Raw genomic sequence first — 57671 nt, forward strand, 5'->3', positions numbered from 1 at the left:
TAGTGGAAATTAGAATTCCTACAAATATGTTCAAATCATTTTACTATAAGAAAGTAGGCACAAAAAGATCTAATTCTCTTGCAAAGGCATCTTTTATTGGATTTTATATATTGGAACATGAGAGAATTGTGGATGTAAGAATGGCGTTTGGATCAGCAGGAGCTGTGGTTCTAAGGTCTAGAGAGCTTGAGGATAGACTTAAAGGGCTTAGTAAGGAAGAAATGGAAATAATTACGAAAGATTTAGAGCAAGAGTATATTAAAATTATATTATCTATTGATGATAAGAATATTACAACTGAGTATAAAAAAGAAATTTATTTGCAGTTGATGAGAGAGTTTTTGGTGAGTATTTATGATAGTAATTCAACAAAAAAATAGAGCAACAGAATGCCACCAACATGCCATTTGCCATGTTGGTGGCAATGTTTTTAGAAAATCTAAGTAAATGAAACAATTTCATATCTATGAAATTATGATTATCGTTTACTAAGCCCTATTCTTCTGTGTTTGGCTTTTGACTGCTACGGGAAACAATGTTATACCTAATTAGGCTAGTTTTTACTATTATGAGGTACATAAGTAATTATTAGTGGATTATATTTAAGATTTACATAAGGAGTGATAGATTTTGGTTGCTGATAAACTGTTTTATAAAACTTTATTAAAAAACATGTTTTCTGATTCATTTGGAATTGTGTTTTGGGATGGGAGTGAAGAAAACTACGGTGAAGGTGAGTCTAAATTTAAAATTATTTTTAATGAGCCAATACCAAAAGGTGATATTATAAATGATCCATCAATAGCCTTAGGAGAAGCATATATGACTAAAAAAATAGATATAGAAGGTAATGTACAGTCTGTTATAGAATCCTTATATAATAATAAGGAGAGCTTTTTGAGAAAAAGTGAGATGTATCAAAAACTAATTAAAATAGTAAAAAGTACTATAAAAAAAAGCAAAGATAACATACAATTTCATTATGATATTGGTAATGACTTTTATAAATTATGGTTAGATGACAATATGACTTATTCTTGCGCATATTTTGAAAATGATTCAGACTCTTTAAATCAAGCTCAAAAGAACAAAATAGATTATATTTTAAGAAAATTAAACTTAAAGCAAGGTCAAAGCTTACTTGATATAGGTTGTGGATGGGGCGAACTGATAATTTCAGCAGCTAAACAATATAAAGTGAAGGCTACTGGAATTACCTTAAGTTCAGAACAACTTCAAAAGGCTAATGAAAGAATAAAAGCGGAAGGATTAGAGGAGTTAGTTCAGGTTCGGCTTGTAGATTACAGAGAATTGAAGAATATGAGTTTTGATAGAATAGTTAGCATAGGAATGCTAGAGCATGTAGGAAAAGAAAATTTGCCTGAATACTTTAATGTAGTAAATAATCTTTTAAAGGAAAAAGGTCTGTCTTTACTTCATTGTATAACAGGAGTAGATGAAAGCGGTACAAACACATGGATAGATAAATATATTTTTCCAGGTGGAAACATACCTGGAATTAAAAACATAATTACTTATATAGCAGAACAAAAATTTGAATTAATAGATATAGAAAATCTTAGAAGACACTATGGAAAAACATTGGAACATTGGGCTGAAAATTTTGAGAATGCTCTTCCTATAATAGAAAAGAGTAAAGATGAAACATTTATAAGAATGTGGAGATTATACTTAAATTCTTGTGCAGCATCTTTTAATTGTGCTAATATAAATCTTCACCAAATATTATTTGTAAAAGGTGTAAATAATGATTTGCCTTGCACAAGAGAGTATATGTATAAATAGGTAAATGTCTTATGAGATTTAATAATAAAATTACAAAAATAGATTTTTGATTGCATGTATGTAAATATTATATAAAAAGTAGGTGAAATAATGAAGTACTTAAGACAATTAATGATTATTTTGATTCCATATCTTATTGGAACCATATTACAATTAATATTTAATTTGCCAATTCCAGGATCAGTAATTGGACTTATTTTATTGTTTTTAGGATTACAAATAGGAATAATTAAAGTTGAAATGATAGAAGAACTTTGTGAGTTTCTTTTATCAAACATGTCTTTTTTCTTTATTCCTGCTGGAGTAGGTTTAATGACAGCCTTCGGTGTGTTAAAAGGAAAATGGATACCATTTATTATTATAGTTATTATTTCCACGTGTTTAGTTTGGATTGTAACAGCCTTCGTAGTTAAAATTTTGAGGAGTGGACGTAAATATGAATAATTTAATTGCCTCACCAGTTTTTGGTGTGCTAATATCCCTTATTGCTTATGAAATTGGAATTTATATAAAGAAAAAAGGAAAACTTCCAATTTTCAATCCACTTTTAATAGCAATTATTATATTAATAGTTTTCCTTACAAAATTTCATATTAAATATGAAGACTATAATAACGGAGGGCAAATAATCTCGTTTTTCTTATTTCCTGCTACAGTGGCATTAGCTTTGCCTATGTATAAGAAATTTTCATTATTTAAAGAAAATGCTATTCCAATACTTATAGGAATTTTTAGTGGTGCTATTGTGGGGTTTGCATGTGTAGTGTCTCTTTCAAAATTATTTGGGCTTGACCATGTAATTATTGAATCTTTGATACCAAAGTCTATAACAACACCTATAGGAATAGTTTTATCAAAGCAGTTAGGTGGACTTCCATCAATTACTGTTGTAGCTATAATAATGACCGGGATTATAGGTTCAATTGTGGGCCCATTTCTATATAGTATTTTTAAAATTAAAGATAAAGTCGCCCTAGGAATTGCTATGGGAGCGTCTGCTCATGCGCTTGGGACAGCCAGGGCTATGGAAATAGGGGAAACTGAGGGGGCTATGAGTGGCTTAACTATGGCTATTTCAGGAATTGTTGCTGTTCTTTTGTATCCTGTTTTGTGGAAAATATTTCTTGCATTCTTAAAATAATTTATTAATATACTGTATTTTAGGTGGCATTTAAATTGTGTCTACAAACATAATATAAGCTTGATAAGGAGGTATTTTTATGGGAAAAAATGAAAACAAAGGGTCGCTAAATAAATTATTTGATTCAATAGACAATTTAGTATCTGATGAGAAGGAGCAAAAATTAAGAAGTAAATTGGGAAAAGAGATACGCAGGTGTATTTTTACAGATGATATAATTGAGAAACTTAATGAGAATGATTTTACAGGTTTGGTTGAACAAGAAGAAGAATTAATAGAGCTTTTTTCTATGATATTTCCTGTTTTTGTTGAAAAGAATGATGTTATATTTAGGTTATATAAGCATAAAATTGAAGTTGATTTATCAGAAAAAATGAGTGATAGATATATTTATATGTTTTCAGATGGTAGACTTACATCAGGTTTATTTGAGTGTTTTAAGCTTTATGATGATGAATATATTTATGGAGTAAAAAAGATAATAAATATCATCCCAAGTTTTAGAGAAACTATACTAGAGGAGCTAATAAATTTAGATAAAAATGAAAAGCTACATAAACAAAAGATGGGAACTTATAAGGACAGAGAAATAGTAGCTAAGAAAAATTTCAATGAATTATTAGAAAACTTAAATAAAGTTAAGTGAATGTGTATAGATATCGTTTATAGGAATTCTTTTGTGGATAAATAATTAAATAGTGGATTTTAAAGAGACAGTAAGGTTGCAGGATATTTTGCAACCTTACTGTCTCTTTTTTAAGGTTATGTTGAGCTAATAGTATCGGTGTAAAGCAAAGATTTGGATAAGAGGTTGCCATTCTCATAGGTAACCCTAAACACATTTACCTTGTCTCCCACCACTTCATTAATAACATCATACTTTTTATTACTAAGAATTGAATTTGAGTACACATTAAATGTTATAGTTTTGTTTTGCACTATAGATTCTATATATATTGGGTAAGAATATGTATTTTTAAACCTATAATCCAGAAGTCCATAGGCAACTGTAGCATCTAATCCTTGACCAATATATGCAGAATGTAAAGTGTGAGGGTATCTTTCCACGGAAACTATATTAGTTCTCAAAATAGCATTATAAAGTGTAGTTGATACTTGGCAGACGCCACCACCTATGTCATCTACAATTTTATTATCTACAATTCCTTTTGCAGTTTTATATCCTCTTTCAATAGATCTTTCACCTACTTCATCATTAAAGCTAAAAATATCCCCTGGCATAAGAACTTTTCCATTTATAGCGTTGGAAGCTATCCTAATATTTTCTGAGCGATTTTCACTTGAATTCTCAAAGTCAGTTGTAACAGTAGATATCATAGTATTTATACCTTTTAAATCATTTTCTTTAATCTTTGGTTTGACTTTTTTTAATTCAGATTGGACTATTAAATTTTGTTCTTGTTCAATATTATTAATTTTATTAATTATAGCTTGTTTTAAAACTGCGGAATCAACCGTATATCCATATTCCTCTTTAGCTATAAGCAATTGCCCTAAATTGTTTTTAATAAGAGTTGCATTAGTTGCTTGTTTACTATTCTCTTTAACAATCTCCTTAAGAACTGTATCTACAATATTATAATTGTAAGTATACTTAAGCTTAAGAACTTTCTCACCATGTGAATTTATAGCAAGGAAATTTTTGAAAATATTATCTTTTCTGCCAATATTATAAGCACTATCAAGGACTTTAATATAATTATATTTCATATCAAGTTTTGATGTATCAATAGTATATTGTTTGTTATTAAGTTTTACTGTTATGTTTTTTTGCGCAATGAGTTTATTTTGATTTTCAATAATAGCTTTTTTTGCTTCATCCACTGTCTTTCCACCTACATATATATCTTCTACCCATACCTTTGGATATATTTTTGATTTGTATTTTGTTATGTTATAATACATGCTAATTCCTTGTATACTAAATAGAACTCCAATTATAATAAACACTGGCTTTTTTCTTTTTTTCGTTTGTTTTTCTGTTTTTGTAATAACATTTGACAACATTGTTGTTGCACCTCTTCTTATGATTAATAATAAATATATTATATATGTATAATAATAAAACTATTGTAGATGTTTTACAATAGCATTATTATTATTATATATTCAATATTTTTCTAATTGATTTTCAATGATAACAAGTACATCTATTATTATCTATTTTATAGTTCAATATTTTCAAATACTCCTTTTCCGAGAAATGTTATTATACTGCTAAATATAAGATTATAGGTGATAAATGCAGTGTAGGCCATGAACATTCCAATAGAATTATATAATGCTATCAGAAGAACTATACCGGGGGCTATTATTAAAAGTAAAATTACCATTCTTATAAGGGATGTAAATATTATGTTATTACCGCTACCTAAAATCCTTCTAGTGAGAATTCCACCATAGATGAAAAGAGAACCTATGGATACAAAGGCTAATATATTAAGAAAAATAAGAAGTATACTACTTTTAAATAATATTCCTGTTATTACAAACACAATAGTTCCATCAATAAGGTTTTTAAAATTATCAACTACAGTTGCATAGATAACTTTCTTAAAGGCATGGGCTGGCAGCATATAAATATATGGGTTTGATAAATCCTTTTGCCACTTGCTAGCAGAGGTAAAAATCAATTGAAGGTATATCATGCCACCTAAGATCAATGTTAAATCTTTTTTAGGGCTAAATAATCCGGCAGTTATTGCTATAACTCCGTAAATAACAGACACTATGTTTATAAATGCAAAACCAGTCTTTTTACACTCCAATATTTGTCTCCAAAAAATAGCAGAGGCAAACTTTCCTTTTTTAGTGTACTTAACTTTCCTTACTCTAGTTTTTTTACCGGTTTGCATAAATACTTTTTCACCACGACGGGTGCCGGAGATAGCTGTTTCTTTTAACTGGGTCGAAGCTAACACATCTTCATAATAGTCAAGTTTCATAGAGTAAATTATATAACTGCAAAGGCAGCCAGAGGCAACAATCAGAGCTAGATAAATAAAGGATGTTGGATGGATACCATTCATTGAACACATTATAATTGACCTTACAGAGCCGTACACAGGAATATAGGAAATAGCAGGAATATTTAGTAAGGATATAATAGCCTTACTTGGTGACCTAGTTATATTTAATTGTATAAAGTAGCCTATAATTACAACTGCCCCTAAAATTTTGAAAATGTTTTTAAGCATAACTTTGTTTCTTTCACTTTTAGAACCTATTGAATATAATAATATCTTTAGTATGGAGTTGAAAATCAGCATAATGAATAAGCCAAAGATGATTATTATAAGTCCATGAGACTTGATATTGCTAAAAGCATAGAGGAAAGGACCCTGAAATAAAAGAAAAAATACTGCTATAAATGAAGTATATATTTGTTTTAAAAATCCATAGACTAAAATTTTTTGAGGACTAGTGGGGGAGGTGAATACTAAATTTATATCTGCACCACGAAAAAAAGTGGCTCCTTTATTTATTGAGCAGTAAAGGTCCGGCGCGGTGAACAGTAAAATAACAACGCCTACAATAGCATTGAATAATGCCGGATCTAGAATCTTTTGCTGGCTACTATCACTTTTATTTAAAATAAGGCTTAGAGACAAAAATCCAAGAAATACAATATAGCCAATTAGCTTTGAGGGCTTTCGCTTTAGTTCTAACAAGGCATTTTTTACGGATTTTTTTAGTATATATATTAATGGCTTCATAAGGTGCCCTCCGTGGCTTCAAAGAAGAGTTCTTCTAGGCTCTCATTCTTATTCATAAGCTCTTGCTTTGTACCGGACAGAACAATATTTCCAGTTTTCATTATCAATACCTTGTCCCAAATTTCATCAACACTATCTATTATGTGAGTACTTATTAAGATAGCGGAGCCTTTTTCTTTGAGTTCTATAAGTGCTTTCTTTAGTTCTTTTATTGCTTTAGGATCTAGTCCCATTAAGGGCTCATCAAACAATATTACCTTAGGCGCGGTTATTAAGGCGCAACAAATACTTACCTTTTGCATCATCCCCTTGGACAGTTCTTTCCCAAGCTTAGCTCTTTTATCACTTAAATCAAATCTTTCAAGCAATTCTTCAGCTTGATCTTTGTAGTCATCTATTCCATAAGATGCAGCCATATATTCTATATGTTCATAAACTGTGAGTAAATCAAACATAGCTGGAACTTCCGGAACATAGGAAAATAACCTTTTTGCCTCAACACTTTTATTTTTGTGGCCAAAGATTTCAATATATCCATCATATTTTAATAGTCCAGTAATGCATTTAATTGTGGTGCTTTTTCCAGCGCCATTTGGACCTAAAAGAATAGCAATTTCTCCTTCATTAACTTGAAAGCTAATATTGTTTACAACTAATTCTTTGGAATATTTTTTACTAAGATTTTGAACCATAAGCATAGGTAAATCTCCTTTTATAGATAAATTTGTTATAAGTATTACAATATAATGTTATATGTATTACTAGCTCACATTATATGATTTTTTTAGTTTAATACAATACCAAACACACAAAACACCTATTTAATAGCATGAAAAGAAATTTAATTATTAACACTACCGTTTATGTTCTATATTCTGTTTTTTTTGTGGAGAATCTACTCTTCCTAAAAGGTTGCTTAAATGATATTTTAAAAACAGTATAATTATCTTCAAAAAACAGCTGAATATCACTTCCTGTTTTTTCAACTATTCTTTTTATATTGTAAAGGCCATAGCCTCTATTTTTTCCTTTTTTAGTAGAAAATCCGCTTTCAAAGATATTTTCAATATTAGCTGGTTTTATTGTTATTCCACTATTTTTAACCTCTACAATATTATTATTTCCTTTTGTAAAGATATTTAATATAACTATCTTATCATTGGTATCGTTTCTAATCGCATCAAAAGCATTATCCAAGAGATTATTTAGTATATCAGAAATTTCATAATCATTTAAACTATGCTCTAATGAATTATTTGTCACATTAAATAATAATTTTATATTTAATCTATCCGCTTCAGACATTTTGTTATAGATTATAGCTTTAATTATAATATTATCTATATATAGGATATCTTCTATAAGGTTAGTTGAACATTTCAATGAACGTATATACTTCTTTAAATCCTGCTTCACTTCTTCTTCACTTGCTATTTCTACTATTGCATTTATAGTATTTAAATGGTTTTTAAAATCATGCTGTTTTCGTCTTATATCCTCAACTATATCAATTAATATAGGAGAATACTTGTTTTGTACTTCTAAAACCTTTTTATCCTCACTTATTCTAACTATATAATAATATAAAAATATATTTGTGGATAACATAAATATTGCGATAAAAATATGTATTAGCAAATTATCCAATATTAAGTTTTTATTGTATTCCAATATAAACTTAGAGAATAATGTGTATAAACCTAAATTAATTATAAAATAATATAATATCTTAGACTCTAATTCGAAAGAATTCTTTACTTTTTCAGCAAAATTGCATCTTAATATAACAATGACAAAAACTAATTCAATAAAAAGAAGAGTAATATTCATTATAAATTTATCTGAATATGTAAATCCAAATAAAGTTACCAAAGCAATAAGAAGTGTTTGCAACACCATATTTACAGAAAAGAATATAATAAATTCTAATGTGGTTTTGATAAGCAGTTTTTTATAAGTAAATTTAATTAAAAGTATTATACTGGTGAAAGTAATAATTACGCTTAAATAAACATTTGTATTAATTGTTGTCATGGATATCATAGAGACTACTAAAATTATAAAAAGATTTTTAAGCCAATTGTTTTCATCTTTTAAAGAAAACTTTGACCATAATACCATAAATATAGTTAATTCTATAGAATTAACTGAAAGCTGTTGTAGTATATGTATCATTTATTCAGCTCCTTGTATAACAAATTTAATTTGATAAAATTATTTTAATTTTTCCATTATTGTATTTTTAAATTTGTAACCTAAAAGAGCATTTTTATCATAATTTTCAAAGTAAATTTCACTTAATTTACTATCTACATGTTGTAGTTTCATTATATAGTCAATATTAACAGCAAAGGATTTGTGGCACTGAAGTATATTTTTACAATTTATAAGCTTAATAATGTTCTTTAGTGCTAAATTATTTATTTTATAAACAATATTTACTGTATGAATAAGACATATCCGAAGGGTTACTTCTATAAAAATTATTTCATCAACAAATACCTTTACCTTAATACCTTTTTTAACTTCAAAAAACACATAGCACTTATCCTTTTTAGTTTCCACTATATTATTACCATTTAATATATATCGTTTTGTTATATTCATTACATCAGTGATATCATAGGGCTTTAAGATATAATCATAACAATGCACTTGCTTAAATGCTTGATTTATATATTCAATATGAGTTGTTAAAAAGATAATCAAACTAAACTCATATCTTGGTGTTTGTCGTAGCTCTATTGCAAAATCTAATCCTGAAGAATTTTTCAGTGAAATATCCACATAAAATATATCTATATTATTCACATTTGTAATGTCTAGAGCCTCATCTTTATCTTCACATTCATATATATTTATAGATTTATCTATTTGCTGTACCATTTTTTTTAAACTTTTTCTTTGCAACTCATCATCCTCTACTATTAGCACATTCATCTGCATTCCCCCTATTAACTAATTAGCAAAATGCTTTTTTAGCTAGCACACAAAATTCAACATATTCTGACAATTGCAGGAGAATATATCTTGTTTATTGTAATTACTTGGTTTAATTTTACTATATATTACCTATAATTTCAAGTTTCTATAATAATTGCTCCGATTATGACCGGTTTTTTGCTTTTCATACGTAATTGCTTACATAGTTCTTCTTTTGTGTTATTTTTTATAAGGCAAGTCTAAAACATTTATAGAAAAATTCATGCTTATGGTATTTTTATATAAATTAAAAAATTAATTTTGGAGGCATATTATGACTAATGAAGTATTGAAAATTGAAAAGTTAAAGAAAGTAATTGGTAAGCGTACAATAGTTTCAGATGTTTCCATTGAATTAAAAAAAGGAGAAATATTTGGGTTTCTAGGACCTAATGGAGCTGGAAAATCTACCACTATTAAGATGATTGTGGGGATGTCAAAAATTACTGAGGGAAATATCTATGTTGGGGGATGCTCCGTAAAAGAGGATTTTAAAGGAGCAATGCGCAACATTGGTTGCATAGTTGAAAATCCGGATATGTATAATTATATGTCCGGCATGGATAATCTTAAAATGTTTGCAAAAATATACAAAGGAGTAGACGAGGCAAGAATCCATGAAATAGTGAAAATTGTGGATCTTGAGAGAGCCATAAATGACAAGGTGAAGACTTACTCTCTAGGTATGAAGCAACGTCTAGGAATTGGCCAAGCACTATTGCATAGTCCTAAACTTCTTATACTTGATGAACCTACAAATGGTCTAGATCCAGCAGGAATCAAGCAGATGCGTGAGCTACTTCGAAAGTTGGCATCGGAAACGGGTCTTACAGTGCTTATTTCTAGTCATATTTTAGGCGAGATGCAGCAGATGTGCGACCGGGTTGGCATAATTAGTAAAGGCAAAATTATAACGGTAAAATCCGTCGAAGAACTTATTAACATGACACAGAAGGATGATAAAACAGTTCTTATATTAAAATCTGATAATAATGACAAGGCAGTTTCACTTTTAACAGAAGTGAATATAAATTGTAGTATCCTGGGTGATGGGGTACATATTGAAACAACCAAGGAACGTGTTCCTGAAATAGTTAAAATCATATCTTCAGCAGGTATACCTATTTTGGGTATGGATAAACAAGAGAGTCAATCACTTGAAGATGTATTTATGAAGCTTACAGGGGAGGGAAAATAATATGGGTAGTTTTTTTACACTTGTTTCAATAGAAAATACAAAGTTATGGAAAAGACTTTCTACAAAAATAATGTTAATAATAATGATTGTAATTATAATAGCAGCAACTGGTATTTATAAATATTACACTGTATCTCAGAAGGCTACAAATAATATTAGTGTTTCTGATAATTGGAAACAAGAATTGCAGAAAAATGTTGACTTACAAAAAAATCAGCTAAAAGAAAATGAAAGTGATACAAATAAAGGGGCAAAAGTATTTATAGGAATGACGAAAAAGAGTATAGCTGAAGGTGAATACAGAATTAATAACAATATCAAGCCAGAATCTAAAAACAGCGTTTGGCAAATAAGTGCAGAGGTTGCTAGGGTTGCTGGTTATAGTGGAATTATTGCGCTTTTGTTAATAATATCTTGTGCGGCTTTAGTTGCAGGTGAATTTTCTGAAGGTACAATGAAAATGATGATATCGCGTCCTTACAAGCGGTCTGAGATTCTCAGTGCAAAATTTCTGGCTATAATAATTTATGGACTTGTACTATTGGCAACAACATTTATATTAAATACTATAATGATAGGGCTGCTTTTCGGCTTTAATGGCCTGGGAGATAAGGAAATGCTGTGGACAACTAGCAATATAATCTATATGCCAGCTGTATTAAAAACAATTATTATTTTCGGACTTAATTTTCTTCAGGTGCTTGTATATGTAATATTAGCTTTTGCAATTTCAGCAATATCTCGTTCTCGATCAATGGCAACTGGATTTGCACTATTCTCGCTTTTAGTAGTTAGTGGCATTGCGCAAATAGCAGCTATGTATTTTAGCTGGGGTAAATATCTTCCTTTTGGATTGTCTAATTTTGCTAGCTTTGTTACTGTTGGAGCGACTATTGAGGGAACAACACTTGCGTTTGCTTTAGGTTTATCGGCTATATATTCTATAATATTCTGCTTTGTAGGTTATTTAGTATTTGAAAAACGGGATATTTAAATGGGACAATTTAATAAATAAGGAAAATAAGACCAGCCATTGAAATGGCTGGTCTTATTTTTAGATAAAAATATGCCACTCGCATGCCACTTGCCACATGGGTGGCACTATTTTGACGGAAAAATAAAAAAAAATTGCATTTTTGCTAAAAATACTGTATTCTAGTTGGTAATGAACAATGAAAAATAAAGTGCGCAAAAGCTTAATACAGGGGGTATAAACAGTGAAAAAATTTAAGAGAGTACTAGTAGCAAATAGAGGCGAAATTGCCATAAGAATTTTTAGAGCCTGTCATGAACTCGGGATTCGTACCGTGGCGATTTATTCTAATGAGGATAAATATTCACTTTTCAAAACTAAGGCAGATGAAGCTTATTTAATTGGAGAAAACAAAAGTCCCGTTGAGGCATATCTAAACATTGAGGAGATAATAAGTCTTGCACTTAAAAAAGGAGTGGACGCCATTCATCCAGGGTATGGGTTCTTATCAGAGAACCCTGAATTTGCAAAAAAATGTGCTGGTGCAGGTATTGAATTTATAGGACCCACAGCGGAAATGATGGATAAACTGGGGGACAAAATTAAATCGAAAATTGTAGCAAATGCAGTGGGAGTTCCTACTATACCTGGAGATAAAAAAGAAGTTGAAACAATTGAGCAGGCAAAGGAACTGGCCGCGAAATGTGGGTATCCCGTTATGATAAAGGCAGTTGCTGGTGGCGGTGGGCGCGGTATGCGAATTGTAAGAAATGAAGGAGAACTTGCATCTTCCTATAGAGGTGCTAAAAGTGAAGCAAAAAAAGCCTTTGGAATTGACCATCTTTATATAGAAAAATATCTTGAAAAGTCTAAACATATAGAAGTGCAGGTTCTTGGAGATAAGTTTGGCAATATTGTTCATTTGCATGAAAGAGATTGCTCTATTCAAAGAAGGCATCAAAAAGTTGTGGAATATACTCCTGCTTTTTCAATATCCCAGGAAAAAAGAAATGAAATCTGTAGTGACGCACTAAAAATAGCTAAATCAGTAAATTATAGAAGTGCTGGAACCTTAGAGTTCTTAGTTGATACCCAGGGAAACCATTTTTTTATAGAAATGAACCCTAGAATTCAAGTTGAGCATACTATTACAGAAATGGTAACAGGTATTGATATAGTTCAAAGTCAAATTTTGATAGCAGAAGATTACGCACTAAATTCCGAAAATATTGGAATCTCTTGTCAAGAGGATGTTAAAGTTAACGGATATTCTATTCAGTGCCGAATAACAACAGAGGATCCTTCTAATAATTTTGCACCAGATACTGGAAAAATAGAAGAATATAGAACAGGTTCTGGATTTGGAATAAGGCTTGATGGTGGTAATGGTTTTGCAGGAGCTGTAATTAGTCCTTATTATGATAGTCTACTCGTAAAAAACATATCCTGGTCTAGAACCTTTCAAGATGCTATAAAGAAGTCCATAAGAGCTGTGGAGGAAACTAGAATTACAGGAGTAAAGACAAATATAGGTTTTCTGATTAATGTATTGAATCATCCTACTTTTTTAAAGGGAGAATGTAATACAGATTTTATTGAAGAAAATCCTGAATTAATATCCATTGCACCTAAGGCAGATGAAGAAAGTAGAGTGCTAAAATTCATTGGCGAAAAAGTGGTAAATGAAACTAATGGCATTAAAAGGCTTTATGATGTGCCACAAGTTCCTAAAATTATAATGCCAGAAAAATTAAGTGGTACAAAACAGATTTTAGATATGCAGGGGACAGAAGGTCTTTTAAAATGGGTTAAAAATCAAAACAAATTATTGTTAACAGATACTACTATGAGAGATGCTCATCAATCCTTAATGGCAACTAGAGTGCGAACAAAGGATATGTTAAAGATAGCAAGTGCAACATCTGTTTATGGAGGAGATTTGTTTTCCCTTGAGATGTGGGGAGGAGCTACCTTTGATGTAGCTTACCGTTTTTTAAATGAATCCCCATGGGAAAGGCTTTCGCAGCTACGATCTAAAATTCCTAATGTGCTTTTCCAAATGCTTATACGTGGAGCAAATGCAGTAGGCTATAAAAATTATCCGGATAATATAATTCGGGAATTTATTAAAGAATCTGCAGAGACTGGTATTGATGTTTTTAGAATTTTTGATTCACTGAATTGGTTAAAAGGAATGGAAGTTTCGATAGAGGAAGTTCTTAAAAGTGGAAAGGTTGCAGAAGCGTGCATTTGTTACACTGGGGATATCTTAAATGATAAAAAAGATAAATATAATTTAGATTATTATATTAAGCTAGCAAAGGAAATTGAAAAAACAGGAGCTCATATTTTGGGAATAAAAGATATGTCTGCATTACTTAAACCTCATGCTGCATTTAAGCTAATTGATGCTCTGAAAAAAGAAGTAGGAATGCCTATACATCTTCATACCCATGATACTACGGGCAATGGGGTTGCTACAGTTTTGATGGCGGCGGAGGCTGGTGTGGACATTGTAGATACTGCTTTTAATAGTATGTCAGGACTTACTAGTCAACCTGCTTTAAACTCAGTTGTTGCAGCACTTAAGAATACTGACAGAGATACTGGTATAGAACTTAAAGGGATTCAAGGAATTTCAGATTATTGGGATGCAGTAAGACCAGTTTATTCTAAGTTTGAATCGGGACTCAAATCTGGTTCTGCTGAAATTTATCGATATGAGATTCCAGGAGGTCAATACTCTAATCTTAAACCTCAGGTAGAAAGTTTCGGTCTTTCCCATAAATTTAATGAAATTAAAGAAATGTATAAGGTAGTAAATGATATGGTAGGGGATATTGTAAAGGTAACTCCATCCTCTAAAATGGTTGGAGACTTTGCAATATTTATGGTTCAAAATGACCTTACACCAGAAAATATATACAACAAAGCAATTAATATGTCTTTCCCAGATTCTGTTGTAGCATACTTTAAAGGAATGATGGGTCAACCAATGGGAGGCTTTCCAGAAAAGCTTCAGAAATTAGTTTTAAGAGGCGTGGAGCCAATCATCGCAAGACCTGGTGAATTACTTCCTGACGAAGATTTTAGTAAAATAGAAAAACACTTAATAGAAAAATTTAATATTGTTCCAGATAAAAAAGATTTGCTAAGCTACTCCTTATACCCTGAGGTATTCGATGGTTATATAAAATACACTAAGGAGTTTGGAGATTTAAGTAGAATTGGAAGTGATGTTTATTTCCACGGGCTCAGCGAAGGTGAAACCTGTGAAGCTGAAATTGCTGATGGAAAAGCCTACATGATAAAGCTACTTAAAATAGGTAAATTGGATTTAGAAGGCAACAAAGTTGTGGCTTTCGAAGTGGATGGAAATAGAAGAGAAATAAAAATAAAAGATAGAAATAACAAAGTTCTACAAGAGTTCCAAGCCTCAGAAATGGCAGATGCATCAAATCCTTTAGAGATTGGGTCGCCGATACCTGGAACTGTTTCAGCCATTTTAGTGGCGCAGGGAGACACAGTAACTGAAAATCAACCATTAATGATAGTTGAGGCTATGAAAATGGAGACTAGAGTAGGTGCAAGCATAGCAGGTGTGGTTGAGTCAATTAATGTTAAAGAAGGGCAACAAGTAAGGGCTGGAGAATTGCTAATAAATTTAAAATAAAAAGTAACATCCACGTGGCAAGCGGGTGGCAGATATATAATATATTTAATGCGTTGGTTCAAGAATTGAAATTCTTGAACCAGCGCATTTTGTTTTGATTATAATAGGGGCATAAATTTTATTAAGATTAGATTTGTGAAAATAATAGATATTTTGACAAAAAAATTGCAAAAAAAACAAATAGCTGATTGAAATATGTTATTAATAAGTGTAAGTTGAAAAAATAGTAAAAAAATACAATAAAGGGTTGATGTATATATAAAGTAAATAGCAATTTAATCGATAATAAGGTATAGGATTATAATGATTTTAGAACAGGCTTAAAAATAAAAAGTACATAGCTTAAATATTTACTGTAGTAATATAGGATTAAACATGAAGGTATTGGAGAGACAGTTGAACAGTAGCATAAGAGCAAAACATTAAAAGAATATGGTTATGACATGGCCAAAGATTTTATTATAGTAGACCACTATGTATAGAGAGTTTGAAAAATATCATATAAAAAAGGGGAGAGATAAAATGAAATTTTTTATGAATTTAAGTTTAAGGAAAAAACTTATATCAGCATTTTCAGTGATTTGCATTTTTTTAGTTTTAATAGGAGTAGAGGGCATATCAAGTTCATCAAAGATAATTGAGGGATCTAAGATTATATATAGCACTAATCTAATAGCTATTGAGCACTTGGAAGAAATTAGAGGAAAATTGAATTATGGTAGTGCTAATATGCTTAGAATTATTTTTGAAAGAGATAAATCTAAATTAGATGAACAAATAAAAATAAATAATGATTTAACAGATGAAAATGAAAAGATACACCAAGCATATAATAGTTTACCAGCTGAATTAAATGTTGATGTAGCAAAAGAAATGACAAAAATTGATGATAATTTTAAAAATGAATTAGCAAAATATACAGAGCTAAAAACTAAGAGCATTGAACTTGTGAAAGCTGGGAACTATGAGCAAGCAGTTAAAATTTATAATACACAGGAAGCGTCAATAAGACAAACTGCCTTTGATGACTTAGTTAAATTAATTGCTCTAAATACAAAATCAGCTGAGCAGGTAAATTTAAATAATATAGATCAATTTAACAAGGTTAGGAATTCAATTGTAATATATACATTCATAGCATTTTTAGTTATAATTTTTATGGCTTATATACTAAGCAAAAACATAATGGGACCATTAACCAAGATAAAAGAGTTAGCACAGAGATTATCTTCTTATGATTTCTCCATTCCAGTTATTATTACAAGAGAAGATGAATTTGGACAAACAGCTTTAGCTTTAAATGCTGCACAGGAAAATGTAAGTAGCTTAATAAAAGAAATAATGAGCAATTCTTCTGATATGAGTGCGGCTTCTGAAGAACTTTCAGCTACAACTCAGGAAATAACATCTAGAATAGAAGTTATAGACAGTTCAACAACGGAAATAAATAGCTCTGTCCAAGAAGCCAGTGCTACATCAGAGGAAATAACTGCATCTGTTGAAGAAGTTAACGCAAGTATGGAAGAACTATCTTCAAAGGCTATGGAGGGTAGCAGTAATGCTGTTCAAATTAAAGATAGAGCAAAAAAAGTTCAGGCATATGCTAAAAACGCATTGGAAAAAAGTAATAGTATTTATGAAGAAAAGGAAAAGAATATATTAACAGCTATAGCAGATGGAAAAGTTGTAGATGAAATAAAAGTTATGGCTGATGGAATAGCAGCAATTGCAGCACAAACTAATTTACTTGCTTTAAATGCAGCTATTGAAGCTGCTAGAGCTGGGGAACAGGGTAAAGGTTTTGCAGTAGTTGCAGATGAAGTAAGAAAGCTAGCAGAAAAATCCTCGGAAACTGTAAATACAATTCAAAATACTATAGTAAAAGTTCAAGATGCATTTAATAATTTATCGGTAAATAGTAATGATATACTTAAATTTATTATAGAAAACATTAAACCTGTTTTAGAACAATATTCAAAATCAGGAAAACAATATGGTGAGGACGGTGACTTTATAAGTGCCATGTCAGAAGAAATTGCATTAATGTCAGAAGGGGTGGAAGCTACGGTAAATCAAGTTAGTACGGCAGTTCAAACTTTGGCAGAAAATTCACAGCTTTCTGCAGGACGTACAGGAGATATACAAGTTAGTATTGATGAAACTTCAAAAGCTATGGAGCAAGTAGCACAAACCTCACAAATTCAAGCAGAGTTTGCACAAAAACTTAATGAATTGGTACAGAAGTTTAAGATTTAACCAGAAATAGTAAGGTATGTAATTATAAAAACTGTAGATAATTATTCTTATAAAGAGTAAAATGAAAGATGTAAAAGTTTGTTAAACAAATGAGGAGGGATAGTTATGGAGATTAATAAAATATCACAACTGGTGAAGACTATAAGTACTGGAGCAACACAATCAACAAAAGGAATTTTAGGTAACGATTCAACAGGAGATGCTAGTTCTAGCTTTGAAGCTTTATTTAATCAGATAGTGAACAATTCACAAAATACGACTTTAAATAATGATGGGACAAGTATTCCTAATGTTAATAGTAAGGATAATGTAGTTAATGGAATAGATAGTGTATCATTACAATCTCAAAGGGCTGAGCAGCTTCAACAAATGGTTATGCAACAAATGATGCAGATTATGACAAAACAAGATACAAGTAGTAGTTCAAGTATTGGTACTGTTGAAAGTGAAGATGGTTCAAATAGTCTTTTTCCAAGTACAAATAGCAATAATGACATGTCTAAATTACTACAAACTATAGCTCAAGAGCAAACTAATACTAGTACTACCAATAGTAACCTAGATAATTCAAGTCAAGTTAATGCTATTTTAAGCAAGAACAATCTTTAAATTTAGATTTTAACGACATTTCAGAAGGAAAGTCTCCTACTTCTATAAGTGGGAGTTACACGCTTTAACAAAGAGAAAACTTCAGTGGGAGTCTAAATCTCCCTCTGAAGTCGTTAATATGCAGCTCCGCAGGAGATGATTTAAGAATACTTTCATATTTAAGTTACGAATTAAGGGAACTCATTTGAGTTCCCTTAATTCGTAACTTGAAAAATCTTTATTAGCTGCAACAGGTCTTTTTTTCTTATAATTTCAGATTAAAGCATTACTAATAATATACATATTTTTAGGTATATAAACACAAAATAGATACATCCATTTATTTTTAAAGGAAGGGTGTTATTTATGAATGAAAAAAATAATATAGGTATTAATAATGAGGCAACCGCTAAATCTTATTGGCTGGATTCAACTCCTGAAACAAACTATCCTACGTTAGAAAAAGATATTAATGTTGATATAGTAATTATAGGAGGAGGTATTACAGGAATTACAACTGCTCTCCTTTTAAAAAACGAAGGTTTCAAAATAGCATTAATAGAAGCAGATAAAATAGCACAGGGAACTACAGGACATACAACAGCTTATGTTACTTCACAACACGATATAATATATAGTGATTTAATCAAAAATATGGGAATCAAAAAAGCTAAGCAGTATGCAGATGCTAATGAGGGTGCCATAGATTTTATAGAAAATACAGTAAAAAAATATAATATTGATTGTGACTTTTGTAGGTTGTCAGCATATACCTATACAACAGATGAAAATTATATAGAAACCATTATGGCAGAAGTAGATGCAGCCACGAGCCTAGGTATAAAAGCAAAATATGTTGAAAAATTAGATTTGCCATTTTCAATAAAAGGTGCACTATGTTTTGAAAATCAAGCTCAATTTCACCCTAGAAAGTATCTTCTTAAGGTTGCAGAAAACATCTCTGGTAATGAAAGCCAAATATATGAACATACAAGAGCTGTAGATATAAAGCATGATAAATTATATACTATAATAACAGATACAGGCTTTAAAGTAATAGCTTCAAAGGTTATTTTAGCTTCGCATTTTCCATTTTATGATGGATTAGGATTATACTTTGCAAGACTTCGGCCAGAAAGATCCTATGTAATAACAGCCAAAATAAAAGATGAGTTGCCAAAAGGTACATTTGTAGATTCAGGAGAGGCAGGGTGGTATTTTCGCTCACAAAATTATAGAGATGGTCAAATGATAATTATTGGGGGTCAAGACCATAAAACTGCTCATGGTGGCGACATGTTGGAGCATTATGACAATTTAAAAAAATTCGCACAGGAAAATTTTGCTGTTGAGGAATTTTTATATAGATGGTCGACTCAAGATTATATAACAATAGATGGTGTACCTTATGTAGGTAATCTTACTTCTAAATCAAAAAATATTTATGTAGCTACAGGTTATGGCGAATGGGGAATGACAAATGGAACCGCAGCTGCAAATATATTAAGGGATATTATAGTTAAGAATAAAAGCCCCTATGAGGATGTATACAATCCGTCTCGCCATATTTCAACTGATGGAATTACGAACTTCGTTAAGGAAAACTTTGATGTTGCAAAGGAGTTAATAAAAGGAAAACTTGAAATTGGGCAACACAATATTGATTTAAAAAATGATGAGGGAAAGGTTGTAGATATTGATGGAGAAAGATATGGGGCATATAGGGATAAAAACGGTGAGCTTCATATAGTTGATATAACATGTACACATATTGGTTGCGAACTAAAATGGAATAGTGCAGAATCATCTTGGGATTGTCCTTGTCATGGGTCAAGATTTACTTTTGAAGGCGATATTATAGAAGGACCAGCTGTTTGCAGGTTAAATCATTACAAAGAAAGTAAAAATACCATTGATTCAAATATAATTTGATAAAAATTATGCTATATAAAAACAGATAAAAGAGTAAAAACTCGAAGATACTTAGCCTAGGTTAAGTATTTTCGAGTTTAAAGAAGCTTTTTATTCTATTAGCCTTTAACTATAACTAACATCATTTTAAATCTTTCATTAGCCTCTAAGCCATGGGGTATGTTGGCTGGCATTAATATTATTTCGCCCTCTTTAACTATAACAGGCTCATTATCCCCTATTGTTATTGTAACCTGTCCTTCAGTTACATATACTAATGCATCTCCAGGTGCTGAATGTGTACTTATTTCTTCTCCTTTATCAAAGGCAAATAGTGTTATACTAACATTATTTGTTTGTGTTAGTGTTTTACTTACAACTTGTTTTTCTACATATAATACCTCTTCTTTTAGTCCTAATGCCGTTGCAACTTCAATATTTTTAAAAAACTTTCCATTCATAATTATGCCTCCTTATATTTTATTATTATTATTATTATTAAACTTTTGAAGCTTAATATTCGTTTCTTTAAATCTAGTTGTAATATTATTCAAAGGTACTTTAGCAAAGATCAAGAAAGTCTTACAATGATTTCATTATGGTTTAAAGCTATTTCGTCCAAGCATCTTGCTTTCTTATGACTCTATTGTATGTTTAATTTGATTAGAAAAATATGATTCAAATCAAAATATAAAAATAAATTTTATTTATACATATTTTATAGTATATTAATATAGATTAAGCTTTTAAATACTAAGATGATATAAACTATAAGTTTAAGGAAATTTCAGAATGATTCTAATGTTAGAGAAAAATTAGGAGGAAGATAAACAAATGAATTTATTAAAAAATACAAAATCCAGAGAATTAGAAAGTAACCAGGACAAGGGTTCTGAAGAAACAACACAGAAGGAAGTTCAATTTCATAATGAAACTAAGGGCTTTATTCAAGATCTGAGCAAATTGTTAGGGGAGACTGTAAAGCAGCACCATATTGTAGATAGTTAGCATGATGTTTTAGGCGAACTTGCGAGTAAAGTAAAGGTACATATGAATGAAATTTCTCATTTAACAAAAAATACTAGTGGCTTAACTGATAGTCTGTATTTAGAGGGAAATAAGCTTATAGAAATTACAGAAGACACAGTTAAAAAATCTTATGAAGGTAAGGATGCCATTTATGAAATGGTGGAAATAATAAAGTCTTTAGAAAGTGAGAATAGGAATAATACCCAAAGTATAAATGAATTGGCAAGAAAGTTTGGCCAAGTACATGAAGTTGTTCAGTTAATAACGAGCATTGCAACGCAAACAAACCTCTTGGCTTTAAACGCAGCAATTGAAGCGGCTAGAGCAGGAGAACATGGTAAGGGGTTTGCAGTAGTGGCAGGTGAGATAAGAAAACTAGCAGAAATGACTAAACAAAGCACTAAGGACATATCAAATTTAATAGGTGGGATAGAAGATGAAACAAAGATAGTTTTAAATAATTCAGGTAAATCTAATGAGGTTATTACCAGGGGGGTGAGGGCTTCTAATAATGCTGCAGAAAAAGTAGACGGAAGTTTATCTTCTATAGCAAAAGTGGAACAGGAAGTAAGGGGAGTAATGGAGCTTTTAACTGATCAAAAGCATCACATTAAAAACATGAGTAAAGAAATAGTAGATGTTGATGAGATCTTAAAAATAACATCTCAAAGTATAATAAAACACATAGAAAAGGCAAGTGTTGTAGATCGCCAATTGGAAGAAACTAAAAGACAACTAACCTCTTATAGTAAGAAATTAATTTAGAGAATGTTTATGCAGTAGCATATTGGTATGTATCAAAGGAGAAATAAATAATAAAAGTATATATTACTATAGTTTGAATTAGTTAAGGTAAATATAAACTTTCTTTTTGTTGCTCAATTTTAAAATTCATTGTTGTATAATAGGAGTATTATTATAATAATGAGATTCTAAAATGAGCTCATAAGGAGAAATTAAGATGGTACAAATAACGCTTAGGCAATTAAAAGATCTTCCTTTATTTGAATGTGTTGAGGATAAAACTTTGGATTTAATAAGAGAGAGTGTTATAATAAAAAAAATAAAAAAATCACAGATTTTGTTTGCTGAGAGAGAAATTACAAATAATATATATATAGTGCTAGAGGGAAAGGTAACCATGTACAGATTATCGGAAAAGGGTCAAAAGAGGGTTATCTATATCCTAAATAGTGGTGAGATTATAAATGAGGTAATTTTCGATAATAGTGCAGCCTCAATTAATTGCGAAGGCTTTGAAGACAGTGAAATTATAAGCATATCAAAAGTAGACTTATTAAAGATAATGAAGCAAGATTTTAAACTTACAGAAGTTATATTATACTCTATGAGTAAAAAATAAGAAGACTGTACAGACAGATTAAAAACACAGTTCCTATTAAAATGGACAAGAGGGTAGCCGCAAAGCTTTGGAAATTGTCTAAAGATTATGGTGTACAAACAGAAGAGGGCGTTTTAATAGATATTAAGATAAGCATAACTTATTTGGCAGATATGTTAGGGAGCTCTCGCGAAACTATTTCAAGGGCAGTAAAAGAACTTGAAATTATGGATATGGTTAAAATAAAACATAGAAAATTCATAGTTAATAGAGAAAAGTTAAGTAGGTATTTTAAAGGTGTGCGATGAAAATCACATATTTTTTTTTGGGTTTAAAATACACTAGGTATAGTTAGTTATAAATTAAGTTTTTATAGTGAATTAATTAACAATATTCGATGATTAAGTAATATTAATATAATGGAGGGTATGCATTTATGGGATTTAAGCTTACAATAGAGAAATATTTGAACTTAAATCTAGTTTTTCTCCTAAAGAAATAATACTTCCAATTACTCAAACATTATTTTATTATACTGAAAATGATTGCGTGGAGCCAAAAGAAGATGAGAAGAAAATATTAATATTCTTAAGAAGCTGTGATATTCATGCCATGAAAAGGCTGGATGAAATTTATTTGAGAAATGGAAATGAGGATTATTATTATAAGGTTTTAAGAAATAAAATTAAGTTTGTGCTTATGGGTTGTAGTGAAAGTTTTGAAAATTGCTTTTGCGTAAGTATGGGATCCAATAAGACCGAAGATTATGATATGTACACTAAAATTCAAGACCATGAGGTTTTTGTGGATTGTAAATCAGAAGAATTAATGAATTACTTTAACATAGATAAAATAAACCAGGTAGAAGTATTTCCATAATTTGTGAAGGCTAACGAAATAAAGGTTACTATACCAGGAAATTTAGATAAAAGAGTTTTCAAATCAAAAATGTGGGATGAATATTCTTCAAGATGTATCGCTTGTGGTAGGTGCAATTTTGTCTGTGGTACTTGCTCTTGTTTTACTATGCAGGACATCTTTTATAAAGAAAATAAAAACCTAGGAGAGAGAAGGCGGGTTTGGGCATCTTGTCATGTAGATGGATACAGTGATATGGCAGGTGGACATGGTTTTAGAAAAGACAAAAAAGATAGAATGAGATTTAAAGTTATGCATAAGGTATATGATTTTAAAAAGAGGGCCGGATATCATATGTGTATAGGTTGTGGCAGATGTGATGATATATGCCCTGAATATATATCTTTCTCAAATTGTGTAAACAAATTAAATAAAACAATGGATGATGTGGAATAGATGAAAAATATATACATGCCTTTTAAATCTAAGATACTTAAAATAAGTAAGCATACAGAAACGGATTATACCTTTAGAATGGAGTTCGAAGGTGTTGTAAAGCGGGGTCAATTTTTTGAAGTATCTATACCAAAATTTGGTGAATCACCTATATCTGTTAGTGAGGTAGGTGAGGGTTATATAGATTTTACAATAAGACGAGTAGGTACAGTTACAGACGTAATTCATAGTTTTTTTGTAGGCGGTACCTTGTTTTTAAGAGGGCCTTATGGAAATGTGGCCACTGTAAAATTGATGATACGTATATATGTTTAGAGGGGCCTGTTTTTAACTATTTGGATGCAGTTCATCTAGTAGATTAGGGGGGAGAATATTATGGATATAAACACTAAATTGCTTAAAAAAAATGCATACAGAATAACTAAGAAAAGAGCTAAAACCGCTATAAGAATAAGGGTACCTGGTGGTCATATAGAAGCTAAACATTTAGAGGTTGTGCAAAAGGTAGCAGAGACTTACGGAGATGGCAGCATTCATATAACTATAAGACAAGGTTTTGAAATACCCAATATTGATATAAATAAAATACCAGAAGTTAATAAGATGATTCAATCAGTAATCGATGGCCTTGAAATAAATCAAATTTCCCCTAGTACTGGATATTCTGCTGCAGGTACTAGAAATGTGTCAGCTTGTATAGGGGCAAATGTCCAACAGGTGCATGGAGTAGAAGTCTTGAGAAATATTATAAACTTGTGATAATGGGTAGAACTGGTAAGAAAAATCCTAGACTTGCTCAAGATTTTATAACTTGGGTAGACGAAGAAAGTATAATTGGAATAATAAAAAACACTTGTTCATATACAGAGGAATATATGGATGGAGATGCTCCAGGAGGAAAAGAGCACATAGGGTATATTGTTGATAGAACAGGATATCCAGTGTTTAAGGAGTGGGTCTTAAAAGATGTAAACTTAGGAGAAAAGGCAGAGGTTAAGAAACATATTAACTGGTAACGTAGGGTACCGACAATATAATTATAAATCTGTATACTAATCTCATAACACAAGCGCAAATAGTGCGTAGAACAGTGAAAATGGAGGATGATTTGTATGTCTATGTTTTGTTATCAATGTCAAGAAGCAGCTAATTGTAAAGGCTGTACGGTAAAGGGAGTCTGTGGTAAGACTGAAGACCTTGCAAAGGCTCAGGACTTGCTAATTTATATAACTAAAGGAATATCTGTATACAGTGTTCGTGCTAGAGATAATGGTATAGTTAATAAGGAAGTAGATAATTTTATAATAGAAAGTTTATTTGCAACTATAACTAATGCAAATTTTGATAGAAATGTATTTATTGAAAGAATCAGAAAAGGATTAAGCTTAAGGGAAGAAATAAAAGGGCAGCTTCTTAAAGCTGGTGTTAAGTTAAGTGATAAAGGCGAAAATGCTAGTTGGCTTAGTAAAATATTAAATACCTTTGGATTTGGGAAAGAAGAGGAATTAAACGTGCCAGATGCAGCGGTTTGGTTTTCTAATGACTTAAAAGCCTTTGATGTAAAGGCAGGGAAAGTTGGTGTGCTTTCAACAGAAAATGAAGATATAAGATCCTTAAGAGAATTACTTACTTATGGACTTAAGGGTATGGCTGCATATGTTAAGCATGCTGATAATCTTGGATACGGGGAAGATGGACTTCATGCATTTACTCAAAAGGGATTAGCTTCTACTTTGGATGATAGTTTAGGAGTAGACGAACTTGTAGCACTAGTTCTTGAATGTGGTAAGTACGGCGTTTCCGCCATGGCATTACTGGACAAGGCGAACACTTCTAGTTACGGAAATCCTGAAATAACAAAAGTTAATATAGGAGTTAAAAATAAGCCTGGTATATTAATTAGTGGACATGACTTAAAGGATATGGAAGAGTTATTAAAGCAGACAGAAGGTACAGGGGTAGATATTTATACTCACAGCGAAATGCTTCCAGCTAATTATTATCCTGCATTTAAAAAGTACAAGCACTTGGTAGGGAATTATGGAAATGCATGGTGGAAGCAGAATCAGGAATTTGAAAGCTTCAACGGACCAATACTTATGACTACAAACTGTATTGTAACGCCAAAAGCATCTTATAAAGATAGAATATACACTACAGGAGTAACAGGCTTTGCAGGTGTTAAGCATATAGCAGATGGGATAAATGGAAAACCGAAAGATTTTTCTTCAATAATTGAACAAGCTAAAAAATGTGCGGCACCTAAAGAAATTGAAAAGGGTGAAATAGTAGGAGGCTTTGCTCATAATCAAGTTATAGCTCTTGCGGATAAGATTGTAGATGCTGTTAAAACTGGAGCAATAAAGAGATTTTTTGTAATGGCGGGCTGCGATGGAAGAATGAAGAGTCGCGATTACTACACAGAATTTGCTGAAAAACTGCCAAAGGATGCAGTTATACTTACAGCAGGTTGTGCAAAATATAAATACAATAAATTGAATTTAGGTGATATTGGCGGAATCCCAAGAGTATTGGATGCAGGACAATGTAATGATTCATATTCATTAGTAGTAATAGCACTTAAACTTAAAGAAGTATTTGGCTTGGAGGATATAAATGAACTTCCTATTTATTACAATATTGCATGGTATGAACAAAAGGCAGTTATAGTATTACTTGCACTACTGCATTTAGGGGTTAAAAAAATTCATTTAGGACCAACTCTACCAGCCTTTTTATCACCAAACGTGGTGAATGTATTGGTTGACAACTTCGGCATTGCTGGAATAACCAGTGTAGATGATGATATAAAGATGTTTATGGAAGGCTAATACTTAGATTAGTGAACTACAGGAAGCTGTGGCAAATTTCTAGGTTAACGCTCATAGATATGCAGAAATAATTGAAAATATAGAGGCACTAAACTTTTAATTGAGTTTAGTGCATTTTATTTTTATTAAGATACTCTCTTAATATATTAGGTGAGAAAAATTATTGGATAAATTTATAAATATGGCTAAATTAATTTTATAGTTGAATTTTCCAGTTTTTCTCGAATCTCATCAGCAAGATCTGAATCCGTGATTATAACATCTATGTCCTCTAAAGTAGCAAATCTATAGGTGCCATCTACATTAAATTTTTCTTTTTCTACAAGTAAAAATACCTCTTTACTATTAGAGACTATAATTTCTTTAACATTACCATCTTCTAAGGTAACAGTATCTACGCTGTTTGTTATTAAATTTATGCCTGAACTTCCTAGAAAACCTTTATTAAAGGTATATTTAGATATACTCTTAGTCACCTCTGAACCAAAAACTCCACCAGATTTATTATTATATACTCCACCTATACAAATTAGCTTAACGGTTTCATTATCATTAAAAAGGGGTGGTATTATTGACATATTAGTTATTAAAGTTAACTTCTTAGTACCGTTAGATATTAATTTAGCTAACAAAAAATTGATACTTGAGGTATCTAAAAAAACTACATCTCCATCATTTATAAGGGCAAAAGCTTTTTGGGATATTAACTCTTTGCTATTTAAGTTTATATTCATCCTAGTAGCTATAGAACTATTTTTAGAGATTTTTCTATTTAGGATAGCTCCGCCATAGGTCCTTTGAAGAGCTTCAGCTTTTTCTAGCTTTTGTAGATCCTTCCTTATCATCCCTTCTGAAACATTAAATCGCTGACTTAGGTCTTTTACTTTTATTCTACCAGTTTTATTAAGTATACTTAAGATTTGTTCTAGTCTTTCTTCAGTAAACATTTAAGCACCCCATCAATCATTATCATTTAGTGTTGCTAGTGATTAATATTATAACATTACTATCTTAATTTACAAAACATCTTGAAAAAAAGCTTTAAATAGTATACAATGATAACAAACAATAAACAATAATACAAAACAACTCGAGTTGATCAGAGGAAGTATTTGAAGATGGTATAATTTAGCGTCATAGGGTAATACCTAGCGTGATATTTTATATATTTAGGCATCTGATAAAAACTACTCATAATGGTTAGTTATTTTTTCAAGATGCCTAATTAATAAGTATTAAAGAAAAAATGCTAGGAGGGAAAGTATGTACAAGCTATTAGCTATTGATATGGATGGCACATTACTAAATAGTAATAAAGTTATTTCAAAAGGGAACAAGGCAGCAATAAAAAAGGCTATAGAAAAAGGTGTTAAGGTTGTTATAACATCTGGAAGAGGACTTAATGGGTTGGATAAATTTTTAGATGAAGTCCATTTAAGAGGAGAAAATGAGTACCTTATTGCAAATAATGGGGGAACTATATATAGAACCAGTGATTTTGAATGCATTAACTATAAAGGATTAAAGGGTAGGGACTTAGTAAAGGCTCATGCTTTAAGCATGGAATTTGGACTTAATATGATTGCGTATACTCATGAAGGTTCTATTGCATCAGAGGAAAATGAGTTTACAAGGTTTGAAACAGAATACGTTGGAACCCCTGTTAAAATTCTTAATTTTAATAGGGATGTTAATGATGAGGATGAGATTACTAAGATATTATTTTCTCAGACAGAGGAACTTCTTGAAAAAAAAATGCTTGAGTTACCAAAAGAATTTTATAGTGAATATAATGTGGTAAAGACTATGCCTATAGTATTAGAAGTTATGGATAAAGATTGTAATAAGGGATACGGTGTAAAAGTTTTAGGGGATATGTTAGGGATTAAAAAAGAAGAGATAATATGCATTGGAGATGAGGCAAATGATATTGAAATGATAACTTATGCAGGTCTTGGAATTGCAATGGGAAATGCTATAGAGGAACTTAAAGATGTAGCTGAATATGTAACTTTAGATAATGATAATGATGGAGTGGCAAAAGCTATTGAAAAATTTATATTATAGGTACAAGAAGTTTTAAAAGGCTCTACTAACATGCCACTTGCCACCTGGGTGTACCTAATATTTCAGTGGAAAATTGAATTAATATGAGTTTTGTAGTATTATATTAATATAATATTTTTTATCGGTTGGACAAACTTAGGTTTGATTCCAAGAAATTTGTTTCTAGGGTGGGAAACTCTTATTTGAGTTCCCCACCTTTTTGTTTTTTGATAAAATTATTTGTAAACGCTAATAGATAGCGGTAGCCACGGGTACCAATATGAGGAGGTAATTATATGAATGGTCAAGATATAATGGTAGCAATTACTGTTGGAATATTAATTGTAGGATTTGTTTATTTTAGTTTTGTTTTTCCGAAAAGAGTTGAAAAGGAAGAAAGGGAAAAAAAAGAAAACCAAAAATCACCAAATAAAAAATAAAATATACATAGAGTTAATAAGCACTAAGGATTTATTTTGATCTTTGGTGCTTATTTTTTTCATTCCACATGTTAGGTGCCGCTTGTCTTATAGGAAATATCTATTGATATATTTACAACTATTAGTATTTTGAATTTTTAATGATAAAGAAGATGTGCTATATTTAAATTTAATGTAATAAAATAAAATGTATTTTAATATATATGGAGGAAAAATTATGGAAAGAAAGAAAATTATTATTGTAAGTCATTGTGTATTAAATACTGCATCAAAAGTGGTTTATTATAATAAAAAAGATATTACCCAGGAAGAAATAGATAGAAAAAATTTTTTGTGTGCAGCAATTAAAGAAGATGTACATTTTCTTCAGTTGCCTTGTCCAGAATTTAATCAGTATGGTTCTAATCGGTGGGGTCATACAAAGAAGCAATTTGATAATTCTTTTTTCAGAGATAACTGTAGAAGAATGCTAGAGCCAATCATATTACAGATGAAGGAATATATAGGTGAGATAGATAAATTCGAAGTTCTTGGTATTATTGGAATTGATGGAAGTCCAAGCTGTGGTGTAAATATTACATGCTGTGGTGAATGGGGCGGAGAATTTTCAGGATTGGATGATATTAGTGAAGTGATAAATAAGGTTAATGTGAAGAATGAAAAAGGTGTTTTCATGGAAGTGTTGCAAGAAATGATGAAGGAGAATGGTATAGATTTACCTATGATAGGCTTAAAGGATGCATTAGAGAAAATAATTGGAATTGATTAGAGGTGCAAATTCGTGAAAATACGATTAGAAAATGTATCAAAAGAATATAAAGAGGTGCTAGCGGTTAACCAGCTAAATGTTCATATTGAAGATGGAAGCTTAGTATGCCTATTAGGACCAAGTGGTTGTGGGAAGAGTACAACCTTATCTATGATTGCAGGATTGGATAAGCCAACGGAGGGTAATATATATTTTGATGGAGTAAACGTAAATGATGTGCAAGCAGAACATAGAGATATTGGGATGGTGTTTCAAGATTATGCGCTTTATCCTCATATGTCTGTTATGGAAAATATAGAGTTCCCATTAAAGATGCGTAAGTGGAACAAGAAGCGCCGATTAGAAAAGGTAAGTCAAGTTGTTAAGGTTTTGCAAATTGAGGAGTTATTGCACCGTAAGCCTTCCAAATTATCTGGAGGGCAACAACAACGTGTGGCAATTGCTAGGGCTTTAGTAAAAGATCCTAAAATATTATTATTGGATGAACCACTATCGAATCTAGATGCAAGACTTCGTATTGAGCTTAGAGATGAAATTCGCAGTTTACAAAAAAAATTACAGATTACAACTATATTTGTCACCCATGATCAAGAAGAGGCCCTTAGTATTTCAGATAAGATATTATTGCTAGATAAGGGTAAGCTACAGCAGTATTCATCACCAAAAAAAATGTATATGGAGCCTGAAAATAGATTTGTAGCAGGGTTCTTAGGTAACCCATCAATGAATTTTATAAATGGTATTTTAGATAATAAAAAGCTATTTATAATAGCAACAGATAAAAAAATACAAGTACAAGCAGATTATATTAATAATTTTAAAAACTATGACAGTGGTAATCACCTATTAGGGATTCGCCCAGAGGATTTAATTTTATCTGAGAATAAGAGTGGAGTGTCAGGAACAATTGTAAGTATACAAACCCTTGGAAAAGAGGTCCATATTAAATTTTCAGTAGAGAATATAATCTTAAAAGCTTGTGTAAGTTGGGATCATAATTATGCTATTGGTGATCATGTAGATTTTCATATAAAACGTATACATATATTTAATTAAAAGGCTTTATTTTAAATATTTGCTGCTTATTATACGTATTTTATAAATTCAAGGAGTGTTGTAAGTATGAAAAAGATTAAGTTGAAAAATAATAATATGAGAGCACTTCTTTATCTTTTACCGGCCTTAGTTATAATTGGAATATTTCAATTTTATCCTATTTTTAAGTCCTTTACCATGGGATTTTACACAAAGTTTGATTATTTAACTGATAGGATATATCAAACAGGATTAAGTAATTTTGTTTATGTTCTAAAGGATCCGGATTTTCATTTGGCACTTAGAAATACATGTGTTTTTGCATTTTTCGCTGCACCACTGGGAATTATTGTAGCTTTAATTATTGCTTTGATATTAAATACAAATATTAGATTTAAAAAGTTTTTCGTCAGTGCATATTTTTTACCTTTTGTTACATCAACAACGGCTGTATCCATTGTATGGCGATGGATGCTTAATAATGATTATGGGCTTGCAAATGCTTTTTTAGGTGTGATTGGAATGGCTAAGGTCAGTTGGCTTACAGATGCTAGAATGACTATACCTATTTTAGTAGCCTTAAGTATATGGAAGGGTCTTGGCTATAAAATTATTATTATTTTAGCTGGGCTTCAAAGTGTTGACAAACGTTATGAGCTGGCTGCTAGAATGGACGGAGCATCTAAATTCCATAGAATATGGAATATAACAATTCCTATTATAAAGCCTACTATGGTATTTCTATCTATTACATCTATTATTGGTGCTTTTAAATTATTTGATGAGGTGTACATTTTATATAGTCAGAAGCCTGGGCCATTACAAAGTGGCTTGACTATAGTTTATTATATTTTTGATAAGTTTTATCGCCACTGGGAATTTGCAACGGCATCGGCGGCAGCATTTATTTTATTTATTATGATATTAATCTTAACTATTATTCAGTTTGTATTTACAAGGGCGCATAAGGAGGAATAGATATGAAACCTATTAAATTACAAAAGAAAAAAGTTTCATTGGTGAGTATCTTATTTTATTTTATTTTGATCGTTGGAACCACATGGGTATTGTTACCATTTATTTGGATGTTATTAACTGCTGTAAAGCCTGCAAATGAAGTAATGTCTATGCCACCAAAATGGATTCCTTCAAAATTTATGTGGGAAAATTTTAAAGAGGCACTAGTGACAGTGCCATTTCAAAGATACTTATTTAATAGTATTTTAGTGGCTGTTTGCGTTACTTTAGGAGAACTATTTACAACAATATTAGCATCCTATGCTTTTTCATATATACCCTTTGGATATAAAAACATATTATTTATTATTTTGGTAGCAACTATGATGGTACCTAGTGAAATACTTATGATTCCAAATTACGTAACATTAAGTAAATTTGGATGGATTAATAGCTATAAAGCATTAATTTTTCCTTGGTGTGCTAGTATTTTTTCAATATTTTTATTAAGGCAACAGTTTTCAACTGTTCCATATTCTTATTATAAGTCAGCGAAGATGGACGGATGTTCAGATTTTCGTTATCTTTTTACAATACTAGTACCATTATCAATGCCAACACTAGTATCTATTGCTATATTAAAATTTATTAATAGCTGGAACTCTTATATGTGGCCGCTAATTACAACAAATACAAAGGAAATGCGAACTTTGCCAGTTGCCTTAGCTGCTTTTTCAAGTGAAGCGGGGACAAGGTATAACGTACTCATGGCATTTTCTGTAATGATGGTTGCACCTGTTATTATTTTATATTTATTTACACAAAAACACATTATAAAGGGTATTAGTAAATCAGGGCTCAAAGGATGAAAAAATTGGTTATTAAAACAAGTTTGTGAAGGAAACATATTTGTTTTTAATATATATATTTAAAATACGAGGGGGATTATATTATTATGAAGAATAAAAGAATATTATCAGTTGTATTAGCGATGTCAGTAATGACTACGATGATGGTAGGCTGTGGTAAAAAAGCAGCAGATACCACTAAAAAATCAACAGGAACTGTGTCAGAGACAAAGGTACTTGCAACAAAGATAACAGAGCCTGTAGAAATTACATTTTGGCATGCAATGGCTGATAAAAACGAGAAAGCAATGCAAAAAATTACAGATGACTTTATGAAGCAGAATCCAAAGGTTACTGTAAAGTTACAAAACCAAGGAAAGTATTTAGACTTATTTGATAAATTAATGGCCTCTGCAAAGGCAGGACAAATGCCTACAATTTCACAAGTTTATTCAAATCGTCTTTCATGGTATGTATCTAAAGATTTAGTAACAGATTTAACGCCGTATATGAAAGATTCAAAAACAGGTTTTACAGATAAGGATTACACGGATATTCCAAAGATGTTCTTAGATGATGGTATTTGGGACGGAAAACAATTGGCTATGCCCTTTAATAAAAGTCAAATGGTTCTTTACTATAATGTGAAAATGTTTAAAGACGCAGGTATTGCAGTTCCAACTACTTGGACTGAGTGGGCAGCTGCAGCTAAGAAACTTACTGTAGATAAAGATGGTGATGGTAAGCCAGAAGTATATGGTTGTGTATTTGCAAACAACCTTTCTACAGATATTGCACCATGGTTAAAACAAGCCGGCGGAGAAGAAATGAACGAAAAAACAAATGAACTATATTTTGATAAAAAAGAAACAAAAGTAGCTGTGGATTTTTTAAGTGGAATGATTAAAAATAAAACAGCTCGTTTAGCTGGTGATGACGGTAATGCTAATGTCCCAATACAAGATGGACGTGCAGCAATGTGTGTTGCATCTACATCAGCACTTCCTTACATTGAAGAGAGTACAAAGCAAGGTATTACAATTGATGCAGCAGCTCTACCAGGAAATCTAACAAATAATCAATTATATTATGGTACAAATATTGCAGTATTTAATAAAGCTACAGATACGCAAAAACAAGCAGCCTTTGAATATATAAAATTCCTAACAAATACAGAAAATACGGCTTATTTTGCTGCTCAAACAGGCTATATTCCAGTAAGAAAATCTGCACAGAAGGACCCTGTATTTAGTGCAGTACTTGCAGCAAAACCAATCAAGCAACTTTCATTTAAATGCATGGATAAAGGTTTTCAAGGTGCTAGAAGTATTGGTAGTATTAATGCACTAGATGAACTAGGAAAACAATTAGACTTAGTATTCAGCGGGAAAAAATCTGTTGAAGATGCATTAAAAGATGCGCAAAAAAATGGTACAGCAGCAATGGAAAAGGCTAGAAATAACTAGTTAATTTTATAGTAATTAATATAAAAGGAGCTATTAAAGTAAAGAGCCTAGAATTCATAAAGGTTCTTACTTTAAGGTAGCTTCTTTTTTTATTGATTATAATTAGAAAAAATGGTATATTGTACTTTAAAATTATTTTTGGGGGTGAATTAATGATCTCGTTATCACATATTAACAAGGATTATCGCATAGCAAAACGAGAACCAGGTCTTAAGTCAGCAGCCAAGGCGCTATTTCACAAAGAGTATCATATTGTTCATGCGCTACAAGATATTTCACTTAACATAAAAGATGGTGAAATGGTTGGATATATTGGACCAAATGGAGCTGGCAAAAGTAGTACAATTAAAATTATGAGCGGTATATTAAGGCCAGATAGTGGAAGCTGTATTATTAATGGTAGGATACCATGGAAAGACAGAGTGAACCATGTAAAAGAAATTGGTGTCGTATTTGGACAACGTTCTCAATTGTGGTGGGATGTTCCGGTGGGCGATTCATTTTTATTACTAAAAGAACTTTATCATATTGATACTAATAAATATAACAAAAGAGTTAATGAACTTTCAGAATTAATAAATATTGGTGATTTGTTAAAGGTACCTGCAAGGCAACTGTCATTAGGTCAGCGTATGAAATGTGAGCTTGGGGCTTCTTTATTACATAATCCTAAAATACTATTTTTAGATGAACCTACCATCGGACTAGATGCAGTGTCTAAAATTGCTGTTAGAAATTTTATTTCAGACATTAATAAAGAATATAAAACAACAATTATACTGACAACTCATGATATGCAAGATATTGAAGCTATGACAAACCGTATCATATTTATTGGTAAAGGGAAAATTTTGTTAGATGGAACCATGGATATGCTAAAGAAAAAATATTCTAAAAATAAGAGAATAAAAGTTTATTATAAAGGAGAAATTTCTTTGAAATTGTTCCAAGAAGAAAATAAGGTAGAATTAGATGGAATTCAAATATTAGAACATGTTCAAGGGAGGGTAATTATAACTGTAGATACAGAGGTTACAAGTCTTTCACATACCATTAGTTTTTTATGTAGCAGGCTAGAGGTTATAGATATTTCTATAACTGGAACAAGTGCAGAGGAAATTGTCCTATCTTTATATGAGGAATATGCAGTATGAGAATAGAAAATGAAGGTCTAAAGCCATGCTTTAGTAATAGAATTAAAAATAAATTTAATGATGGTAAAGTGTATATATCCTTTTTTAAAATCCGTTTTAACTGCGGAATTCAATATCGTGCTGCTGCGCTAGCGGGTATTATTACACAATTCACCTGGGGATTAATGCAAATACTATTATACAGGGCCTTTTATATTTCAAGTCCAGAAGCATTTCCTATGGGACTTGCACAATTATCATCTTATTTTTGGCTACAACAGGCTTTCATGAATTTGTTTATGACTTGGTTTTTGGATGCAGATATTATAGAGTTAATTACATCAGGAGGCATAGCATATGAGCTTTGTAGACCTCTTGATTTGTACAATATGTGGTATATAAAGAGCTTGTCTAGTCGCTTTTCTAAAACGGCAATTCGTTGTATACCAATTTTAGTGGTAGCATCTATATTGCCAAAACCTTATAACTTAAGCATGATAACAAGCTTGAATTTAACAGTGACCTTTTTAATCTCCATGGTTTTAGGTTTTGGTATAGTTGTAGCATTTTCCATGTTGATTTATGTGATTACATTTTTTACACTGTCACCTATGGGAATTAGAATTGTGGCACTATCGCTTATGGAATTTTTATCAGGTGGAATAATACCAATTCCTTTTTTACCGAAGTCTATTCAAAATATTGTAGAGCTATTACCTTTTGCCTCAATGCAGAATACTCCATTTCGTATCTATAGTGGAAATATTCAGGGAATGGAGATACTATTTAGTATCTTATTACAAGTATTTTGGCTAACGCTACTTATTATATTGGGTAAATATCTTATGAAACGTGCTGTTAACAATGCCGTTGTACAAGGGGGTTAATCAAATGAAATTATATTTTAAATTTTTATCATTGCATATAAGAAGTGCCATGGAATACAAAGTTTCCTTTATATTAACAACCATAGGGCAGTTTTTCATCTCTTTTACATCGTTTTTAGGATTATATTATTTATTTGCACGTTTTGATAGTGTACAAGGTTTTACATTTGAAGAAGTACTGATATCTTATTCTGTAGTTTTAATGGCTTATTCCATTGCAGAATGCTTTTCCTATGGGTTTAAAACATTTTCCAATACCATATCTAGTGGAGGGTTTGACTTAATTATGATACGTCCTTGTAATGAAATTTTTCTTGTATTTGTATCAACTATAGAATTTACTTCATTGGGAAGATTTGTACAGGCACTGCTGGTTATGATTTATGCAATATCAACAAGAGTAGTAGAATGGAATTTACATAAAGTAATTGTGTATACTGGGATGATAATAGGGGGAGTTTTCTTATTTATGGGGTTATACATTATTTATGCAGCACTTTGTTTTTTTACGGTAGAAGGTCTAGAGTTTATTAATATTTTCACTGACGGAGGTAGAGAATTTGGAAAGTATCCCATGAACATATATGGGAGTGCTATATTAAAATTTTTCACATATATTGTACCTTTAGCTTGTGTTCAATATTACCCCTTACTTTACTTGTTAGGGAAAGAAGATAATATAGCTTTAGCTTTAACACCATTATATACCATTGTATTTTTGATTTTAAGTTACGGACTATGGATAATAGGGGTTAGAAATTATAAGTCTACAGGTTCATAATTGAAGAATGTTTTCTTTTGCTTTACCTTAGGAAAGCTAAGGTTTTACATTACTAATTTGATTATTATCCAAATCCAAATCAGTAGAATCTTTTTTCACTGATAGATTACTATTATTTTTGTCACCAGCGTTTTGGAGTTTTATTATATCATTAACATCATACTTTAAATTATCTTCAGTAGGGCATTGTATCTCATCTCTTATTGTTTGCTCTAAGTTCTTATCTGAAAATGTAATGACTGTACTTTCTGTAATCTGGACACTTACTGAATTTTTCTCTGCTACACTAGCTGAAGAGGTAAATTCTTTAGAACTATAACCAAGAAGGTTAATACTAAATAGAAAAATAACATAAATAGTTAGCCACTTAAATTTATTGCAAAATACGTTTCTCATGTTCATAATCTTCCATTTGTATTAATAATTAAATCATGTAAATACTACGAATAAACATCTGAAAGTTCAACTTTTATACTTTCATCTTCACTTCTAACCTTGTTACTATATAGCATATTTTCCTGGAGTACTTTCTCGGACGGAAGAGTAACTGTAAACTTACTTCCTTTTCCAAATTCACTTTCAGCATAGATACTACCACCATGTAATTCCACAATAGACTTAACTAAACTAAGGCCAATACCCGTGCCTTCTGCATTTCTTGATAGGGATTTGTCTACCTGTTTAAATCTATCAAATATCATATCCAAGTTCTTTTCTTCAATGCCAATGCCATTATCTTTAACAGAGATTTCAACAAATTTATTTTTATCTTTAACATCCACAAATATTTCATCACCAATTTTCGAGAATTTTATAGCATTTGATATAAGATTTAATACTATTCTCTGTATCATTTCCGGATCACAAGCAATAATGTTTTCTTCTACATCTGTATCAAAAATAATATGTAACCCTTTAATATCTGTAAAATTAGTTACAGACATCACTATTTCTTCTACAACTTCCACTATATTGTTATTTGATAAGTTCAATTTAAAGAACCCTGCTTGAATTTTTGATGAATCCACTATGTTATTTATAAGTTTAGATAGTCTGTAGGAATTTAGTTTCATTGAGTCAAGATATTTAATAATTGTTTCCCGCCTTTGGTCTAATGAGCCATTTTGGCAATACATTTGAAATAACTGGATAGCAGAAAAAATTACATTTAATGGTGTTTTAAGCTCGTGCGAAATATTTGCCATAAATTCTTCATGTGAAACTAGCAATTTTTGTAATTCATTGTTTAGCTCATTTTTCTTCTTAACTTCTTCATAGGTATAATTCCATATATACCTGATAAACATAAGATTAACCAAGGCAAGTAGGCTACCTAAAAAAATCAATAGGTACCGTTGAAACTTTTGAGCACTTATAACTTTGTTACGTGAAATGTTTACCTCTAAATTAATTTTATTTATTAGTATGTTATCAGTTGCCCTAAATTTATCAACTAAACTTTTACCTTGATTCATATTTAATTTTGATTGATATGAATTACCATTATCCACCAATACTATTTGTTGTTTAAAAAATGTTTCAATGGATTTCATCTGATCAGTAAGTTGATTAGTGGTGTTCAGTCCTAATGGTGTATCTTTTAAATTATCCAGAGAATTGTAGTATCCTTGTACTTGTTTACTTCCTAAATAGTAGGTGTCTAAAAAACTTTTATCTTTTGTGATGATATAGGCCCTGATGCAAGTTTCTTCATTAATTAGTGATGTTAAGATTTCCGTTGAAAATGTTTTTGCTGGAAGTATTTTTTTTATAATAAAATCAGATTGATTACATACCTTATTCATACTATAAATACTAAATAATATTATTATTAATGATAGACAGGCAATTGAAATATATCCCAATACCATAGTCCGTCTACTTCTACTTTTACTCATAATAATTATGCCAGCTCCTTAAAAAAATTCTACTTTAATTTAAAATTACTTATACCTTATAACATATTACTACAATATGCGACAATTTACTATATACTTAGGAACTAAGGCATTGCATTCCAGTATTATTTTTTTACTACCAACATGTAACTTGCCACTTGAGTGCACTTTTTCATCTCCATCATAAAAAAAACGTCGGTTTAATGTTTATTTATTACAATTTTGTAGATTTTATGTTGCATATACCTATAGTTGATGGTAATATTGTACTTATAATAAAGAAAATTCTTAAGAACTGAATGAAATTAATTATGTTTAATCCTGATTTTTCAGATGCAGTAAGAGTAATGGATAGTTCAACAAGTAGTAATAATACCATATTCGAAGTAATTGAATATATAATCCATATTTTAATGGTAACACAAAATGTTGAAAAATCAGCAAGGTACCTATATTAATTTGTACATAGAGAACTTATAAATAATATGGAGAGGGAGAGTTAACTATTAACGATGCTGAAGGATTGATGATTGAGAATATAAAAGATGCATTAAAAAACAAATCATTTATTGAAAGTTTTATACATGAAGAAAACTGTTCAATTGAAGAAAAATTGATAGCGTATAATCTTAAAAAAGAGATAAGTACTCTATCAACAGCTTACGTTTTAGTAGTGAAACCAAGAATTGTTATATAAAATAGTATATTAAATAACAAAGAAATCACGCTAAAGATAGCGTGATTTTTGTGCTTATAAGACTAGATATTATTGAAGTGAGACGTAAAAATTCATAAATTGTAATATTGTTACGTTTTATATGAAGAATGTATACTAACATGTAACTTCTTTTTTCAAGTCACTAAATTAGCATTAAGTAAACTTTTAATGAGTCGTACCATACTATAATCTCGTGATATCTTAACTTTGGAGGGGTTATATGAGTATTTTATCAATTTTTCTTTTTGCTATATCCTCAAGCAGTGATAATCTTATTGTAGGACTAAGTTATGGGGCTAAAAAGGTTAGAATAAATTTTATGAATAACTTTATAATATCTTTTATTTCTGGTATCGGCACTTTTTTAGCAATGTTATTTGGAAGAGTTCTTTTACAATTAATTCCCCTAAAATGTTCAAATATAATAGGAAGTGGCATATTAATATTATTGGGCATATATCTATTAATAAATTGGCTAAGAAAAGACATTGACATCAAGAAAAATACAGAAAAAGTCAATGATGATATATCAGAGTTTCAACGATATGAAAACACACTTATAAACCCAGAAATAATAGATACAAATAACTCAAAGACTATAGACTTTAAAGAAGCAATTATCTTAGGAATTGTTCTTTGTTTAAATAATATTGGTTTGGGGATAGGGGCAAGTATTACAGGGTTAAACATTTTTATGACATCTATATCATCTTTGATTTTTAGTCTTGCATTTATACCAATAGGGTATTACATTGGTGAAAAGGTAATTTCTGATAAGTTATCAAGATATTCAGAAATAATTTCAATATGCATTATTATGATTCTCGGAGTGTATGAGTTATTTATATGAAGTCGGATTATTAATAATTTTATAAATAGGTAAAATAAACTACATATTTTACCTATTTATTATTTGAAAAATATATAAGACGCAAAAAAATACAATTACGACCTAAATTTATAAAAAGCGTAGCACAGTATACATATTTACACATCACTATATTTACAATATATCCATTTAATGTGGATAAGAATCGTTATTATATCGATGATACTCCTTGTACTTTAAGAAAATTGTTTTCTTGTAATATGCTACTTGCTACTTGGGTGGCACTAATGGGACACCTATGGTATTTAAATAATTTGTAACAAATATTAAAAATTTATTACAAATTGTAAAATTACTTGATATTTAGAAAATTATGTTATAACATTAACATGCTTAAGATTTAATAACAAGTAAGTAAGGGGTGTATAAGGTGAATGTATTAGAAGTAAAAGATGTGTACAAGCGTCTTGGTAAAAGAGAAATCATTAAAGGAATTACTTTTTCTGTAAAAGAGGGAGAGATATTTGGATTTTTAGGGCCAAATGGGGCTGGTAAAACAACTACTATTAGAATGATGGTAGGTTTAATAGCTGCTAATAAAGGGTCTATAACGGTTATGGGACACGAGATAAGCCACGAAAGAGAAAAAGCATTAAGTAATATTGGAGCTGTAGTAGAAAATCCGGAATTATACACATATTTAACTGGAAGGCAAAACTTAATGCAAATCGCAGCTATAAGAAAGATTAGCAAAACTGATGTAGAGGAAGTAATTGAACTTGTAAATTTAAAAGATAGAATAGATGATAAGGTGAAAAAGTATTCCCTTGGAATGAAGCAGAGATTAGGTCTTGCGGCGGCTCTGATTTCAAAACCTAAATTACTTATTTTAGATGAACCTACAAATGGGCTTGATCCAACAGGTATAATGGATTTTAGAGATATAGTTAAAAAGGCTGCCAAAGAATTAAAAACAGCAGTATTTATATCTTCTCATATGTTAAGTGAGGTTCAACAGCTCTGTGATACAGTTGCCTTTATAAACGATGGCTTAATAAAAGCAGTGGAAAGCATTACAGGCGGAGACATAAGGAAGGACAAGGATACGATAGTAGTAATTACTAAGGACATTGAAAAATGCGAAGAGTTATTAAAAACTCTAACCTTTGTCCATGAAACTCATAGAGATGAAAACTTCCTAGTGGTGGAGCTTGACGAAAATTCAACTCCAGAATTAATTTTTTCTCTGGCAGAAAATAAAATCCGAGTAGCAGAGGTATACAAGAAGTATAAGGGGCTTGAAGAAAGGTACATGGAGCTTGTTGAGGGGGGGATGAGAGTATGATGATATTCAGACTTATTTCAAATGAAATTAAAAAGCTTATGATGCGGAAGAAGACAATTATTGTATTCCTGGCTTTTATATTATTAACAATTGCTATAGGCTATGGAACATATAGGGAGAATTTAAACAGAAAACAATGGGACAGTCCTGAATTTAGACAGAGAAACATGGAAGAGTCTATAGTGAATGAGAAGAAAAATTTGAAAAATAATAATGTAGCAGAGCTAGACAAAAAACGTATGAAAGAAAATATTGCCAGTATGGAAGGAGAGTTATCGCGTGTTAAGCTGGAGGTAAGCGGTAAAACTGTGGATTGGAAAACCCAATTAAAGGAACAAATTAATAATTTGGAAAAAAGTTTAAATGATAATAATGCTGGAATAGACGGCAATGAAAAAGATAGAATCAAATTAGAATTGCAGAAGGATAAATATTTATATGATAACAATATAAAACCTGAAAAAGACTATACACTTAATGCATTTAATTTTATTAACACACTCTTTATGGTTCTGGGGACTATTTTTATAGCAGTAGGTGTAATGGTCTTTACTGGAGATATGGTTTCTGGGGAATTTACGCCACCTACTATGAAAATATTACTTACTCAGCCAGTTTCAAGGGCAAAAGTATTAGCTTCTAAGTTTATAGCAGTGGCGGGAGTAGCTACTTTATTAATACTAGTTGTGGAACTTTTAGCATTTTTAATAATGGGCCTGATATTTGGGTTTGGAAATGCAAGCTACCCAATTATAGCTGGGACAACTTATAAATGGGATTTAGCTCAGAGTGTTTATGGAGGACATCCGTTGGTAGTAGTGGCAGGTTCCTCTTATATAATATCTACTGGAGAATTTGTATTTAGAATGTTCTTAATGCAGACATTATTTATAATAACTTGTGTGTCAGTTTCATTTATGCTATCTTCCATAGTAAAGAGTAGCATGGTTTCAGTAAGTGTAAGTATAGTTATTGTAGTTGCTCTTACTATATTAGTAGAAATGCCAGCACTTAAAAAGTTAGCACAATATATGTTTACCTCCTATGGACCGGTAGGAACAGTTCTTACGGGCGGGGTTGCAATGAGATATAATAACCCTAATGCAACTACGGCATTTGGGATCGGTACTTTAATAGTTACATCTATAGTTTGTTATTTGATATCCCATATAGTATTTACAAGAAAAGATATTTTAATATAGAAACAAAACTTAACAATAATTTAATAAGATAAAATGAACCGGCTAGGGTGATCTACTTTTAAATAGTAGAGCACTCTTTGTATTAACCGTCACAAATAATAAAAATTTGTGGCGTTTTTATTTTTATTAAATTAATTTTACAAAGAGATTACAAATGAAAAATTAAATATTAAAATAAAGTATTGACTAAATTTTCTACTAATATGGGGAGTAGGAAAGGATAAATTAAATAATAATTTTTATATTATCAATAAAGTGTTCAGATTAGTGTTATTATTATAATATGAAAGTTTTTTATTTAAGAGGAGGAATTTTTAATGGATTCAAACCCTGACCCCGCGCTAAGTAATATAATGGCGCAATTTACACTAATTGGTATTTTAACACTGATAAATGCATTCTTTGCATCAGCAGAAATGGCGATGGTATCATTAAACAAAAATAAAATTAAACATCTTGCACAGGAGGGTAACAAAAAAGCACAGCTTTTAGTAAAACTTATTGAAGAGCCAACAAAATTTTTATCCACTATTCAAATCGGAATTACGCTTGCTGGATTTTTATCTAGTGCATCTGCAGCTACGGGTATATCTAATGATTTTGCAAAATTTTTAAACAGTTTAAACGTACCTTATAGTAAGCAAATTGCTTTAGTTAGCATAACTATTGGTTTATCTTATATAATGATTGTATTTGGTGAATTGTTTCCAAAACGTATAGCACAGCAAAAATCAGAAGCTATTGCAATGTTTTCAGTAGTACCCATTCTTTGCGTATCTAAATTGATGCTTCCCTTTGCAATGTTACTTTCAGCATCCACTAATGTTTTAGTTAAGATTACTGGTATTGATAGTAAAAAAATAGAGGAAAAATTATCCAAAGAAGAAATAAAATCACTTATAAAAGTCGGGCAAGAACGCGGCGCCATAAACGAAACTGCAAAAAAAATGATAAATAACATTATTGAATTTGATGATAAATCAGCTACAGAAGTCATGACTCCAAGAACAGAAGTGTTTTTGATTGACATAAATGATCCTGCTTCCAAGTTTTTAGATGAGTTATTAGAGGGGAAATATTCTAGGGTGCCAGTATATGACGGTGATATTGATAATATCATAGGAATACTTCACATGAAAGATTTTATAATAGAGGCTCGTACAAATGGTTTTGAAAATATAAACATTAGGAATCTATTACATTCTCCTTACCTTGTTAATGAAAGCAAAAATATAGATGAATTATTTAGAGAATTAAAAAAAGCTAAAAATCATATGGCTGTACTGATAGATGAATATGGAGGATTTTCAGGAGTAGTTACTACTAAAGATCTTATAGAAGAAGTTATGGGGAATATTGAAGATGAATATGATTATGACGAACCTGATATAAGAAAAATTGATAACAATACTTATATAGTGAGTGGATTGCTATCAATAGACGACTTAAATGACAATCTTGACTTGAATTTAGTATCAGAAAATTACAATACAATAGGAGGTTTTTTAGTTAGTCTATTGGGATGTATTCCAAAGAAAAATGAAAACAAAACTATTGAATATGGTAATGTAATATTTACAATAGAGGAAGTTAAAGAAAGAAGAATAGGAAAGATTAAAATATGCATATAAATAAGAGACTTTAGCATAAGTAGCTAAAGTCTCTGTTATTTTAAATGCTTAAATTGGCTTTATTTTTTAATGTTTGTATCAGAGTCATCATTATGAAAAATTTTAGCAACGACGGTTCTTATTGCAACAACGGCGATTCCTATTGCAACAACAATTATTGTTACCGCAATTATTGTCATCAAATAGTAATAATAATAGTATCCACCAACAACCCATACATATTTCCCCCCTCTCTGAAGGCAAATATTAAAAATGATTTTTCTTAGGTTTCTTCCATTAATATTTCTTTTGTTAGTATATAATATTACTCTTATCATAAAAAAGTTCCAATTATGAATAATCAAAATGAATTTCTGGTAAATAACCGGGTTTTATACTCCTTACTAAATGTTTTTATGTTTAGCATAAAATTCATTGTAGTTTTTCAATTCTCTTTTTAAAAGATTTGGAGTATCAAGCTTATAAGGACAATGATTTTTACAGTGCCCACATTCTATGCAATTATTTATAAGCTTCATCTTTTCATTAAAGCTATCCTCTAAAAATCCTTGATAAGGAGCTCTTTTAAGAAGAAGTGATATTCGGGCAGAGGTGGGAATTTCGATTCCAGCAGGGCATGGAAGACAATACCCACAAGCACGACAGAAATCTCCTGAAAGTTCAGTACGATCCTTGTTAATAATGGACCACATGGATTCATCCAATGGTGGTGGATTTTTTTCAAGAGAAATGAATTCATCTAACTCAGTTTCTCTTTGTATTCCCCATATTGGTACAACGTTATCAAATTGCCTTAGAAATGAAAAGGCCGAGGCTGCATTAGTTATTAGTCCTCCGGAAAGAGCTTTCATTGCAATCAGTCCTACATTTCTTTCACTACATTCTTTAATTAAGCTTAAATCAATATCAGCAGATAATGAACTTAAGGGGAATTGTATAGTGTCATATAATCCTGAAGATGCGGCATCCATTGCATTTTTTATTTTATGATTTGTAATTCCTATAAAACGAACAAGTCCTCTTTTCTTAGCTTCTAGAAGGCCTGCATAGAGGCCTTCTGGATCTTCAGGATTGGGAAGAATATCTGGGTTATGTAACTGAAGGATATCTACATAATCTGTTTTTAAATTTTTAAGACTTATTTGCAAATGCTCAAGTAAGGTTTTTCTATCATTTGCATGGCTTTTAGTTGCAATTATGATTTTATTTCTCACATCTGCAAGAGAATATCCTATTTTTTCTTCACTATCAGAATATGCTCTTGCGGTATCAAAAAAGTTTATACCATTGTCATAAGCTTTTCGTAGAATCTTTTTAGCCTCTTCAAAAGAAACTCTCTGCACCGGTAATGCACCAAAGCCACTTCTTGTAACCATTAAATTTGTTCGTCCTAATTTTATTTTGTCCATTTATATTCCTCCATATCTTTTATAATTATAGTTTTTTATAAGTAGACCTGCAATTATATTTCTATTATATACCAGATGGGACTCTTGCTAAACAGTAAATTAGGATTAATCCAAATTTAATTAATAACTATTCCTTTTGATGCTTTTTATATAGAAAACAATATATAGATGTATGTGGCATATTTATTTAGCCCACCAATCCCATTTTGTGAATGAGTATGGAACAAATCCCATAGGGTCAATCTTGTTAAAATACAAATTTTCACCAGGCTCTAATGTATTTGTACTAACCATATATTGAGAACCTATCATTCTTACTACTTCAAGTTCTGCCCAAGGGTCATGTGGAGAATCGGTCATAACTATAGTAGATGTAGCTAATTTATTTTCTGTTATCTCAGCTACTGCGAGTTTTTGTTTTATTAAAGTAGGGCTTAATAAGAAACCGCATCCATCTGATGATTTTGCATAGGTTACATTATACATAAATTCGCTTATGGCTTCATTAAGTTCGGAAGTTTTACCATCTTTATTTAATTTTCCTGACAGATTAGCGTTAACCGTGAAAAATTCTATCCCATTACGACTAATTTTCCCTATAGCGGTGCCGTTTTTAACTTCAAAATTTATACTTGCCATTTTTTTTGGAAGTCCACAAACTTCTCTCCCCATTGACATTGCCATTCCATCGGTTATTGGCATAGATAAACAGTATCTACCTACTACTCCATCACATTCTGCAAGAATAAATAGTCCAGCTTCTTTGTATCCAGGAGCAAAGCTTGTTTTGGGATAATTTGCTATAAAAGTTGAAACTAATGGTTTATCTTTTACTGGTTTTAATGGAGCCGGAAGTAATTTTGCTATAATTTCTGGTTTTGTTTCCCAAACTGTGTTTAAGGTTTCCGCAGCATAAAATATTGTCTGTTTTCCTTGTATTGACTTTATTTGATCCATTGTCTTTGTAAAACTATACATAATATAAGCCCCCCCATTTAAATTGTTTTATATCTTACTAGAGCACATATGCTTTTTCAAATCCGTTTAGCACTGCATCCACAACTCTACCTGGTTTACAAACATCTCCTAATAGTTCAACAATATTATAATTTTCTTCTACTCCTTTTACCATTTCAACATTCGATTTAACTCCCAAAGATAATACTAATGCATCAATTTTTAGTGTAGTCACTTTTTTATCTTTAGTATTCTCAATATCTATTTCACCATCTTTAATATTTGTAAGTTTGCTACAGGGCATAAGCGATACGCCTTCTTTAGCAAGTCTCATACTTATATCAATTACATTAGGTAAATATCCTGAGGGTCCAATTTTATCTGCCATCTCAATTACTGTTATTTTATTCCCCTTAGATGCTAATAGCTCAGCTATTTCAAGACCTGTCATTCCAGAACCTGCAACTACTATATTTTTATTTTCTAATATAACGCTGCCTTCTAAAATATCAGTTGATGTATATACAATACTTTGGTCTATTCCTGGAATTTTAGGTATTATAGGGTTTGATCCTGATCCAATAAATACTGCATAAGGATTAATTTCATTAATTTTTTCCAAAGTAGCTTTTTCATTTAGTCTTACGACTACATTTAATTTCTTAATTGCTAATTTTTGATACTCTAGGAACCAATCCAGTTTTTCTTTTAATGGAGGTTTAGTAGCTAGATATACATTTCCACCTAAATATCCTTTTTCTTCAAATATTATAGGTGCAAATTTTCTTAATGCTAGAACTCTTGCAGCTTCCATTCCTGCTGGCCCACCTCCAATAATTACAACTTTTCTACCTTCACCGGTTTTCGGAAAATCTGGATATTCTAGTTCGCGCCCTACCCTTGGATTAACTGCGCATTTAATGTTTTCGCATTTCATAACGCTTTCTATACAGTTTAAGCATGATATGCAAGGTATAATGTCTTCCACCCGGCCTTCTTTTGCTTTAATGCCCCATTCTGGATCTGCCAATTGGGCTCTACCTAGTGCAACAAAATCCAAATTATCATCCTTTAATATAGTTTCAGCCATATCAGGTTTTCTAATTACATCACAAGCGATTACAGGTATATTAACAGCTTCTTTTATAGCTTTAGCTAAATGTCTTTTCCATCCTTGAGGATATGAAATTGGTTCTATAATTGTAGTAACTGATTCGTATGTTCCAGAACTTACATTAATAACATCTATGCCCAATTTTTCTAAATAAATAGCTTCTTGAATTGCTTCTTCTAAAGATATACCATCTTTAACAAATTCATTTCCATCGATTCTTACTGATATTGGAAAGCTAGGACCACACTTTGCACGTATGCCCATGATTATTTCAGTTATAAATCTCATTCTTTTTTCAAAACTGCCGCCATATTTATCTTCTCTATGATTTGATTGTGGGCTCATAAATTGTGCAACAAGATATCCATGAGCAGCATGGATTTCTACTCCATCAATACCTGCCATTTTAGCAAAGACAGCACCTTTTACAAATTTTACAACTAGTCCTTCAATTTCATCTATTGTCATTTCTCTAGGCATTTCACCAATAGCTGATGACATTATGGGACTTGGGCCAGCTATTTGACGACCATCTATCATCATAGCGTGATTTTCTCTACCTGGATGATGTAATTGCAAGAATATCTTTGTATTATATTTGTGCATTGTGCGAGCTAAAGTTTCTAATCTTGGAATTTGTTTTAAATTCATAGAGCACAACTGATTGGGCATGCCTACCCCTGTTTCATCATCAATTCTAGTTATTTCAGTAATTATGAGGCCACATCCACCCTTTGCTCTTTCTTCATAATAACGAATGATTTCATTAGATGCTTCCCCAGTATATGAAGCTAGATTCGTTCCCATTGCAGGCATTACTATCCTGTTTTTTATTTCTAAGGTACCTATTTTACCTTTAGTGAAAAGCTTTTCATATTTCATTGTATATTACCCTCCCATACACCTTTTAATTATCTTTTAGATTAATTGAAGTATAACATTGTAGAAAATTGGATGCTATGGATGAAAATCCAAAAAAAAATATGTGCGTTGTGCGTTATGCACTATAGCTTTAACCATATTTCCTAAGTCGTTAATAGTGAAACACAGTAAGTGATGATTTAGCTACATTTCAGTATAAAAGTTTCCCATTTTTATAGGTGGGGTAAGATACTCTAACCCAAAAAAATAATCTCTGAAAAATCAGAGATTATAAAAGGAATATTTATCTTTATTTACTTTGTGAATCAATAAGTTTTTTATAAAAACTTATTGATTTGCAAGCATAATATAATTTAAAACTATTATCATTTTTATCTAAATCTATCCCTATTAAGTTTACAATTTGTTGTAATCTATATCTTAGCGTATTTCGATGTATAAACAATTCCTCTGATGATTTTGTCATATTATGATTATTTTTTAAATATGTATATAATGTTTTATACAACTCCGAACTATTTGTGTAATCAAATTTTTTTAATATATATATAGAATTATTATAAAAATCTTCCTTTAATATTTGACCTTTTGCCATATAAATGAAATTATAAGGAACAATATCTTCATGCTTATATACACATTTTTTTTCACCAAGGATGTTGCCTATTTCTAAGGATCTTATTGCTTGATGATAGTAAATGCTACAATCCTCTATTGAAGAAAACTCACTACTTATTCCCATCTTTAAATTATTTTCCAATAAAAATTTTTTAATGCTTTCAGTTTTATTTTCATTTTCTATGTACTCTTCCCTATCATCAATTATTACAATAGCTCCATTATAATAAATTGAATTGCTTATTGGAAAAAGATTAAGTAGTGCTGTGCTCAAATATCTGGAATATATAGATTGTCTAAGTTCAAAATTTGATATATCAATTACCATCACGAAAATATGCTTACTAAATACTAAAGAACAATTTTTTAACCTTTCTTTAATTATTTCTTTATTTTCAATAGTATTTTCTAATAAATCATATAATATTTCTTCACTTAGAACATTTTTTGTGTTTTTGTAAAACTGTTTTTTTCCTAATTCTTTGGAAATTATTTCACTTATCAATATCAGATAATCATAATCATCAGGGGATACCTGTTTTTCACATTGAAGTAATAAAATATTTCCTATAGTTTTATTATTTATTTCTATTTTGAATACAATTTTTTCGATAGGACTTATCGGGCAGGTCACAACGAAGGGACGTTTTGTTTGTCTTCCTTTTTTTAGAGTTTCTAATTTTGTTAATTCAGCGATAAATTCATAAGAACAATAGCCTTTTTTAACATTATCCATCCACAAAAAATCAGTAATGTTTTCTATGGGTGAACTAGCTAATACTTTGAAACTTAGGTCAATTACAATTAGAGGGTTACCAATTAGTTTTGAAGCAGTGTTTATTATTTTATATAGACCTTCTCCAGAAAGAAAAGCTTCTAATAATGATATTTTAAATTGATTATATTTTATATCTCTACGAAAAAAAGATTTTACTTCATTAAAAATTTCTAATATATTTTCATTTTGATTTATCTCAATTATTTTTAATTTATTATGAATATATTTTTCAAGTTCTGTACGGTCGTCATTTATTAAAATAAAGCAAGCATCATTTATTTTATCCAAATTTCCTTTAAATATAGAGGTATTAGCAACGTATACATAATCGTTTAAATAAACTATTTTTTCCTCTGTAACTAACTCTGTATCAATAAAATTGATATCAGGTTCCATATCAAAGTAAGCCCCTTTAGTTTTTTTTATAAAATGTTCACGTAATTTATTAAAATTAATACTCATAATCCACCTCAATTCTATTATAGTGCATTTCGCACAACTAATACAATAGCTTTTGGATGTTTTAATATAGTAACAAATTTTTCAATATGATATACTGTAATATATTAATAATATATTACAGTGGGAGGGGAAACATTATGAAAAATGTAAATGATTTATCAAATATTAAAGGGAAAGTAGCTATTGTTACAGGTTCTGCAACTGGAATCGGTCAAGCAATCGCAGTAGGACTTGCAGAAGCAGGTGTAGATATTGCTGGAACATATTCTAGTACATCCTTTGAAGAAACTAAAGCTTTTGTTGAAGCGGCAGGACAAAAGTTTTTCCCAATACATGTTAATGTAGCAAAACCAGAAGAAGTAGCTACTATAATACCTTTAGCTCTTGAAGAATATGGAAAATTTGATATACTTATAAATAGTGCAGGAGTAGAGTCGCATAATCCTATTGGGGATACTTATAGCGAAGAAGAATACCAACGTTGTTTGCAAATAAATTTAAATCAAGTTGTTGCACTTATAGCAGAAGCTGGGAAATACTTTATAAAAGCTGGCAATGGCGGAAGAATTTTAAATGTGTCTTCAATTGCTGGCTATTTAGGAATGAAATCTGGAATGTCACCATATGTCATTACAAAGCATGCAATAAGAGGAGTTACTAGATCCTTTGGACTTGAACTAGCACCTTATGGAGTTACTGTAAATGCTATTGCTCCGGGTCCTATTTTCACTAAAATGACTGCAACCACACCAATGAAAAAATTAATGATGGATAAAGTTGTTGCTGCAAAATGTCCAGTGGGACGTTGGGGATTCCCAGAAGACTTTAAAGGAATCACAAATATGCTATGCTCTGAAGCTGGTGGATTTATTACAGGTCAAACCATTTTAGTTGATGGTGGATATACACTAACTTAATTGTAGCGACCCAGGAGATGATTTAATGGGGTCATATTATGATTTTGTGCAAGAAAATATAAATGCCTTAAACTCTTAGTTGAGCTTAGGGCATTTTATTTTATAGTAATTCAAGGTCTTTATTAAAGAATGAAGAAATATATTTAAATATGATAGTAGTGAGGTGTATCTATAATGATAGCTAATATATATATGACTATTTATTTAAATAAATCATTGATGCTTGATTCTTATTCTATATTAGGTGAGGGATATATAGAGAGTAGGTCAATTAGGTGTGTTGCCGATAAATCTGACAACATAAAGCTACAAATGTCATCCAAAAACCAAATAGTTGAAGGTGAAAAAATATCAAATAATGATAAGGATAAAAATAAAGCAAATGATACTGCAAGCACTAATATCGGAGATGTCTTAGGTATGGTAGACGATAGGAATATAAATAGAAATGAGATTACCATAAAGAAAATATATACTAGTTTTAATCTTTTTAATAACTTTAGAAATGATATGTTTAATAAAAAAATTTGTAGGGTAATAGATGAAAATAACATTATTGAAAATGATATAGTATGCGGAGAGTTTGTAGAGCTCGAGGCAACTCTTATAGACTACTCCTTGAGTAACTATGTGAGCAATCTTATAGATGTTATAGAGTGCTATGATAGCAAGGAATTAGATAAGCTATTAAAAAATGCAACGCTACCTAATAGTATAATAAATTACTCGATTATTCTAAAACAATTAAAAGTATTAAAGATTTATTTAGAAAGAAATAGTACAGTAAATATGATAATGAAAATGGGTGATTGTACTGTAGTTGCAAATGCAAATCTAAATTTTTTTCAAGATAAGAATTCATATATATATGACAATGCTAATTTCAAGTCTAAGGTCTTATGTAAAATCGTTAAAAGTGGAGAACCAATAAATTTACTTTCAAAAACTGGAATGGAGTATTATAATAATGAATTTTTAATTTCAATAGCTCCATATCTTAATATACTTAAAGAGAATAATATAATCATTCCTGAGAATTGTATAACAGAAATAGTTAAGGGGGCTATTGAGGTAATCCCCATTGATATGTACATATAAACCAGAAGTACTAATTATAGAAAGGTAGAGTTTCAAATATTGACTTTGCTGTATTAGATTTTGTTTTACTATTATATTTGTGTATAAGGACTTAATAATAACAAGCAAAAAAAATTACTGCATTAATAGACATAAAATTGGATGTAGAATTTTATTCTACATCCAATTTTATGTCTATGGAAAAAGCGTAATTATAATTGTTTATAATATAAATTTATGGTCATATTCTTTTATAATTATAGAGATTTTTTTAATTTATTTGTACACCCTATAAATAATAAAATTAATGTGAATATTATAAACCCTATATTCAGGATATTTTGTTGGAATTGTTGTAACCCATCATAAACAGGATACTTGGTTCCATATAATGACAATCCGGTAAAGAAAAATACCATAAATAAATTTATAGCTTTTTTATAACTGTTATATTTAAAAGCATAATAAATAATAAAGATTATTAAAACAATCATCAATCCAATATCCATAATAGTCATCATCTCCTATAGATTATATATTTATATGAATTCGGGATAACAGTACAATCTCCCAATTCAAGGATCACATCCTTTATACCAGTTTATACAATTATGCATTCAATGTAAAATTTTACATTTAATACTTTGTAGGAAAATCTAATGGGGCTTTAAAACTGATTTTACAAAGAAAATTAAATTTTCAATGTTAGTCTTTAATTTTTCCAGTTTTATGCTTATATGTTTGTGCATTTATAAAATAAAATGCAATACCTGTAGATTTAACTTCTGGAAACTGAAATAGTTACTATTGTGAGAATATAGTTATGTTTAAACATGGGAAATATGTTATTATTTATATGAGGTATGTTAACATTGTATAATAATATAAGTAGTAAAAACTACAAAAAATTTACATATGAAAAGGAGTGTTAAAATGAATTCGGTAATGTCATGTATATTAGAGCGTAGAAGTATCCGAGCATATACTTCAGAAGAAGTAAGTAAAGATGATGTTATGTTATTATTAAATGCAGCTAATTGGGCTCCATCTGGTAACAATATGCAACCATGGAGGTTCTCCGTAGTAATGAATAATAGAGAATTAATAAAAAAATTATCTTCTCTTACTGTATACCATAAGTGGGTGGAAAATGCCCCCTGCTTGATAGCGGTCTTCCTAGATACCAAATCTTTAGACGATAAATTTCCAAGCATTTACTTGAAACATTCTCAATCAATAGGAGCTGCGATACAAAACATGCTACTTGCTGCACAGGAGCTTGGTTTAGGGACTTGCTGGATTGGCGAAATATTAAAAAATGAAGATAAAGTACGAGAATTATTAGAGGTTTCGAAAGACTTACAGTTAATGGCTGTTATATCCGTTGGATATTCGAGTGGGAGTGATTTAAAATCTAAGAGAAGAGATATTTCTGAAAATATTGTAAGTTGGTTATAAAGTTAAATATTAAAAAAATTCGAATTACTGCTTACGATGGTTATTAATATTGATTTAGTTGTTAAAATAAAATTGGCTTGTGCTAAATCAACAAGCCAATTTTCTCTTCTGAAATTATGCAGTAGTATGCCCAAATTGTTAAAACTAATTCTTTTAAAAAGAGTAGACTCGCCCCTTTGATAATTTTTAGTTTTTGTCGATTTGGCTAACAAAGTCAGTTAAATCATTTAAATATTTGCAATCAAAAAGATACCTGGGAAAGAAAACAGTCTTTCTAATAAAATTCCATCTGTTTTTAGAAACCAAACTACTGCTGAAGTCCCTAATATTGCATCATCCCAAGTGATGCTTTAATTTTTCAATGAATTAACAGCTTTTTCAAGCTGTAGCATGGCTTTTTCAAGTGTTGAACGTGGACATGCTACATTTAGACGCATATATCCAGAAAGGCTACGACAAAAGTCATTGCCGGCATTGAGTCCCAAACCTGCCTTATTAAGCATAAATTTTTGTAGTTCATCATTTTCAAGTCCTAATTCACGACAATCTAACCAAACTAGATAGGTACTTTCTGGTCTGCTAGGTTTGATTTTTGGTATCTTAGCTTTGCAGAAATCTCCTATGAAATCAATATTTCCCTCAATATATGTAATCAACTGTTCTAACCATTCTCCGCCATGCCTATAAGCTGCTTCTATAGCCACAAGACTAAAACAATTATTGCGATGGATATCCATGCCTCTCCAGAAAACATCAAATGTCTCTTTAATTTCAGCATTTGGAAAAATTACTACAGAGGCCTGTAGTCCTGCCAAATTGAAAGTTTTTGTACATGAAGTACAGGTGATAGTTTTGATTGAAACCTCTTTTGATATACTTGCAGTAGGAATATGTTTATTGTTCCATAATATCAAATCTGAATGTATCTCATCAGAGATAATCATAACGTTGTAGCGTAAGCATAGCTTAGTAATCTGCTCTAATTCATCACGGCGCCATACTCTGCCTACTGGGTTGTGAGGGCTACATAAAATAAATAATTTTGGTTTCTGCTTTAATTTTTCTTCAAAGTCCTTAAAATCTATAGAATACACTCCATCCTGTTCTAATAATTGATTTTCGATTACCACTCTGCCCCAAGATTCTATTACTTCATAAAATTCTGGATAAACTGGAGTTTGTATCAAAATTTTATCTTCACTATTAGAAAATTCTCGAACAATAACTGATAGAGATGGAACAACACCGGGACTAAAACTAATTAGATCTTTATTAACTATCCAATTGTTTCGGGTCTTTTCCCAATCGCAAAAAGCTTCATAATAGGAAGCAGGACGAGAGGTGTAACCATAAATTCCTTGCTCAGCTCTACTTAGGATAGCATCATTAATAGGCCTAGCTACCTCGAATTCCATATCTGCTATCCATAATGGTATTACATTAGAAGTTCCAAATTTTTTTTCTCTTTCATCATATTTTGCAGCAAAGTTGTTGCTACGGTCAACTATTTTATCAAAATTATATTTCATAATTTACACCCTTCTTATCTTTATTTGTGCAAGAAATACTTGCTATAAGAGAAATAACGCAAAAATGATGCCAGTTTTATGATTGAATTTTTAGATTGTTTTTTAGAGAGGTATCTATTATATATATAGGTTTCATTAAAAAAAGTGTTTTTAAACAAATCAAATGGTTGAAGTTGTACAACTTCAACCATTTGATTATAAAAAATTGTCTATTTTAGTCGAGATTGAAGTTCGCTAAAAACTTTGATACCTCGATTATTTATTTTACTACCACCTCTGCCACGAGACATTTTAATTAAACCTAAATTATTTAAGTCGTTTAAAATCCCCCGAACTTCTTGCTGGGTTAGGTAGTGTCCTGCTTTTTCTGCTTCCTCAGAAATTGATAGTCTACCCATAGCAACTTGGTTAACAAATCCCACATGTAGCCTATCTAGCACAAAGAAATAGTCATCTACTCGGTTACCTGCTAATTGCTCCAAAAGTTTAGCATCTATATTAGTTGAGGTGTCAGAATTACATTTTAATGTGGAGAGAGAATTATTGTGGAAACCAGGAGGTAAATCATCGTAATACACTATATCTTTATCTACATAGGTGAGATATTCTACATAGTTGTGTAGTTCACGAATATTGCCATTCCAGTTATGGGAGAGCAATGAATTAATTACTTTAGGAGATAAGGTGAAGCGCCCTCCCAATTTACATTTAAAGTAGTCAAATAAGAGCATAATGTCTTCACCACGCTCTCGCAATGGAGGTAGCTGGATTGGCAAGGTATTTAGGCGAAAGTAGAGGTCATTACGAAAACTTCCCTTAGACACCAGCTCTTCAAGGTTTTCATTGGCTGCAGCTATAATTCGTACATCAATACTAATAATTTTATTGCCGCCAATTCGCATAATCTCTCTTTCTTGAATCACACGAAGCAGTTTGATTTGGAGGGCTGGACTCATTCCCTCCACTTCGTCTAAAAATATTGTTCCCTTGTGAGCATATTCAAAAAGTCCCAACTTTCCTCCACGTTTAGCACCAGTGAAAGAGCCTTCATCGTAACCAAATAGTTCACTTTCTAGCAGATTATCTGGCATTGCTGCACAATTTATGGCAATGAAAGGATAGTTATGACGATCTGATTCGTTATGTACAGCATGTGCAAAAAGCTCCTTTCCTGTTCCGCTTTCACCTGTAATTAGGACGGTAGAATGGGTTTTTGCCATTTTTTTAGCAATGGCACAGGCTTTTTTGAGCACATCGCTTTCACCGATGATATCATCAAAAGTATATTTAGCTTTGTGGCCTTTATTAAGTAATTGAATGCGTAATTTATGTTGTTTATACTCTTCTTCCGTAAATTTTTGTATAGTAGCAAAAGAACCGAGATATTTATCACCACGGATTACAGGAGTAACGGTTACCGTAATGTCCACATCACTCACTCTAATCAAACGATTATTTATCTTTTGACCCGTGATTCTGCATTCCTCAAAAGGTAAAAATGAGAAAACAGATATAGCAGGATGATCTATGGATTGCTCTTTGGTAACACCGGTAATTTCTACTGCTTTTGAATTACAAGCAAAAATAACATCATTCTCATTAACACCAATAATTCCTTCATCCATAATTTCCATCAAAAGCTCAAATTGACTCTCCATTTGGAGAGACCTTCCAAACAGTTGGTTAAAGCTATAATTGTTGACA

49 protein-coding genes, 4 pseudogenes and 1 other annotated feature (2 of these 54 running past the window's edge) are annotated in these 57671 nt (G+C 30.8%); of the genes and pseudogenes, 37 read left to right on the forward strand and 16 right to left on the reverse strand.

Annotated features, from left to right (window positions below):
- The 5 genes from G9F70_RS04465 to G9F70_RS04485 form a co-directional block, all read left to right on the forward strand.
- Positions 1-380: the 3' portion of an FAD binding domain-containing protein gene (locus tag G9F70_RS04465; RefSeq protein WP_164944809.1), read on the forward strand. The gene continues 484 nt to the left of window position 1, outside the view; 380 of the gene's 864 nt are visible here — the last part of the coding sequence; its start codon lies beyond the left edge, outside the window; the stop codon is at positions 378-380.
- 250 nt (positions 381-630) lie between these two features.
- The gene (locus tag G9F70_RS04470; RefSeq protein WP_164944808.1) at positions 631-1806 is read left to right on the forward strand and encodes a class I SAM-dependent methyltransferase; all 1176 of its coding nucleotides are present in this window, start codon (positions 631-633) and stop codon (positions 1804-1806) included.
- Between the two features lie 90 nt (positions 1807-1896).
- A complete protein-coding gene (locus G9F70_RS04475; RefSeq protein WP_164944807.1) occupies positions 1897-2250 on the forward strand; it encodes a CidA/LrgA family protein in 354 nt (117 codons plus the stop codon).
- Positions 2243-2947 carry an LrgB family protein gene (locus G9F70_RS04480; protein ID WP_164944806.1) on the forward strand — a complete coding sequence of 235 codons (705 nt, stop codon included), beginning with the start codon at positions 2243-2245 and terminating at the stop codon, positions 2945-2947. Before G9F70_RS04475 ends, G9F70_RS04480 begins: the two co-directional genes overlap by 8 nt.
- Positions 2948-3026: 79 nt before the next feature.
- Entirely contained in the window at positions 3027-3593 is a 567-nt protein-coding gene (locus G9F70_RS04485) for a hypothetical protein (RefSeq protein WP_164944805.1), read from the forward strand.
- A gap of 116 nt (positions 3594-3709) precedes the next feature.
- Here the strand turns inward: G9F70_RS04485 and G9F70_RS04490 are convergent, their stop codons facing one another.
- The 5 genes from G9F70_RS04490 to G9F70_RS04510 all read right to left on the reverse strand — a co-directional run bounded on the left by G9F70_RS04490 (position 3710) and on the right by G9F70_RS04510 (position 9624).
- Complete coding sequence (locus G9F70_RS04490) at positions 3710-4975, reverse strand: VanW family protein (protein ID WP_164944804.1); 1266 nt, start codon at positions 4973-4975, stop codon at positions 3710-3712.
- 158 nt (positions 4976-5133) lie between these two features.
- Positions 5134-6684 (reverse strand): putative ABC exporter domain-containing protein, encoded by a 1551-nt coding sequence (locus G9F70_RS04495; RefSeq protein WP_164944803.1) that lies wholly within the window; start codon positions 6682-6684, stop codon positions 5134-5136.
- A complete protein-coding gene (locus tag G9F70_RS04500; protein WP_164944802.1) occupies positions 6681-7382 on the reverse strand; it encodes an ABC transporter ATP-binding protein in 702 nt (233 codons plus the stop codon). The genes G9F70_RS04495 and G9F70_RS04500 overlap by 4 nt, the downstream gene beginning before the upstream one ends.
- 163 nt (positions 7383-7545) lie before the next feature.
- Positions 7546-8859 (reverse strand): sensor histidine kinase, encoded by a 1314-nt coding sequence (locus tag G9F70_RS04505; protein ID WP_164944801.1) that lies wholly within the window; start codon positions 8857-8859, stop codon positions 7546-7548.
- A 39-nt stretch (positions 8860-8898) separates the two neighbouring features.
- Positions 8899-9624, reverse strand: a complete 726-nt coding sequence (locus tag G9F70_RS04510; RefSeq protein ID WP_164944800.1) for a LytR/AlgR family response regulator transcription factor — start codon at positions 9622-9624, stop codon at positions 8899-8901.
- Positions 9625-9940: 316 nt separating this feature from the next.
- On the opposite strand from G9F70_RS04510, the gene G9F70_RS04515 reads away from it, so the two are divergent.
- The 6 genes from G9F70_RS04515 (at position 9941) to G9F70_RS04540 (ending at position 20286) form a co-directional block, all read left to right on the forward strand.
- Positions 9941-10864: an ABC transporter ATP-binding protein gene (locus tag G9F70_RS04515; RefSeq protein ID WP_164944799.1), complete on the forward strand. Its 924-nt coding sequence runs from the start codon at positions 9941-9943 to the stop codon at positions 10862-10864.
- A gap of 1 nt (position 10865) precedes the next feature.
- Complete coding sequence (locus G9F70_RS04520; RefSeq protein ID WP_164944798.1) at positions 10866-11858, forward strand: ABC transporter permease; 993 nt, start codon at positions 10866-10868, stop codon at positions 11856-11858.
- Positions 11859-12081: 223 nt separating this feature from the next.
- Positions 12082-15510, forward strand: a complete 3429-nt coding sequence (locus G9F70_RS04525; RefSeq protein WP_164944797.1) for a pyruvate carboxylase — start codon at positions 12082-12084, stop codon at positions 15508-15510.
- Between the two features lie 522 nt (positions 15511-16032).
- Complete coding sequence (locus tag G9F70_RS04530; protein ID WP_164944796.1) at positions 16033-17766, forward strand: methyl-accepting chemotaxis protein; 1734 nt, start codon at positions 16033-16035, stop codon at positions 17764-17766.
- A 105-nt stretch (positions 17767-17871) separates the two neighbouring features.
- Positions 17872-18375 (forward strand): hypothetical protein, encoded by a 504-nt coding sequence (locus tag G9F70_RS04535; RefSeq protein ID WP_164944795.1) that lies wholly within the window; start codon positions 17872-17874, stop codon positions 18373-18375.
- A gap of 345 nt (positions 18376-18720) precedes the next feature.
- Entirely contained in the window at positions 18721-20286 is a 1566-nt protein-coding gene (locus G9F70_RS04540; RefSeq protein ID WP_164944794.1) for an FAD-dependent oxidoreductase, read from the forward strand.
- Between the two features lie 98 nt (positions 20287-20384).
- On the opposite strand, the gene G9F70_RS04545 is transcribed toward G9F70_RS04540, so the two are convergent.
- A complete protein-coding gene (locus G9F70_RS04545) occupies positions 20385-20726 on the reverse strand; it encodes a cupin domain-containing protein (protein ID WP_164944793.1) in 342 nt (113 codons plus the stop codon).
- 373 nt (positions 20727-21099) lie between these two features.
- On the opposite strand from G9F70_RS04545, the gene G9F70_RS04550 reads away from it, so the two are divergent.
- The 7 genes and pseudogenes from G9F70_RS04550 to hcp all read left to right on the forward strand — a co-directional run bounded on the left by G9F70_RS04550 (position 21100) and on the right by hcp (position 26781).
- Positions 21100-21273 carry a hypothetical protein gene (locus G9F70_RS04550; protein WP_224617414.1) on the forward strand — a complete coding sequence of 58 codons (174 nt, stop codon included), beginning with the start codon at positions 21100-21102 and terminating at the stop codon, positions 21271-21273.
- A gap of 42 nt (positions 21274-21315) precedes the next feature.
- Positions 21316-22059, forward strand: a complete 744-nt coding sequence (locus G9F70_RS04555) for a methyl-accepting chemotaxis protein (RefSeq protein WP_224617415.1) — start codon at positions 21316-21318, stop codon at positions 22057-22059.
- Positions 22060-22255: 196 nt separating this feature from the next.
- Positions 22256-22944, forward strand: a pseudogene (locus G9F70_RS04560) (Crp/Fnr family transcriptional regulator).
- 157 nt (positions 22945-23101) lie between these two features.
- Positions 23102-23950, forward strand: a pseudogene (gene asrA / locus G9F70_RS04565) (anaerobic sulfite reductase subunit AsrA); the annotation flags it as partial.
- Positions 23951-24226, forward strand: a pseudogene (locus G9F70_RS04570) (anaerobic sulfite reductase subunit AsrB); the annotation flags it as partial.
- Between the two features lie 99 nt (positions 24227-24325).
- Positions 24326-24966 (forward strand): annotated as a pseudogene (locus G9F70_RS04575) (hypothetical protein).
- 96 nt (positions 24967-25062) lie between these two features.
- Positions 25063-26781 carry a hydroxylamine reductase gene (gene hcp, locus G9F70_RS04580; RefSeq protein ID WP_164944791.1) on the forward strand — a complete coding sequence of 573 codons (1719 nt, stop codon included), beginning with the start codon at positions 25063-25065 and terminating at the stop codon, positions 26779-26781.
- Between the two features lie 185 nt (positions 26782-26966).
- On the opposite strand, the gene G9F70_RS04585 is transcribed toward hcp, so the two are convergent.
- Positions 26967-27728 carry a DeoR/GlpR family DNA-binding transcription regulator gene (locus tag G9F70_RS04585; protein ID WP_164944790.1) on the reverse strand — a complete coding sequence of 254 codons (762 nt, stop codon included), beginning with the start codon at positions 27726-27728 and terminating at the stop codon, positions 26967-26969.
- Between the two features lie 316 nt (positions 27729-28044).
- On the opposite strand from G9F70_RS04585, the gene G9F70_RS04590 reads away from it, so the two are divergent.
- The 10 genes from G9F70_RS04590 (at position 28045) to G9F70_RS04635 (ending at position 37143) form a co-directional block, all read left to right on the forward strand.
- Positions 28045-28848 carry a Cof-type HAD-IIB family hydrolase gene (locus G9F70_RS04590; RefSeq protein ID WP_164944789.1) on the forward strand — a complete coding sequence of 268 codons (804 nt, stop codon included), beginning with the start codon at positions 28045-28047 and terminating at the stop codon, positions 28846-28848.
- Between the two features lie 123 nt (positions 28849-28971).
- Positions 28972-29025 (forward strand) — a sequence feature (sodium ion sensor (DUF1646 type); this cis-regulatory element may regulate processes involved in with the transportation of sodium ions).
- A 98-nt stretch (positions 29026-29123) separates the two neighbouring features.
- Positions 29124-29267, forward strand: a complete 144-nt coding sequence (locus G9F70_RS04595) for a hypothetical protein (protein ID WP_164944788.1) — start codon at positions 29124-29126, stop codon at positions 29265-29267.
- A gap of 217 nt (positions 29268-29484) precedes the next feature.
- Complete coding sequence (locus G9F70_RS04600; RefSeq protein ID WP_164944787.1) at positions 29485-30036, forward strand: CD3072 family TudS-related putative desulfidase; 552 nt, start codon at positions 29485-29487, stop codon at positions 30034-30036.
- A 12-nt stretch (positions 30037-30048) separates the two neighbouring features.
- Positions 30049-31092 (forward strand): ABC transporter ATP-binding protein, encoded by a 1044-nt coding sequence (locus tag G9F70_RS27225; protein WP_164944786.1) that lies wholly within the window; start codon positions 30049-30051, stop codon positions 31090-31092.
- A gap of 66 nt (positions 31093-31158) precedes the next feature.
- On the forward strand, positions 31159-32049 hold the full coding sequence (locus G9F70_RS04610; RefSeq protein ID WP_164944785.1) for a carbohydrate ABC transporter permease: 891 nt from the start codon (positions 31159-31161) through the stop codon (positions 32047-32049).
- Positions 32050-32051: 2 nt separating this feature from the next.
- Positions 32052-32897 carry a carbohydrate ABC transporter permease gene (locus G9F70_RS04615; protein WP_164944784.1) on the forward strand — a complete coding sequence of 282 codons (846 nt, stop codon included), beginning with the start codon at positions 32052-32054 and terminating at the stop codon, positions 32895-32897.
- Between the two features lie 86 nt (positions 32898-32983).
- A complete protein-coding gene (locus G9F70_RS04620; protein ID WP_164944783.1) occupies positions 32984-34342 on the forward strand; it encodes an ABC transporter substrate-binding protein in 1359 nt (452 codons plus the stop codon).
- A gap of 152 nt (positions 34343-34494) precedes the next feature.
- Complete coding sequence (locus G9F70_RS04625; RefSeq protein ID WP_164944782.1) at positions 34495-35496, forward strand: ATP-binding cassette domain-containing protein; 1002 nt, start codon at positions 34495-34497, stop codon at positions 35494-35496.
- Entirely contained in the window at positions 35493-36362 is an 870-nt protein-coding gene (locus G9F70_RS04630) for an ABC transporter permease (RefSeq protein WP_224617416.1), read from the forward strand. The genes G9F70_RS04625 and G9F70_RS04630 overlap by 4 nt, the downstream gene beginning before the upstream one ends.
- Positions 36363-36366: 4 nt before the next feature.
- Positions 36367-37143 (forward strand): ABC transporter permease, encoded by a 777-nt coding sequence (locus G9F70_RS04635; RefSeq protein WP_164944781.1) that lies wholly within the window; start codon positions 36367-36369, stop codon positions 37141-37143.
- Between the two features lie 36 nt (positions 37144-37179).
- On the opposite strand, the gene G9F70_RS04640 is transcribed toward G9F70_RS04635, so the two are convergent.
- Both G9F70_RS04640 and G9F70_RS04645 read right to left on the reverse strand, forming a co-directional pair.
- Positions 37180-37539, reverse strand: coding sequence for a hypothetical protein (locus G9F70_RS04640; protein WP_164944780.1), 360 nt, complete (start codon positions 37537-37539; stop codon positions 37180-37182).
- Between the two features lie 44 nt (positions 37540-37583).
- Entirely contained in the window at positions 37584-39041 is a 1458-nt protein-coding gene (locus G9F70_RS04645) for an ATP-binding protein (protein WP_224617417.1), read from the reverse strand.
- A gap of 311 nt (positions 39042-39352) precedes the next feature.
- On the opposite strand from G9F70_RS04645, the gene G9F70_RS04650 reads away from it, so the two are divergent.
- The 6 genes from G9F70_RS04650 (at position 39353) to G9F70_RS04675 (ending at position 44766) form a co-directional block, all read left to right on the forward strand.
- Complete coding sequence (locus G9F70_RS04650) at positions 39353-39499, forward strand: hypothetical protein (protein ID WP_164944779.1); 147 nt, start codon at positions 39353-39355, stop codon at positions 39497-39499.
- A gap of 68 nt (positions 39500-39567) precedes the next feature.
- Entirely contained in the window at positions 39568-39738 is a 171-nt protein-coding gene (locus tag G9F70_RS04655; protein ID WP_164944778.1) for a hypothetical protein, read from the forward strand.
- 241 nt (positions 39739-39979) lie between these two features.
- Positions 39980-40609 carry a sporulation membrane protein YtaF gene (gene ytaF, locus G9F70_RS04660; RefSeq protein ID WP_164944777.1) on the forward strand — a complete coding sequence of 210 codons (630 nt, stop codon included), beginning with the start codon at positions 39980-39982 and terminating at the stop codon, positions 40607-40609.
- Positions 40610-41018: 409 nt separating this feature from the next.
- Positions 41019-41933: an ABC transporter ATP-binding protein gene (locus G9F70_RS04665; RefSeq protein WP_164944776.1), complete on the forward strand. Its 915-nt coding sequence runs from the start codon at positions 41019-41021 to the stop codon at positions 41931-41933.
- A complete protein-coding gene (locus G9F70_RS04670) occupies positions 41930-43135 on the forward strand; it encodes an ABC transporter permease (protein ID WP_164944775.1) in 1206 nt (401 codons plus the stop codon). The genes G9F70_RS04665 and G9F70_RS04670 overlap by 4 nt, the downstream gene beginning before the upstream one ends.
- Before the next feature lie 317 nt (positions 43136-43452).
- Complete coding sequence (locus G9F70_RS04675; protein WP_164944774.1) at positions 43453-44766, forward strand: hemolysin family protein; 1314 nt, start codon at positions 43453-43455, stop codon at positions 44764-44766.
- Between the two features lie 59 nt (positions 44767-44825).
- On the opposite strand, the gene G9F70_RS04680 is transcribed toward G9F70_RS04675, so the two are convergent.
- The 5 genes from G9F70_RS04680 to G9F70_RS04700 form a co-directional block, all read right to left on the reverse strand.
- On the reverse strand, positions 44826-45110 hold the full coding sequence (locus G9F70_RS04680) for a hypothetical protein (protein ID WP_224617418.1): 285 nt from the start codon (positions 45108-45110) through the stop codon (positions 44826-44828).
- A gap of 39 nt (positions 45111-45149) precedes the next feature.
- A complete protein-coding gene (locus G9F70_RS04685; protein WP_164944772.1) occupies positions 45150-46175 on the reverse strand; it encodes an aldo/keto reductase in 1026 nt (341 codons plus the stop codon).
- A 183-nt stretch (positions 46176-46358) separates the two neighbouring features.
- Positions 46359-47153: an acetoacetate decarboxylase family protein gene (locus G9F70_RS04690; protein ID WP_164944771.1), complete on the reverse strand. Its 795-nt coding sequence runs from the start codon at positions 47151-47153 to the stop codon at positions 46359-46361.
- A gap of 37 nt (positions 47154-47190) precedes the next feature.
- The gene (locus tag G9F70_RS04695) at positions 47191-49128 is read right to left on the reverse strand and encodes an FAD-dependent oxidoreductase (RefSeq protein WP_164944770.1); all 1938 of its coding nucleotides are present in this window, start codon (positions 49126-49128) and stop codon (positions 47191-47193) included.
- A 289-nt stretch (positions 49129-49417) separates the two neighbouring features.
- Positions 49418-50986, reverse strand: coding sequence for a PucR family transcriptional regulator (locus G9F70_RS04700; protein ID WP_164944769.1), 1569 nt, complete (start codon positions 50984-50986; stop codon positions 49418-49420).
- 137 nt (positions 50987-51123) lie between these two features.
- Between G9F70_RS04700 and G9F70_RS04705 the strand changes: the two genes are divergently transcribed.
- From G9F70_RS04705 to G9F70_RS04715, 3 genes are all read left to right on the forward strand, one after another.
- The gene (locus G9F70_RS04705; RefSeq protein WP_164944768.1) at positions 51124-51903 is read left to right on the forward strand and encodes an SDR family NAD(P)-dependent oxidoreductase; all 780 of its coding nucleotides are present in this window, start codon (positions 51124-51126) and stop codon (positions 51901-51903) included.
- A gap of 174 nt (positions 51904-52077) precedes the next feature.
- Complete coding sequence (locus tag G9F70_RS04710; RefSeq protein ID WP_164944767.1) at positions 52078-53001, forward strand: hypothetical protein; 924 nt, start codon at positions 52078-52080, stop codon at positions 52999-53001.
- A 912-nt stretch (positions 53002-53913) separates the two neighbouring features.
- A complete protein-coding gene (locus G9F70_RS04715; RefSeq protein WP_164944766.1) occupies positions 53914-54438 on the forward strand; it encodes a nitroreductase family protein in 525 nt (174 codons plus the stop codon).
- Positions 54439-54788: 350 nt separating this feature from the next.
- Here the strand turns inward: G9F70_RS04715 and G9F70_RS04720 are convergent, their stop codons facing one another.
- Both G9F70_RS04720 and G9F70_RS04725 read right to left on the reverse strand, forming a co-directional pair.
- Complete coding sequence (locus G9F70_RS04720; RefSeq protein WP_164944765.1) at positions 54789-55967, reverse strand: MalY/PatB family protein; 1179 nt, start codon at positions 55965-55967, stop codon at positions 54789-54791.
- A gap of 209 nt (positions 55968-56176) precedes the next feature.
- Positions 56177-57671 carry the 3' portion of a sigma-54 interaction domain-containing protein gene (locus G9F70_RS04725; RefSeq protein ID WP_411955991.1) on the reverse strand. The gene runs 596 nt beyond the window's last position, so only the last 1495 of its 2091 coding nucleotides appear in the window; the start codon falls outside the window, past its right edge; its stop codon occupies positions 56177-56179.

It is taken from the genome of Clostridium sp. FP1, assembly GCF_011065975.2.
GTDB lineage: Bacteria > Bacillota > Clostridia > Clostridiales > Clostridiaceae > Clostridium_AD > Clostridium_AD tagluense.

Bases quoted from the DNA above. Each gene is read 5' to 3' on its own strand.
- G9F70_RS04685 (WP_164944772.1), bottom strand. From the start codon at position 46,175: ATGGACAAAATAAAATTAGGACGAACAAATTTAATGGTTACAAGAAGT.
- G9F70_RS04640 (WP_164944780.1), bottom strand. From the start codon at position 37,539: ATGAGAAACGTATTTTGCAATAAATTTAAGTGGCTAACTATTTATGTT.
- G9F70_RS04545 (WP_164944793.1), bottom strand. From the start codon at position 20,726: ATGAATGGAAAGTTTTTTAAAAATATTGAAGTTGCAACGGCATTAGGA.
- G9F70_RS04490 (WP_164944804.1), bottom strand. From the start codon at position 4,975: ATGTTGTCAAATGTTATTACAAAAACAGAAAAACAAACGAAAAAAAGA.
- G9F70_RS04555 (WP_224617415.1), top strand. From the start codon at position 21,316: ATGAATGAAATTTCTCATTTAACAAAAAATACTAGTGGCTTAACTGAT.
- G9F70_RS04615 (WP_164944784.1), top strand. From the start codon at position 32,052: ATGAAACCTATTAAATTACAAAAGAAAAAAGTTTCATTGGTGAGTATC.
- G9F70_RS04550 (WP_224617414.1), top strand. From the start codon at position 21,100: ATGAATTTATTAAAAAATACAAAATCCAGAGAATTAGAAAGTAACCAG.
- G9F70_RS04695 (WP_164944770.1), bottom strand. From the start codon at position 49,128: ATGAAATATGAAAAGCTTTTCACTAAAGGTAAAATAGGTACCTTAGAA.
- G9F70_RS04585 (WP_164944790.1), bottom strand. From the start codon at position 27,728: ATGTTTACTGAAGAAAGACTAGAACAAATCTTAAGTATACTTAATAAA.
- G9F70_RS04710 (WP_164944767.1), top strand. From the start codon at position 52,078: ATGATAGCTAATATATATATGACTATTTATTTAAATAAATCATTGATG.
- G9F70_RS04475 (WP_164944807.1), top strand. From the start codon at position 1,897: ATGAAGTACTTAAGACAATTAATGATTATTTTGATTCCATATCTTATT.
- G9F70_RS04705 (WP_164944768.1), top strand. From the start codon at position 51,124: ATGAAAAATGTAAATGATTTATCAAATATTAAAGGGAAAGTAGCTATT.
- G9F70_RS04600 (WP_164944787.1), top strand. From the start codon at position 29,485: ATGGAAAGAAAGAAAATTATTATTGTAAGTCATTGTGTATTAAATACT.
- G9F70_RS04630 (WP_224617416.1), top strand. From the start codon at position 35,493: ATGAGAATAGAAAATGAAGGTCTAAAGCCATGCTTTAGTAATAGAATT.
- G9F70_RS04535 (WP_164944795.1), top strand. From the start codon at position 17,872: ATGGAGATTAATAAAATATCACAACTGGTGAAGACTATAAGTACTGGA.
- G9F70_RS04715 (WP_164944766.1), top strand. From the start codon at position 53,914: ATGAATTCGGTAATGTCATGTATATTAGAGCGTAGAAGTATCCGAGCA.
- G9F70_RS04500 (WP_164944802.1), bottom strand. From the start codon at position 7,382: ATGCTTATGGTTCAAAATCTTAGTAAAAAATATTCCAAAGAATTAGTT.
- G9F70_RS04720 (WP_164944765.1), bottom strand. From the start codon at position 55,967: ATGAAATATAATTTTGATAAAATAGTTGACCGTAGCAACAACTTTGCT.
- G9F70_RS04505 (WP_164944801.1), bottom strand. From the start codon at position 8,859: ATGATACATATACTACAACAGCTTTCAGTTAATTCTATAGAATTAACT.
- ytaF (WP_164944777.1), top strand. From the start codon at position 39,980: ATGAGTATTTTATCAATTTTTCTTTTTGCTATATCCTCAAGCAGTGAT.
- G9F70_RS04540 (WP_164944794.1), top strand. From the start codon at position 18,721: ATGAATGAAAAAAATAATATAGGTATTAATAATGAGGCAACCGCTAAA.
- G9F70_RS04485 (WP_164944805.1), top strand. From the start codon at position 3,027: ATGGGAAAAAATGAAAACAAAGGGTCGCTAAATAAATTATTTGATTCA.
- hcp (WP_164944791.1), top strand. From the start codon at position 25,063: ATGTCTATGTTTTGTTATCAATGTCAAGAAGCAGCTAATTGTAAAGGC.
- G9F70_RS04480 (WP_164944806.1), top strand. From the start codon at position 2,243: ATGAATAATTTAATTGCCTCACCAGTTTTTGGTGTGCTAATATCCCTT.
- G9F70_RS04625 (WP_164944782.1), top strand. From the start codon at position 34,495: ATGATCTCGTTATCACATATTAACAAGGATTATCGCATAGCAAAACGA.
- G9F70_RS04520 (WP_164944798.1), top strand. From the start codon at position 10,866: ATGGGTAGTTTTTTTACACTTGTTTCAATAGAAAATACAAAGTTATGG.
- G9F70_RS04610 (WP_164944785.1), top strand. From the start codon at position 31,159: ATGAAAAAGATTAAGTTGAAAAATAATAATATGAGAGCACTTCTTTAT.
- G9F70_RS04690 (WP_164944771.1), bottom strand. From the start codon at position 47,153: ATGTATAGTTTTACAAAGACAATGGATCAAATAAAGTCAATACAAGGA.
- G9F70_RS04655 (WP_164944778.1), top strand. From the start codon at position 39,568: ATGATTGAGAATATAAAAGATGCATTAAAAAACAAATCATTTATTGAA.
- G9F70_RS04495 (WP_164944803.1), bottom strand. From the start codon at position 6,684: ATGAAGCCATTAATATATATACTAAAAAAATCCGTAAAAAATGCCTTG.
- G9F70_RS04650 (WP_164944779.1), top strand. From the start codon at position 39,353: ATGTTTAATCCTGATTTTTCAGATGCAGTAAGAGTAATGGATAGTTCA.
- G9F70_RS04700 (WP_164944769.1), bottom strand. From the start codon at position 50,986: ATGAGTATTAATTTTAATAAATTACGTGAACATTTTATAAAAAAAACT.
- G9F70_RS04620 (WP_164944783.1), top strand. From the start codon at position 32,984: ATGAAGAATAAAAGAATATTATCAGTTGTATTAGCGATGTCAGTAATG.
- G9F70_RS04645 (WP_224617417.1), bottom strand. From the start codon at position 39,041: ATGAGTAAAAGTAGAAGTAGACGGACTATGGTATTGGGATATATTTCA.
- G9F70_RS04515 (WP_164944799.1), top strand. From the start codon at position 9,941: ATGACTAATGAAGTATTGAAAATTGAAAAGTTAAAGAAAGTAATTGGT.
- G9F70_RS04595 (WP_164944788.1), top strand. From the start codon at position 29,124: ATGAATGGTCAAGATATAATGGTAGCAATTACTGTTGGAATATTAATT.
- G9F70_RS04635 (WP_164944781.1), top strand. From the start codon at position 36,367: ATGAAATTATATTTTAAATTTTTATCATTGCATATAAGAAGTGCCATG.
- G9F70_RS04590 (WP_164944789.1), top strand. From the start codon at position 28,045: ATGTACAAGCTATTAGCTATTGATATGGATGGCACATTACTAAATAGT.
- G9F70_RS04675 (WP_164944774.1), top strand. From the start codon at position 43,453: ATGGATTCAAACCCTGACCCCGCGCTAAGTAATATAATGGCGCAATTT.
- G9F70_RS04670 (WP_164944775.1), top strand. From the start codon at position 41,930: ATGATGATATTCAGACTTATTTCAAATGAAATTAAAAAGCTTATGATG.
- G9F70_RS04530 (WP_164944796.1), top strand. From the start codon at position 16,033: ATGAAATTTTTTATGAATTTAAGTTTAAGGAAAAAACTTATATCAGCA.
- G9F70_RS04510 (WP_164944800.1), bottom strand. From the start codon at position 9,624: ATGAATGTGCTAATAGTAGAGGATGATGAGTTGCAAAGAAAAAGTTTA.